This is a genomic window from Psychrobacter coccoides, assembly GCF_017498085.1.
Lineage (GTDB): Bacteria > Pseudomonadota > Gammaproteobacteria > Pseudomonadales > Moraxellaceae > Psychrobacter > Psychrobacter coccoides.
Window position 1 is genome coordinate 1 of record NZ_JAGBKM010000019.1, and the last position, 57,671, is coordinate 57,671.

At 45.4% G+C, this 57,671-nt stretch carries 49 protein-coding genes, 1 tRNA gene and 1 pseudogene (1 of these 51 running past the window's edge); 38 read left to right on the forward strand and 13 right to left on the reverse strand.

Annotated elements, in window-relative coordinates:
• The coding region (locus J3492_RS10115) for an IS630 family transposase (RefSeq protein WP_207988744.1) at window positions 1-424 on the reverse strand (424 nt) is incomplete at its 3' end.
• Window positions 408-761, reverse strand: coding sequence for an IS630 transposase-related protein (locus J3492_RS10120; protein WP_207988742.1), 354 nt, complete (start codon window positions 759-761; stop codon window positions 408-410). The genes J3492_RS10120 and J3492_RS10115, both read right to left, overlap by 17 nt.
• 266 nt (window positions 762-1,027) lie before the next feature.
• Between J3492_RS10120 and arfB the strand changes: the two genes are divergently transcribed.
• On the forward strand, window positions 1,028-1,441 hold the full coding sequence (arfB, locus tag J3492_RS10125; protein ID WP_207991933.1) for an alternative ribosome rescue aminoacyl-tRNA hydrolase ArfB: 414 nt from the start codon (window positions 1,028-1,030) through the stop codon (window positions 1,439-1,441).
• Window positions 1,442-1,467: 26 nt separating this feature from the next.
• Here arfB and J3492_RS10130 read toward each other — a convergent pair whose 3' ends face one another.
• Together J3492_RS10130 and J3492_RS10135 are read right to left on the reverse strand one after the other, a co-directional pair.
• Window positions 1,468-2,298: an enoyl-CoA hydratase gene (locus J3492_RS10130; RefSeq protein WP_207991934.1), complete on the reverse strand. Its 831-nt coding sequence runs from the start codon at window positions 2,296-2,298 to the stop codon at window positions 1,468-1,470.
• A gap of 134 nt (window positions 2,299-2,432) precedes the next feature.
• A complete protein-coding gene (locus tag J3492_RS10135; RefSeq protein WP_207991935.1) occupies window positions 2,433-3,590 on the reverse strand; it encodes a glycerate kinase in 1,158 nt (385 codons plus the stop codon).
• Between the two features lie 114 nt (window positions 3,591-3,704).
• On the opposite strand from J3492_RS10135, the gene cobT reads away from it, so the two are divergent.
• The 3 genes from cobT to J3492_RS10150 are packed head-to-tail and all read left to right on the forward strand — an operon-like array spanning window position 3,705 to window position 6,216.
• Window positions 3,705-4,763 carry a nicotinate-nucleotide--dimethylbenzimidazole phosphoribosyltransferase gene (gene cobT, locus J3492_RS10140; RefSeq protein ID WP_207991936.1) on the forward strand — a complete coding sequence of 353 codons (1,059 nt, stop codon included), beginning with the start codon at window positions 3,705-3,707 and terminating at the stop codon, window positions 4,761-4,763.
• Window positions 4,763-5,620 (forward strand): adenosylcobinamide-GDP ribazoletransferase, encoded by an 858-nt coding sequence (gene cobS / locus J3492_RS10145; RefSeq protein ID WP_207991937.1) that lies wholly within the window; start codon window positions 4,763-4,765, stop codon window positions 5,618-5,620. The genes cobT and cobS overlap by 1 nt, the downstream gene beginning before the upstream one ends.
• Window positions 5,621-5,664: 44 nt before the next feature.
• Window positions 5,665-6,216 (forward strand): histidine phosphatase family protein, encoded by a 552-nt coding sequence (locus J3492_RS10150; RefSeq protein ID WP_207991938.1) that lies wholly within the window; start codon window positions 5,665-5,667, stop codon window positions 6,214-6,216.
• Window positions 6,217-6,549: 333 nt separating this feature from the next.
• On the opposite strand, the gene J3492_RS10155 is transcribed toward J3492_RS10150, so the two are convergent.
• Both J3492_RS10155 and J3492_RS10160 read right to left on the reverse strand, forming a co-directional pair.
• Window positions 6,550-7,746: an amino acid aminotransferase gene (locus J3492_RS10155; protein WP_207991939.1), complete on the reverse strand. Its 1,197-nt coding sequence runs from the start codon at window positions 7,744-7,746 to the stop codon at window positions 6,550-6,552.
• Window positions 7,747-7,928: 182 nt separating this feature from the next.
• Complete coding sequence (locus J3492_RS10160) at window positions 7,929-8,858, reverse strand: LysR family transcriptional regulator (RefSeq protein WP_207991940.1); 930 nt, start codon at window positions 8,856-8,858, stop codon at window positions 7,929-7,931.
• Between the two features lie 156 nt (window positions 8,859-9,014).
• On the opposite strand from J3492_RS10160, the gene hppD reads away from it, so the two are divergent.
• The 4 genes from hppD to nhaC (J3492_RS10180) all read left to right on the forward strand — a co-directional run bounded on the left by hppD (window position 9,015) and on the right by nhaC (J3492_RS10180) (window position 12,978).
• On the forward strand, window positions 9,015-10,115 hold the full coding sequence (gene hppD, locus J3492_RS10165; RefSeq protein WP_207991941.1) for a 4-hydroxyphenylpyruvate dioxygenase: 1,101 nt from the start codon (window positions 9,015-9,017) through the stop codon (window positions 10,113-10,115).
• Between the two features lie 132 nt (window positions 10,116-10,247).
• The gene (phhA, locus tag J3492_RS10170; protein WP_207991942.1) at window positions 10,248-11,063 is read left to right on the forward strand and encodes a phenylalanine 4-monooxygenase; all 816 of its coding nucleotides are present in this window, start codon (window positions 10,248-10,250) and stop codon (window positions 11,061-11,063) included.
• Window positions 11,064-11,140: 77 nt separating this feature from the next.
• Window positions 11,141-11,482, forward strand: coding sequence for a 4a-hydroxytetrahydrobiopterin dehydratase (locus J3492_RS10175; RefSeq protein ID WP_207991943.1), 342 nt, complete (start codon window positions 11,141-11,143; stop codon window positions 11,480-11,482).
• An 86-nt stretch (window positions 11,483-11,568) separates the two neighbouring features.
• The gene (gene nhaC / locus J3492_RS10180) at window positions 11,569-12,978 is read left to right on the forward strand and encodes a Na+/H+ antiporter NhaC (protein WP_207991944.1); all 1,410 of its coding nucleotides are present in this window, start codon (window positions 11,569-11,571) and stop codon (window positions 12,976-12,978) included.
• A gap of 280 nt (window positions 12,979-13,258) precedes the next feature.
• Here the strand turns inward: nhaC (J3492_RS10180) and J3492_RS10185 are convergent, their stop codons facing one another.
• A complete protein-coding gene (locus J3492_RS10185) occupies window positions 13,259-14,107 on the reverse strand; it encodes an IclR family transcriptional regulator (protein WP_207991945.1) in 849 nt (282 codons plus the stop codon).
• Between the two features lie 569 nt (window positions 14,108-14,676).
• On the opposite strand from J3492_RS10185, the gene J3492_RS10190 reads away from it, so the two are divergent.
• The 10 genes from J3492_RS10190 (at window position 14,677) to J3492_RS10235 (ending at window position 27,517) form a co-directional block, all read left to right on the forward strand.
• The gene (locus tag J3492_RS10190; RefSeq protein WP_243453219.1) at window positions 14,677-15,633 is read left to right on the forward strand and encodes a LysR substrate-binding domain-containing protein; all 957 of its coding nucleotides are present in this window, start codon (window positions 14,677-14,679) and stop codon (window positions 15,631-15,633) included.
• A gap of 205 nt (window positions 15,634-15,838) precedes the next feature.
• Window positions 15,839-17,119: a 2-aminoadipate transaminase gene (locus tag J3492_RS10195; RefSeq protein WP_207991946.1), complete on the forward strand. Its 1,281-nt coding sequence runs from the start codon at window positions 15,839-15,841 to the stop codon at window positions 17,117-17,119.
• 69 nt (window positions 17,120-17,188) lie between these two features.
• Window positions 17,189-18,577, forward strand: coding sequence for a 2-oxoadipate dioxygenase/decarboxylase HglS (gene hglS, locus J3492_RS10200; protein WP_243453222.1), 1,389 nt, complete (start codon window positions 17,189-17,191; stop codon window positions 18,575-18,577).
• A 151-nt stretch (window positions 18,578-18,728) separates the two neighbouring features.
• Complete coding sequence (gene amaB, locus J3492_RS10205; RefSeq protein ID WP_207991948.1) at window positions 18,729-20,219, forward strand: L-piperidine-6-carboxylate dehydrogenase; 1,491 nt, start codon at window positions 18,729-18,731, stop codon at window positions 20,217-20,219.
• A 194-nt stretch (window positions 20,220-20,413) separates the two neighbouring features.
• Window positions 20,414-21,874, forward strand: coding sequence for a Na+/H+ antiporter NhaC (gene nhaC / locus J3492_RS10210; protein ID WP_207991949.1), 1,461 nt, complete (start codon window positions 20,414-20,416; stop codon window positions 21,872-21,874).
• 14 nt (window positions 21,875-21,888) lie between these two features.
• On the forward strand, window positions 21,889-23,175 hold the full coding sequence (gene amaA, locus J3492_RS10215; protein WP_207991950.1) for an L-pipecolate oxidase: 1,287 nt from the start codon (window positions 21,889-21,891) through the stop codon (window positions 23,173-23,175).
• Window positions 23,176-23,364: 189 nt separating this feature from the next.
• Complete coding sequence (locus J3492_RS10220; protein WP_207991951.1) at window positions 23,365-24,216, forward strand: HpcH/HpaI aldolase/citrate lyase family protein; 852 nt, start codon at window positions 23,365-23,367, stop codon at window positions 24,214-24,216.
• 55 nt (window positions 24,217-24,271) lie between these two features.
• Window positions 24,272-25,546, forward strand: coding sequence for an efflux RND transporter periplasmic adaptor subunit (locus tag J3492_RS10225; RefSeq protein ID WP_207991952.1), 1,275 nt, complete (start codon window positions 24,272-24,274; stop codon window positions 25,544-25,546).
• Entirely contained in the window at window positions 25,543-26,766 is a 1,224-nt protein-coding gene (locus J3492_RS10230; RefSeq protein WP_207991953.1) for an ABC transporter permease, read from the forward strand. The genes J3492_RS10225 and J3492_RS10230 overlap by 4 nt, the downstream gene beginning before the upstream one ends.
• 28 nt (window positions 26,767-26,794) lie before the next feature.
• Window positions 26,795-27,517, forward strand: a complete 723-nt coding sequence (locus J3492_RS10235) for an ABC transporter ATP-binding protein (RefSeq protein ID WP_207991954.1) — start codon at window positions 26,795-26,797, stop codon at window positions 27,515-27,517.
• An 82-nt stretch (window positions 27,518-27,599) separates the two neighbouring features.
• Here J3492_RS10235 and J3492_RS10240 read toward each other — a convergent pair whose 3' ends face one another.
• Entirely contained in the window at window positions 27,600-28,799 is a 1,200-nt protein-coding gene (locus J3492_RS10240; protein WP_207991955.1) for a sugar transporter, read from the reverse strand.
• Between the two features lie 377 nt (window positions 28,800-29,176).
• Here J3492_RS10240 and J3492_RS10245 point away from each other — a divergent pair, with 377 nt between their 5' ends.
• The 9 genes from J3492_RS10245 (at window position 29,177) to J3492_RS10285 (ending at window position 41,272) form a co-directional block, all read left to right on the forward strand.
• Window positions 29,177-29,758, forward strand: a complete 582-nt coding sequence (locus J3492_RS10245) for a TetR/AcrR family transcriptional regulator (protein ID WP_207991956.1) — start codon at window positions 29,177-29,179, stop codon at window positions 29,756-29,758.
• Between the two features lie 141 nt (window positions 29,759-29,899).
• Window positions 29,900-31,414 (forward strand): betaine-aldehyde dehydrogenase, encoded by a 1,515-nt coding sequence (gene betB, locus J3492_RS10250; RefSeq protein ID WP_207991957.1) that lies wholly within the window; start codon window positions 29,900-29,902, stop codon window positions 31,412-31,414.
• A 127-nt stretch (window positions 31,415-31,541) separates the two neighbouring features.
• Window positions 31,542-33,242: a choline dehydrogenase gene (gene betA / locus J3492_RS10255; RefSeq protein ID WP_207991958.1), complete on the forward strand. Its 1,701-nt coding sequence runs from the start codon at window positions 31,542-31,544 to the stop codon at window positions 33,240-33,242.
• A 324-nt stretch (window positions 33,243-33,566) separates the two neighbouring features.
• On the forward strand, window positions 33,567-35,612 hold the full coding sequence (gene betT / locus J3492_RS10260) for a choline BCCT transporter BetT (RefSeq protein ID WP_207991959.1): 2,046 nt from the start codon (window positions 33,567-33,569) through the stop codon (window positions 35,610-35,612).
• 708 nt (window positions 35,613-36,320) lie between these two features.
• Window positions 36,321-37,235: a hypothetical protein gene (locus tag J3492_RS10265; RefSeq protein ID WP_207991960.1), complete on the forward strand. Its 915-nt coding sequence runs from the start codon at window positions 36,321-36,323 to the stop codon at window positions 37,233-37,235.
• Between the two features lie 208 nt (window positions 37,236-37,443).
• On the forward strand, window positions 37,444-38,028 hold the full coding sequence (locus J3492_RS10270; RefSeq protein WP_207991961.1) for an alpha/beta hydrolase: 585 nt from the start codon (window positions 37,444-37,446) through the stop codon (window positions 38,026-38,028).
• A gap of 340 nt (window positions 38,029-38,368) precedes the next feature.
• On the forward strand, window positions 38,369-39,004 hold the full coding sequence (locus J3492_RS10275; protein ID WP_207991962.1) for a hypothetical protein: 636 nt from the start codon (window positions 38,369-38,371) through the stop codon (window positions 39,002-39,004).
• Window positions 39,005-39,177: 173 nt separating this feature from the next.
• Window positions 39,178-40,497, forward strand: a complete 1,320-nt coding sequence (locus J3492_RS10280; RefSeq protein ID WP_207991963.1) for a short-chain fatty acid transporter — start codon at window positions 39,178-39,180, stop codon at window positions 40,495-40,497.
• A 121-nt stretch (window positions 40,498-40,618) separates the two neighbouring features.
• The gene (locus J3492_RS10285) at window positions 40,619-41,272 is read left to right on the forward strand and encodes a glutathione S-transferase (protein ID WP_207991964.1); all 654 of its coding nucleotides are present in this window, start codon (window positions 40,619-40,621) and stop codon (window positions 41,270-41,272) included.
• A gap of 52 nt (window positions 41,273-41,324) precedes the next feature.
• On the opposite strand, the gene J3492_RS10290 is transcribed toward J3492_RS10285, so the two are convergent.
• Together J3492_RS10290 and J3492_RS10295 are read right to left on the reverse strand one after the other, a co-directional pair.
• Window positions 41,325-41,642 carry a DUF1244 domain-containing protein gene (locus J3492_RS10290; protein WP_207991965.1) on the reverse strand — a complete coding sequence of 106 codons (318 nt, stop codon included), beginning with the start codon at window positions 41,640-41,642 and terminating at the stop codon, window positions 41,325-41,327.
• Window positions 41,643-41,753: 111 nt separating this feature from the next.
• Window positions 41,754-41,975, reverse strand: a complete 222-nt coding sequence (locus J3492_RS10295; RefSeq protein WP_207991966.1) for a hypothetical protein — start codon at window positions 41,973-41,975, stop codon at window positions 41,754-41,756.
• A gap of 124 nt (window positions 41,976-42,099) precedes the next feature.
• Between J3492_RS10295 and J3492_RS10300 the strand changes: the two genes are divergently transcribed.
• Complete coding sequence (locus J3492_RS10300) at window positions 42,100-42,267, forward strand: hypothetical protein (protein ID WP_207991967.1); 168 nt, start codon at window positions 42,100-42,102, stop codon at window positions 42,265-42,267.
• Between the two features lie 327 nt (window positions 42,268-42,594).
• Here the strand turns inward: J3492_RS10300 and J3492_RS10305 are convergent, their stop codons facing one another.
• Entirely contained in the window at window positions 42,595-43,458 is an 864-nt protein-coding gene (locus tag J3492_RS10305; protein WP_207991968.1) for a leucine-rich repeat domain-containing protein, read from the reverse strand.
• A 678-nt stretch (window positions 43,459-44,136) separates the two neighbouring features.
• Between J3492_RS10305 and J3492_RS10310 the strand changes: the two genes are divergently transcribed.
• Window positions 44,137-44,415 carry a peptidylprolyl isomerase gene (locus tag J3492_RS10310; RefSeq protein ID WP_207991969.1) on the forward strand — a complete coding sequence of 93 codons (279 nt, stop codon included), beginning with the start codon at window positions 44,137-44,139 and terminating at the stop codon, window positions 44,413-44,415.
• A 188-nt stretch (window positions 44,416-44,603) separates the two neighbouring features.
• Here the strand turns inward: J3492_RS10310 and J3492_RS10315 are convergent.
• Window positions 44,604-44,678, reverse strand: a tRNA-Gly gene (locus tag J3492_RS10315).
• Between the two features lie 270 nt (window positions 44,679-44,948).
• Here J3492_RS10315 and J3492_RS10320 point away from each other — a divergent pair.
• Window positions 44,949-46,613, forward strand: coding sequence for an alpha-keto acid decarboxylase family protein (locus J3492_RS10320; protein ID WP_207991970.1), 1,665 nt, complete (start codon window positions 44,949-44,951; stop codon window positions 46,611-46,613).
• Window positions 46,614-46,766: 153 nt separating this feature from the next.
• Here the strand turns inward: J3492_RS10320 and J3492_RS10325 are convergent, their stop codons facing one another.
• Complete coding sequence (locus J3492_RS10325) at window positions 46,767-47,555, reverse strand: IclR family transcriptional regulator domain-containing protein (protein WP_207991971.1); 789 nt, start codon at window positions 47,553-47,555, stop codon at window positions 46,767-46,769.
• 48 nt (window positions 47,556-47,603) lie between these two features.
• Between J3492_RS10325 and J3492_RS10330 the strand changes: the two genes are divergently transcribed.
• The 8 genes and pseudogenes from J3492_RS10330 to pcaDC form a co-directional block, all read left to right on the forward strand.
• The gene (locus J3492_RS10330; protein WP_207991972.1) at window positions 47,604-48,974 is read left to right on the forward strand and encodes a lyase family protein; all 1,371 of its coding nucleotides are present in this window, start codon (window positions 47,604-47,606) and stop codon (window positions 48,972-48,974) included.
• Window positions 48,975-49,199: 225 nt separating this feature from the next.
• Window positions 49,200-50,255, forward strand: a complete 1,056-nt coding sequence (locus tag J3492_RS10335; protein WP_207991973.1) for a TRAP transporter substrate-binding protein — start codon at window positions 49,200-49,202, stop codon at window positions 50,253-50,255.
• A 51-nt stretch (window positions 50,256-50,306) separates the two neighbouring features.
• Window positions 50,307-51,356 carry a TRAP transporter substrate-binding protein gene (locus J3492_RS10340; RefSeq protein ID WP_207991974.1) on the forward strand — a complete coding sequence of 350 codons (1,050 nt, stop codon included), beginning with the start codon at window positions 50,307-50,309 and terminating at the stop codon, window positions 51,354-51,356.
• 190 nt (window positions 51,357-51,546) lie between these two features.
• Window positions 51,547-52,035, forward strand: a pseudogene (locus tag J3492_RS10345) (class II aldolase/adducin family protein); the annotation flags it as partial.
• A 325-nt stretch (window positions 52,036-52,360) separates the two neighbouring features.
• On the forward strand, window positions 52,361-53,407 hold the full coding sequence (locus J3492_RS10350; RefSeq protein WP_207991975.1) for a TRAP transporter substrate-binding protein: 1,047 nt from the start codon (window positions 52,361-52,363) through the stop codon (window positions 53,405-53,407).
• A 230-nt stretch (window positions 53,408-53,637) separates the two neighbouring features.
• Entirely contained in the window at window positions 53,638-55,245 is a 1,608-nt protein-coding gene (mdlC, locus tag J3492_RS10355) for a benzoylformate decarboxylase (protein WP_243453221.1), read from the forward strand.
• Window positions 55,246-55,638: 393 nt separating this feature from the next.
• Window positions 55,639-56,850, forward strand: coding sequence for a 3-oxoadipyl-CoA thiolase (gene pcaF, locus J3492_RS10360; protein WP_207991977.1), 1,212 nt, complete (start codon window positions 55,639-55,641; stop codon window positions 56,848-56,850).
• Window positions 56,850-57,671, forward strand: partial view of a bifunctional 3-oxoadipate enol-lactonase/4-carboxymuconolactone decarboxylase PcaDC gene (gene pcaDC, locus J3492_RS10365; protein WP_207991978.1) — the 5' portion only. It continues 351 nt past the right edge of the window; the window shows 822 of its 1,173 coding nt (coding positions 1-822); the start codon lies at window positions 56,850-56,852; its stop codon lies off the right edge, out of view. Before pcaF ends, pcaDC begins: the two co-directional genes overlap by 1 nt.

The following is a 57,671-nucleotide window of genomic DNA, read 5'->3' on the forward strand; positions in this document are numbered from 1 at the left end:
CTTGTGCCCATTTTTTCTCAATGGGGTTAAGATCAGGGCTATAGGGTGGCAGCCATAGAATGCGATGACCATGTCTGTTGAGCAGTTTTTGGATACGTCTGCTTTTATGAAACCTAGCGTTATCCATAACGATCACGCATTTAGTCTTGAGACTTGGAATAAGTGTGATCTTACACCAGTCATAAAATATATTGCTATTGATATTCTGTTCAAAGTAATCAAGCGCAAACAGCATCTTGTTATAAAGAGCACCGATGACGTTAGTTCTCTTTTTTGCTTGCCAGTTGTAGCTGTCGATACAGGGTGTACCAATCGGTGCATAGCCATGAGAGCGGATGGTCTCGTGCTCAAAGCCGCTTTCATCCATATAGATAATGGGATAGCCTTGCTGCGTAAAGCGATCAAGTTTACTCTGATAAGCCACTCTTTTTATCAGGCAGGCTTTTGGATGCTCTAAGGTCTTTTTTTTGACTGATACCTAGACGTTTTAAAGCAGTGTGCATGCCGGTCTTACTACAGTTGAATCGCCTAGCTCGCTCGTACAGATAATCGTCTGGATATTGTTCAACGTCTTTTAAGAGTGCTTCATTCGGTATTTTAGTTGGTGATTTATCTCGAGTTTGTTTGATACTTGGGTTTCTCAGCCAGCGCTGTAATGCGGTTTTGCTAACATTATAGAAAGTACAAGCCTGACGGATACTCATGTCTTTGTTTTTGACACTTTTAATCACTTGTGCTCGAAAATCTGCTGAATAGGTCATTTGTTCTTCTGCTATTTCGCTTGCTTTAAAACGATTGTATCTTATTTAAAAAGAACTGACTATACCTATTGTTATAGCCTAGTAAGAAAAATAAGCATATATAAAATTATTTATAAATGCAAAACAATAATTTAACTTTTGAAAAAGATTATAAAGCCGTAAAACTATACCAATAAGAATTTATAGAGGGCAGCCTATTTATAAACCCTTAAACACGCCCCATATCCCATATAGAGAATAATTCTTTGAAAAAATAAAAGAGCACTATGATTTTTATAAGTAATAACATTAGCCTAAGCGATAGTGATGTCGAGATTAGCGCCATCCGTGCGCAAGGGGCAGGCGGACAAAACGTCAATAAAGTTTCCTCCGCCATTCATCTGCGTTTCGATATCAAGGCTTCAAGCCTGAGTGACTCTCAAAAGCAGCGTTTATTAGATAGCAAAGACAGCCGTATCACCAAAGACGGTATCTTTGTCCTCAAGGCACAGCAGTACCGTACGCAAGAGCGCAATAAAATTGACGCCTTTGAACGTCTAAAAGCCTTTATCGTGCAAGCCACCCAAGTTACCAAAGTTCGCAAGCCCACTAAGCCGAGCAAAAGTGCCAAGCGCAAACGTGTCGATCAAAAAACCCAGCGTGGTAAACTCAAAGCCTTACGGGGTAAAGTAGATTTTTAAAGGGCTTTTAGGTTGCTTGGCAGCCTCTAACGTCCTGTCCATACCGCATGACGTTTTTCGATAAAGGCATCAATCCCTTCCGTCACATCGTCTGCCATCATATTGCAAGTCATGACCTTACCAGCATAGTCGTAAGCCTCTGCCAGATCCATATCCAATTGTTTATAAAACATATCTTTGCCCGTCTTGACGGCGACCGAAGACTTGGCAGTGATCGCTTCAATTAAGGACTGTAGCGTATCATCTAACTGATTGGTGGGTGCAAGACGATTGATCAACCCTTGTTGTTGTGCTGTATGCGCATCGATAAACTCACCCGTGATGAGCATCTCAAAGGCTTGTTTGCGAGATAAGTTGCGGCTGACGGCCACGGCAGGGGTGGAGCAAAACAGCCCAACATTGATGCCAGAGGTTGCAAACTTAGCGTCATCAGAGGCCACTGCTAAGTCACACGCTGCCACCAATTGACAGCCAGCAGCAGTAGCAATGCCTTGTACTTTGGCGATCACGACTTGCGGCATCTGATTGATGGTCAGCATCATTTGACTGCACTGTGCAAACAGTGACTGATGAGCGGCTTCATTCATATTCGCACGCATCTCTTTTAGATTGTGACCTGCACAGAAGGCTTTACCATTGGCGGCAATGACTACCACATGGATATTATCGTCTTGCGCAATATCGTCCAGCTCTGTTTGCATGGCCGCCAGCATATCGACCGATAGCGCGTTGAATTGTTTGGGGCGATTGAGAGTAAGGGTAACGACGCCGTTGTTGTTGCTGTCTTCTCTAATAACTAAGGGTTCATCTGTGGGTTTGTTTGTCGCTGCATTGGTATTTGAATGAGACCGCGTCATTTTTATCGTCCTTGATAGTGAGGGTTTGTTTTGTAGGAGCAAGAAATGTCTTGCATGATATTTGCTAAACCGTTTGTTGTTGGCATGTCCTGCCAGTTATATCATAAATGAGCTACAAAATGCATCCTAGTAAGTTACCAACATACCCACTCTTTACAATAAAGGTTACTGCCCAAACGCATCGCTGCTGCCACATTGAACGCTGTGGTTTCAACATTTTCATAGCCACTTTTTAATACCTTATCAACAGTGTCTAACTTTTGGATACTGGGCATGACAACATCAAACTGAGCGCTCTGAGCAGGGTTTAAACCGTCAACGCTACCGCAAATAGCGATGACAGGCTTACCATGGGCTTTTGCAAGTTGGCTGATGCCGCCTGCAACTTTACCCATCGCACTTTGTGCATCAAGCTTGCCTTCGCCAGTAATCACCAAGTCAGCGTGAGCAATGTGCTTATCTAGGCTGACAGCCTCAGCGACGGTATCAAATCCTGATTTAAGATTAGCGCTGCAAAAGGTCATTAAGGCAAAGCCAAGACCGCCTGCTGCTCCAGCGCCCGCTATATTTTGATAATCTTGATAGCCATGCTGATGGCACACCGCTGCAAAGTGACTTACTGCTTTATCTAATAGCGCCACTTGTTTGGGACTGGCACCTTTTTGCGGGCCAAAAACAGCGCTGGCTCCTGATGATCCGCATAATGGATTGGTCACATCACAGGCCACCTCAAAGACGGTGTCTAAAACCTTTGGATGGAGTCTGACAGCATCTATTCGTCTCAAGTGAGCAAGCTCGCTACCGCCTTGGGCTAGAGCTTGGCCTTTAGCGTCATAAAAAGCCATTCCTAATGCCATGAGCATACCGAGTCCTGCATCATTGGTGGCACTGCCGCCCAGACCGATGATGATGCGTTTGACGCCTTCGCCCAAAGCATCAGCAATCAGCTCGCCAACCCCATAGCTACTGGTGATTAATGGGTGTCTTTCCTCACTCATTAATAAATGCAGGCCGCAGGCTTGGGCGATTTCTATCACCGCTGTGTTGTCGGGCAACAGCAAGTATTTGGCGGTAATGGGTCGCATGAGTGGATCATTGACAATCACATCCTTCCAGCGCCCGCCTAGTGCGTAAGACAATATGCTTGCTGTGCCTTCACCACCATCAGCCATGGGCAGTAGCGTGTAGTCGGCATCAGGAAGCACCTGTTCAAACCCAGATTGGATAGCGCGGCAAACCTCTAGCGCTTCTAGACTTTCTTTGAAGGCGTCGGGGGCGATTAGGATCTTCATGGCTTTTCTACAATGAGTCAAGATTAAAGGTTTAATAGACCTTAATCATATCATCATTAATCAAATAATCTGCTACCATAGCTGCTGTTTTATCTTTACGACTAGGAATATTTCTTGACCACTTTTACCGCGCCAACCATTGCCAACATAGAAAATAAAGACCTACGCCAGCAGCTACAACAGATTATCGATAGCAAGACCAAGCCACTGGGTGCGCTTGGCCGTTTAGAGTCGTTAGGCTTGCAGCTGGGTATGATTCAAGGAACGACCACGCCACATATTGAGCAGCCACAGATTCGAGTGTTTGCCGCTGATCACGGCTTGACCAAGCATGGTACTTCCGCTTATCCCAGTGCGGTCACCGCACAGATGGTCTACAACTTCTTGCAGGGCGGCGCAGCGATTAACGTTCTGGCTCGTCAGCATAATATTGAGCTCAAGGTCGTCGATGCTGGAGTAAATACTGACTTTGCCAACTCTCCTTTTAAAGGGCATCCGCAATTGCTTGATTATAAGGTCCGGCATGGTAGCCGAGATGCGTTATCAGAGTCTGCGATGACGAATGCAGAATGTCTGACTGCATTAGAGAGCGGTATGGCAGTGGTCAACAATTTGGCAGGTAATTTGCTCATCGTCGGTGAGATGGGGATTGGCAATACTTCTGCGGCAAGCCTGCTGCTGGCCAGATTGGGTGATGTCCCGATAGCTGATTGTATCGGTCGGGGTACGGGCCTTGATGATGTAGGGCTACAGCATAAACAGAGTGTTTTAACACAAATATTGCAGCGCCATCAAAAGGCACAAGCGCCATTGGAAGTGCTTGCGGCATTGGGCGGCCTTGAGATTGCCATGATGGCAGGTGCCTTGATTCAGGGTGCCAGTGAGCGCCGTATTTTATTGATTGATGGCTTTATTGCCAGTAGTGCTTTGTTAGTTGCTGAGCGCTTAGCGCCAGGGGTCGCTCAATACGCTGTATTCGCCCATCATTCCGTCGAGCCAGGCCATGCACATCTATTAAAGTTACTACAGGCTGAGCCACTACTCGACATGGACATGCGCTTGGGTGAGGGCAGTGGGGCGGCGCTTGCTTATCCACTATTGCAGTCTGCTTGCGCCATTATCAATGAGATGGCAAGCTTTAGTGATGCTGGTGTGAGTGAAAAAGACAGCTGATGCCAGACCTATCAGACCTACCAAATAAACAGCAGCAACACGCCAGATCGATATGGAAGGCGATTAAACATGAATGGACGCTATTATTGGTCGCCATTCAGTTTTTGACCCGTCTGCCTGTGCCACGGTTTCGCCATTATGAACCGCAATGGTTACATCAAAGCAGTCGCCATTTCCCTGCAGTCGGACTGCTCGTCGGACTGCTTTGCGCTGGTGTGTTTTGGTTGACCAGCAGCTTGTTTACGCCACTTGTGGCGGCAGTGATGAGCACCGCCTTTGGCATCAAGCTCACGGGCGCTTTTCATGAAGATGGCCTTGCCGATACGTGTGATGGGCTGGGCGGCGGTCTGACACGTGAGCGTACTTTGACCATTATGAAAGACTCGCGTTTGGGCACTTATGGCGTGTTGGGTTTGGTTTCAGCGCTATTGCTCAAGATCAGTTTGCTCGCTGCCATGCCGCCCTCCGTCGCTATAGTTGCTTTGGTTGTTGGCCATACCGCTTCACGCCTACTTTGTATCAGTCTGATCGCCCTATTGCCTTATGGTGGTGAGGTTGCGCATGCTAAAGCCAAGCCAATGGCGCAGCAGCTAACCCCGAAGCAAGGTATTATCGCCAGTGGTTGGTTGCTATTGAGCGTCATTTTAATGATGGCTATATCTCCTAATGCCATGCAAAAAATTAGTATCGGTCAGTGGTTGTTGGCCTTAGTATTGGCGTTAGTTGCTACTGACTATATGCGCCGCTTATTACGTAGACGGCTTGATGGCTATACAGGTGATGGGTTGGGAGCCACGCAGCAGCTGAGTGAAGTGGCGATTTATGCGGGACTGGCGGCCTCTATGCCTTTTTTTTAAAGCAATAGAAATCAAGTAGGAAAATAAATAAGGAGAGTTTTTTAATGACGCTTTATATCTGGCGTCACCCCAAGCCCATGGCCACTGAGGGTATCTGTATCGGGCAAACCGATGTGGCAGTTGATAAGCGTAAATTAAAACGCCTTGCCAATCGCATTGAGCGCTTTACCCGTCTGCAGCAACTGCCCAAAGTCATTTGGGTCAGTCCCTTACAGCGCTCGCTAAAAGTGGGGCAGATACTGGCGCGGCGTGGCTTTCAGTGCCGAGTCGCGCCTGAGCTGGCAGAGATCAATTTTGGCGAATGGGATGGCCGCTCTTGGGCACAAATCGCTAAGCAAGAGATTGATGACTGGTGTGATGACTTTGCGCATTTTGCGCCTGATCATGGCGAGAGTTTGCAGCAGTTGTTTGATCGTGTTGAGATGTGGTTGGCTAAAAGGCTAGCTGAACAAGACAATCTCCCGATACTGGCTGTCGGCCATGCTGGCTGGATTAATGCTGCTAAGATGATTGCAGCTGGGCAAAATATACCCAAGGTAGCGGCGGATTGGCCGTCTGCGGTGACTTATGGGGCGTGTAGTTGTTTGGAGATTTAACAGGCTCTAATAAGATTCTCGTAATTACGATATGTCACGAGAATCATGGTATTAGAAAATGATTTTTTTACGCTAAGAAGCCGGCTGAATGTCTAGTTTAAACTTCCACGAGGTCGCCGTCGTCGCCGTGCTATCAGGATAACTGATCTTATCCAAACGCACACGCGCATAGCTGTTGCCTTCAGCAGATCTGATGAGGGCGCCTTGCGCATTATCAAGCGGTGTTATTATCTGTTTTTATGAGGACACGCCCTAGTAAGAGAGTGATAAAAAAAGGCTGAGCCAACGCCCAACCTTTTATCACAGTATTTATCTAACGTATTTTTGCAACGATCAGTCTTTCAAAACTTCTGCCATCGCATTGGCCACATAGTCGACGTTATTGACATTCAGGCCAGCCACACACATACGTGAGTTTGATACCATATAAATACCAAACTCATCTTTCATGCGTTCAACTTGCTCTGGCGTCAATCCGGTAAAGCTAAACATACCGTTTTGGGCAGTGAGGTAATCAAAGCTGCGCCCCGGGACTTTTGCTTCTAGCACGGATTTTAACTTCAAGCGCATGGCTTTGATACGGTCACGCATGGCATAGACCTCACCCACCCATTGCTCATGCAAGGCGTCGTCATTCATGACGATATCGACCACACGGCCACCATGTGATGGTGGGCTTGAATAGATGCGACGCACTGTGTAGGTAAGCTGACCAAAGACCCGCTCAGCCTCATCTGCTGTCGGGCAGACCACGGACAGACCGCCGACACGCTCGCCATATAATGATAGGTTTTTGGAGAAAGAGTTACTGACAAACAATGGCAGGCCCATATCCACAGCTTTACGAATGGCATAAGCATCGCTGTCCATATCATTGCCAAAGCCTTGGTAAGCGATGTCCATAAATGGAATCAATTCACGCTGTTGAATGACTTCCAGTACTTTATCCCACTGCTCTTGTGTCAAATCTACGCCCGTTGGGTTGTGGCAGCACGGGTGCAATAGAATCACGTCGTTTTTATTAAGGGTTTCAAAAAACGCAATCATCTCATCAAACTTGATACCACCAGTTGCTTGGTCGTAGTATGGGTATTTTCCGACTTCGATATTACTACCTTCGAAGATAGCGATATGGTTGCCCCAAGTCGGGTCGCTCACATAGCACTTAGATTGCGGAAACCACTGATGGATAAAGTCAGCGCCTACTTTTAGGGCACCTGAACCACCAATGGTTGCAATGGTTGCGACAAGACCATCTTTTAAGACTTGCGCCTCTTTGCCGAACAACAGCTCCTGACAGCCTTTACGGTGGCCCGGTAGTCCTGCCATTGGTAAATAAGGACGAGGAGAGACTGGATCTGCAATACGCTTTTCAGCAGTTTTTACACACTCAAGCACTGGCATTTTGCCATCTTCATCATAATAAACGCCTACGCCTAAGTTCACTTTATCTGGATTGCTATCTTGTGCAAACTTGCCCATTAGCCCTAAGATTGGATCACCAGCATAGTAGTCGATACGTTCAAACATTTTTTTTCCTTACAAGAATAGAGATAAAGCCGTTAAAAAGCATAAACCAGTTTGGTGATTAACTCAACGTTAGATTCATCTTTACAGCAATTATTTGACGGTAGCAGCTTTCTTAATCATGCCGGCAACTGTCTGAGACACTGATCAAAATCAGTGAGTCACTATGCCTCACTCACTATGTATCAGTCTTTAGGTAAGTCATTAAAGTGGTTGGCAAAGTATGTCTGTAAAAACTGCTTAAAGGCGACAGTAGCTGGAGATAAAGAGCGAGAGGAGCGCTGATAAATAAAAAATCGCCGTGTTTTTACTGGCTGTAATAAAGGGCGCATCAACAGACCGTTGGCACTTACCCAATCAATCACTTCAGGCATATATGGCAGACACAAGGTAATACCAAAACCTTGACGGGTCATCTCAAGCGCAGTCGACATAAAATTTACTTTATAGCGTGCTTGTTGGATATGAGCTGCGACAGTTTCGTCAAGCTCAGTGGTGACTTGTTCAAGAAAAGGACCCTGCAAAGTAATCAAGGGGTTGTCTATCAAATCCTGCCAAATGAGCTCGCTTTTTTTTGCCAGTACATGATTATCTGGTATCACTACACAAAACGGCAGCTCATATAATAAGTCAGCATTGATATCATCCTCAGTGTCCATAAAACCAAGCTCGGTGCCGACACCTAGGTCCACCTCGATGTCCTGAATGTGCTCGAGGACGTTCTCTGCGGAGCAATCAAGCAATGACACACTGATATCGGGATAGTCTTTGGCAAACTGAGCAATAACCGCAGGCATGGAAGAGGCGGCAAACTGCGATACCGCCAGTCGCACCTGGCCTTGCGCTAGGCTGGTTAGACTGCTGGCTTCATTTTCAAATAAATGCATCTCATTGAGGACTCTGCGAGCTTGTGGCAGTAAGTGTCGCCCAACCGCAGATAAAGTCAGCTGGCGAGTGGTGCGATCAAATAACACAATGTCTAGACTAGACTCTAGCTCTTTGATCAGTCCGCTAACGGCTGATTGCGTCAAATACATCTGCTCACTGGCACGGGTAAAACTGCCATTGTCAGCAACTTTGATAAAAGCGGTCAATTGTCGAATACTGATATTCATAAGAAAACCTGATAAATAAATAAAAAAATACGATTGGTCTTATAAATAAAGCTAATCTAATATAAATACACCGTCAACAAGATTTGTTGCAATAACTGCAATAAACCACGTATTACACCGATTTTATACCACCAATTGAAATTAAGGATGATGACAATGGCAGATTTATTTGACAACCCAATGGGATTACAAGGGTTTGATTTTGTTGAATTCGCCTCGCCCAACCCTGAAGCCGTGGAAGCACTATTTGAGCAGCTGGGTTTTAGTCATGTTGCCAATCACAGATCCAAAGATGTGTCTTTATACCGTCAAGGCGACATCAATCTGATTCTCAACCGTGAGCCCAAAAGCCCAGCCAGCTACTTTGTAGAAGAGCATGGTGCAGGCGCTTGTAGTATGGGCTTTCGTGTCAAAGACTCTACAAAAGCTTATGAGCTTGCAGTCGAAAACGGTGCCCAGCCAGTAGAGGTGCCGACAGGGTTTATGGAGCTGAGACTGCCTGCCATTAAAGGGATTGGCGGCTCACTGATTTATTTGGTTGACCGTTTTAAAGACGGTGAATCTATCTATGATGTCGACTTTGAGTTCTTTCCAGAGGTGGACAGACGTCCTGTCGGCCATGGTTTCAAGGTCATCGACCACCTTACTCATAACGTCTACCGTGGCCGTATGGCTTACTGGGCAGACTTCTATGAGCGCATCTTTAACTTCCGTGAAATCCGCTATTTCGATATCAAAGGTGAGTACACTGGGCTTACCAGTAAGGCCATGACAGCTCCTGATGGAAAAATCCGTATTCCTCTAAACGAAGAATCGAAGCAGGGCGGCGGCCAAATCGAAGAGTATTTAATGCAATTTAACGGTGAAGGCATTCAGCATATCGCCTTGGCCAGTGATGATCTGCTCGCCAGTATTGATAAGCTCAAAGCAGCCGGTATCCCGCTAATGACAGCGCCACCTGCCGCCTACTATGAGATGTTGAGCGAGCGTTTACCAAACCATGGCGAAAATGTCGATGAGCTGCAAGCTCGTGGCATCTTGTTAGATGGTACGACAGAGGGCGGAACCCCGCGTCTGCTGCTACAGATTTTCTCAGAGACCATCTTAGGCAGCCCTGTATTCTTCGAGTTTATCCAGCGTAAAGGTGATTATGCTGAGGGCTTCGGCGAGGGTAACTTTAAGGCGTTATTTGAGTCGATAGAGCGTGATCAGATGCGCCGCGGTGCTATAGATCAGCCAGAGACTGAAGCTGAGTAATATACTGGCTTTATGAATCAAGGGGCGGGGCAAAAGGAGTTTGTCTTGCCTGTACTCTAATATCACAGGTGTCAAGACAATGATGCCTTTACTGAGAGTCGTTTAGGACCACAATCTACAAGGAATACCGGCATGGAACGCCAAGATAAGCAACCCTACGTGTCGCATCAACCTGATGCCAATGGTCATATTCACTATAGTGATGATGAAAATGCTATGTGGCAAGCCTTGCTCGAGCGTCAAGCCAAGCAAATACCAAACCGTGCTTGCTCGGAGTATCTAGAAGGTTTAACCAAACTCGACCTACCGACCACACGTATCCCACAACTTCACGATATTGATGACGTACTACAAGCCACCACAGGCTGGCAGACCGCTGCCGTGCCTGCGCTTATCAGTTTTGGGAAGTTTTTTAAGTTACTCTCTGAAAAGCGTTTTCCCGTCGCCACCTTTATACGTCGTCCCGATGATATGGATTATATCGAAGAGCCTGATATCTTTCATGAGATAGTCGGGCATTGTCCGCTGCTGACCCATCCTGCGTTTGCTGCTTTTAATGAGACATATGGTAGGCTTGGGCTACATGCAAGTAAAGAAGAGAGATGGTTTTTGGCACGACTGTATTGGTTCACTATTGAGTTTGGATTGGTGGGCCATCATCGTCAAGACCGCAGGATCTACGGTGGTGGCATTTTAAGCTCACCTTCTGAAACGCTCTATGCGCTCAATAATGACGCTCAAAACCAACCCCAGCCTGAACACCGAGCATTTGATTTGCTCGATGTGCTGCGCACGCCTTATCGAATCGATCATATCCAACCGATTTATTATGTGATTGATGATTTAGATACTCTCTTTGACATCGTAGATAGCGACATCATGGCAGTGGTTAAGCAGGCCATGTCACTTGGACTGTTTGAGCCAACGTACTCCGTCGCCACCAATTGATATTATTCGACATTTAGGGCATGTCACCAATTAGCCCATATACATATTTGACGGTCTTAAAATAAAAGGAACTTATTATGACAACATTATCACAATCTAGCTGTGAAGCTTGCCGTGTCGGCGCACCAACAGTCAGTGAAACTGAGGCACGCGAGCTACTAAAGCAAATTCCAGAGTGGTCGCTGATTGAAGTTGATGGCATCAGACAGCTACAGCGCCAGTATAAGTTTAAAAACTTTGTCACCGCAATGGCATTTGCCAACCAGCTGGCAGACATCTCTGAAGCGGAGGGGCATCATCCAGGCATTTTGGTCGAGTGGGGTAAGGCCACTGTTACTTGGTGGTCACACAGTATTAAAGGCTTGCATCATAACGACTTTGTGATGGCTGCAAAGACTGATGATCTGCTAGGTAAGTAATCAGAGTGGCAAAAATCAGAGCAACTCATTAAACTTGCCCCACTCACGGTTAACGCCAGCTGTACTTTCTAATATAAGGACGTGTGATGCCACCAAAAATACTGACTCAATCTTCCCCTCAACTGGCTTTTATGATTTCTGCCATTGTTATCGCCATCATGGGTGTCACCATGATCGGCTTTGGCTGGGTGCCTCATCTTTCATTGATACTTGCTATCTGTGTGCTACTGGCCATCGGTCTCATCAAAGGTTTAAACTTCAATGACATGCAGGAGCAAATGGCGTCAGGCGTCATGCGTGGCATTGGGGCAATATATTTGTTCTTCTTTATCGGCTTGATGGTGGCCGCCTTGATGATGTCTGGTGCTATACCGACGCTGATGTACTTTGGTTTTCAGCTGATCTCGCCAGAGTACTATTATATCTCTGCCTTTATATTGACCTCTATTATAGGTGTGGCATTGGGTAGTAGCTTGACGACAGCAGCGACGCTCGGTGTGGCTTTTATTGGTATGAGTCATGCCTTTGATGCCAATGTCGCTATTGCTGCGGGCGCTATAGTATCGGGGGCATTTTTTGGTGATAAGATGTCGCCACTGTCAGATACTTGTACCATCGCTTCATCTGTCGTGGGCATTGATCTGTTCGAGCATATTCGCAATATGATGTATACCACAGTACCGGCTTGGATACTGACGGTTATACTTTTTTGGTTTTTTTCTGGTACAACGGTTAGCTCTGATTTAAGTCAAGTGACGGTCTTGCAAGGTCAGCTGATTGACAGTGGACTAGTGCAGAGCTATGCGGTATTGCCCTTTATCGTGCTCGTAGGCTTAGCCGTGTTCCGCATCAATGCTATCTATACTATCATCTGTACCATTATTGTGGCATTGATCGTCACCTATTTTCATAGCTCGCCCAGTATTGGACAATTAGGGGGTTATCTGTTTGCAGGCTATACACCTGCTGAGACTTTGGATCTGGGTGAAGTGGGCGGCATGATATCGCGTGGCGGCGTACAAAGCATGTTCTTTACTCAAATGATTGTGGTATTGGCGCTGAGTCTTGGCGGGCTGTTGACTGCTTTAGGCATCTTGCCAGCACTATTGTCAGGCATCAAAGACACGTTGACCACTTCAGGGCGTGCCATCTTTGCTGCTGCTATGTCGGCGCTGAGTATCAACGTGCTTATTGGTGAGCAATACTTGAGTATTCTACTGTCAGGCACCGCATTTCGTCCAACCTTTGAGCGTTTGAACTTACACCCCAAAAACCTATCACGAACGATTGAAGATGCAGGAACGGTCATCAACCCCCTTGTCCCTTGGAGTGTATGTGGTGTATTTATTAGCCAAGCGTTAGGAGTGCCCGTACTGGATTATCTGCCGTATGCCTTCTTTTGTTATCTGTCGTTGTTTTTGACATTGATATTTGGCTTTACAGGATTGACGATCAGTCGCACAGATGGGGCCAAGCCGTCAGCTGGCGAGTCTTAAAACGACTTGAGCATCAACCAAAGTAATCTTTGTCGGTATAACGGCTAAAGGCTTAACCCATCCTATCAGAGCCGCTCTATTTTGCTAGAGGCGGCTCTATGCTACTTATCGACTATAATAGTAACGGCAATGGTTTGGTTTATACCAGTAGCACGTTGTCAAAGCGGTGCTCTTTTTATTCAGGATTCACTACATAGCAGTATCTCAGATACTACTGCACGCATTTTAAAAGAATTTTAGATGTGCATATCTTGGGGCCGCAGCATAATCACTAAAGCAGCTAGCCAACTTGATAATGCTGGACGATCGTCATAATCTGTCGAATAGTCTGTTGCTGAGTCCTCAACGGCAGCTGTTCGGTAGTACCAATCACAGTAAGGGCATATTCTAATTGTCTATCATCAGCGGCTGAGATGGTTGCCGGTGCAGTCGTCGCTTGGGGCGGTAGGATGGGGATACTAACAGCGTTGATGCCCATCAGCATATCACCGGTCACTGTCGCATAACCTTGTCTGCGGACAGCGGTTTGTAGCTCAGTAAACGCTTGCCATTTAGCTGTGAGCTCTGCATCAGTGAATCCAGTAGCAGGCTTTTTGGTCGTCTCTTTGAGACAGCTTTGCCATTCTGCCAACATCAAAGGTTTAATCGTAGCATCGGGATGATAGCTGGCGAATAGTTTGCCTGTCGCCGAAGACGACAGTGGCATACGTGAACCTATACGAGTAATGATACTGATCGGACTGTCTGGCTCAAACGACTGGATAATGATAGGGCCTTCATTAAACCACTTAGAGATTTGTACCCCACACTTTAAGGTATCTTTGATTTCAGTCGCAGCAGTGCTCAGCCGTTGCAATAGATTGTTTTGATCAAGGCCTGTATATCCTAGCGTCTTGACTCTCGCCCCTAGACCATAACGCCCATCATCGAGCTTGCGTGCATAGTTCTTTCGGATAAGGCTGACCAAGTAGCGATGCGCTTTTGCAGGATGCATCTTAAGAGCATGCGCAATATCCTTTAACATCATCGGCTCGTTATGCTCTACGAGCACATCGAGTACCGCTAACCCAATCTCAAGGGACTGGATGCCACCTTGGCTCTTGCTTATGACTTTTTCGGTTGATGACATCACATACTCAATTCAATAATGCTTCGTGAAGCGTGTTAATCATATTACTTATTATGTAATTATATAGGTAATGATTAATTTTTAATATAGGTAAAAGAACAAACGCTCAGCGCTCATTGTTATAGCCGATCCACTATAAAGTAGATACAGTGCCACTGAAACATTGACTTAAATACAAGTTGCGCTGCCTTTGTTGATGCCTGATAAACGAGCACTATATGTCATCAAGACCTTGCTTTTTTGATGCCCTAAAAACCATACCCAATTGGCGCAATATCAGTACATATAGTCAGCTGAATGTAAAACTGTTAAGGGTTTGAACGTACTACTGGTATACATTTTACTTGTGTGCTGTGTATCTTCGATGCTGCGCAACCTATATTTTGAACAGAAAGCATCCCAATAGCGCTATGACATTGTTAGAGTGTATCGACTATACTGTCCAACGCTGCAATATGCGATATAATCTTAAGATTGAAGTAAAGATACCGTTTGTTGCTGTTGTTGGTTTGCACACAGCGGATGGTTGTGTCTTATTGCGCTTGTACGATATGGGATAAAAGATATAAATGATGAAGACTGAAGTCAATAAGCCGCTTTCTTTTAGAAGGTATCCTTCGACCACTGCATTGCAATGCTTTGAAACGGCTGCTCGGCACTTAAGTTTTACGAATGCTGCGCAAGAGATGCATATGACGCAAAGCGCCATCAGTAAGCAGGTCGCTCAACTCGAAGAGATGCTGAATCTGTCACTTTTTTATCGCACACCGCATCGAATCTCTTTAACCCCAGCGGGGAAGACCTACTATCTTGAGGTCTTAGAGATTCTCAAACATATCGAAGCGGCGACGACCAGCTTGATGTCAAATAGTGATAACTCAGAGGTACTCAAGATTGTCTCTCATCCCACATTTTGTTCACGTTGGCTGATGCCCGCTTTAAAGGGGTTTAGCCAAGCACAGCCTTTGATTAATTTAGATATCAAAGAGTTGGCTGGGCCGTTTTTTTCTGAAGATCAAAATGTCGATGTGGCTTTTTTATATGGGGATGGCATCTGGGGCGGGATGGAGTCAATCAAGCTGTTTGACGAATATAGTGTCGCTGTCTGTCATCCTGACTATTTAAAAGACAAAGCACCCTGTACCAGTAATATAGACAACTGCACTTTATTACAGCTCAGCTCTCGCCCAAGCGCTTGGTATGAGTACTTTAGACAGCAGGATATCAGTATCGATGGCACTTTTGTAGGCCCACGTTTTGATACCTTCCACACCACTATTTCTGCCGCTTTACTCGGGTATGGTATTGCATTGGTGCCGCTACGATTAGTGGCTCCAGAGCTGCGATCAGGTGCTCTAGTGACAGCTTGGCGCTATGCTGTCAAAGGCAGAGGCGCTTATTACATATCTTATCCTTTATCATTGGGGCGATCGCACAAGATAAAGGTGCTTTTAGAGTGGGTTTCAGCCTATCTGGACACCTCAAACGATCATGAGCAAGGCTTGGATTTTTACCAGCAGTCATAGAGTGATTTTAGCTACTGATTGTCGATATACTCAGCATGCTCAATACACTCTAATCATCCATACTTTTAAACAGACAAAAATGCCGACTATATGTCGGTTTTTTGATGATGACAAAAAGGAATGGCATCACAACTTATATTCGTTTGCCGATGACAGTAGGGTTTGCTGAAATGATGGTCTAACTCAGGGAAGATGAGAGACAGTCATGGATCAGCTATACAATGTCACGGATGCTTTTACGATGGTGCATCCAGTGACACTTACCAAGGGGGATAATGCTAAAGTCTGGGACGATCAAGCGCGCTGCTACATCGATTTTGTGGGCGGGATTGGCGTATTAAACTTTGGGCATTGTCATCCTGATATCGTCAGCGCCATCACCAGTCAAGCGCAGTCACTCATTCATTATGCCTATAATGCGGCCGCTCATCAGCCGTATCAAACCTTTATGCCAAGATTGTGTGCGTTCGTTCCTATCGAAGATGAATGCTCAGGCATGCTCACCAACTGCGGCGCAGAAGCCACCGAAAACGCCATAAAAATTGCTCGTATGAAGACAGGCCGTACCGGTGTGATTGCTTTTGATGGCGGCTTTCATGGGCGTACGCTTGCGGCGGTGAATCTCAACGGCAAGGTCGCACCTTATAAGCGTGGACTAGGCCCTTTAGCTGGCGGTGTTTATCATATTCCTTTTCCTAGTCCTGATAGCGAGGTCAGTGACCAACAGGCTATCGACGCATTAGAGCGTTTGTTTGCGGTCGAGACAGATGTGCAAAATATCGGTGCCGTTATTGTGGAGCCAGTACAAGGAGAGGGCGGTTTTCAACTGATGTCAGCTTCATTTGCGCAGTACTTGCGAGGCTTTTGTGATGCGCATGGCATCTTGCTAATCATGGATGAGATTCAGTCTGGCTATGGCCGTACCGGGGTGCCTTTTGCCTTTACCCATTTAGGGATTGAGCCTGATCTGCTCTTATTAGGCAAAAGTATCGCTGGCGGTTTGCCATTGGCGGCTGTGATCGGTAAAGCCAGTGTGATGAATGGCCTGCCCAAAGGAAGTTTGGGAGGTACCTATTCTGGCAACCCTGTCGCTTGTGCAGCGGCCAATGCGATTTTGGACATCATGCATGAAGATGAGGTATGGCAATCTGCCCAGTATTATGCAGAGACGATCGAAAGTACATTCACTGAGTGGCAACAAACAGGCGTCTCACCTTGGCTACACGACCTCACTGGTATAGGCGCTATGCGTGGCATAGTGCTGCGTCATCCTGTATTTGGAACGCATCCAAGTGTCATGGCTTTTGTATTAACACAAGCACGAGAGCAGGGGCTGCTTCTTATGCCAAGTGGCAAACACCGTCATATTATTCGTTTATTACCCCCACTGACGATAGAGCCTGACACCCTAAAGGCCGGACTTGATATTTTAAAAGAAGTGCTCAGCGCCATTCCAGATGAAGCACCCCAACCACAGTTGACTTAAAAAGGATATTTATCTGTGAAAAATACATTTATAAATAGTGACGATATTCGCCATGATTTTTCTGCTGCGATGTCAGAGATGTACCAAAAAGAAGTGCCTTTATATGGGGATCTTATCGACTTGGTGACTGAAGTCAATACAGCAGTACTCAGTGAGCAGCCTGAGGTGAGACAACAGCTTGAGCACACAGGAGAGCTAGACCGACTCAATATGGAACGTCACGGTGCCATCAGGCTTGGTACGGCCCATGAGCTGAGCATGATGCGCAGACTCTTTGCCGTGATGGGCATGTATCCTGTAGGCTACTATGATTTGGCGCCGGCGGGTGTGCCCGTACATTCTACGGCCTTTAGAGCCATAGATACGCAATCTCTAAATAACAGCCCATTTCGGGTGTTTACCTCTTTGCTGCGCTTAGATCTCATCACTGATGAAGCGCTAAAACAAGAAGCGATCACCGCTTTGAATAAGCGTAATATATTTACAGACAAGGTTATAAATTTAATCAAACGCTTTGAGACTCAAGGCGGCCTGACTGCTGATGAGGCACAGCAGTTTGTCAAAGAAGCATTAGAGACGTTTCGTTGGCACGATAAAACGCCTGTATCTAAAACACTGTATCAACGGCTGTTAGCACAGCATGGACTGATCGCTGATGTTGTGGGTTTTAAAGGCCCTCATATCAATCATTTGACGCCCAGAACCTTAGATATAGATGCAGTACAGGCAGGTATGCAGGCCAAGGGCATCCCGCCAAAAGCGATTATCGAGGGACCACCAAAACGAGACTGTCCTATTTTGTTAAGACAAACCAGCTTTAAGGCTTTAGAGGAGCCAGTAAGTTTTCAAACCCCAGAAGGCAGCTATGAAACAGGGCATCATACGGCAAGGTTTGGTGAGATTGAGCAGCGTGGCGTGGCCTTAACGCCCAAAGGCCGAGAGCTATATGATCGGCTGCTTAACCAAGCTCGTAATCAGCTACAAGCCACACCAAATGCGGACAATGCTACAGAGTACTATCAGATTTTAGAAAAATCGTTTGAAGCTTTTCCAGACGATTATCTGACATTACATAATGAAGCGTTGGCTTATTTTTATTATCAAGTGGCCGATGATGTCGCTGCAAGTGGTGATGATATTAATGCTCACACAGATGACGAAGCGCAGACAAACGCTCTGAGTGACTCTGTATCCAAGCAAACCCTCTCTGAGCTGATTGAGCAAAAGATCATTCGTCTTGAGCCTATTGTCTATGAGGATTTTTTGCCAGTGAGTGCGGCAGGTATCTTCCAGTCCAATCTGCATGACGCTGAGCAAAGCCACTATGAGGGCAGCTCAAATCAGCAAGCGTTTGAGCGTGCTTTAGGTGCTTCTGTCTACGATGAGCTTGCGCTATATCAGACGATGCAGCACCAAAGCCTCAAGGCGTGTTTGTCAACGCTCGGCAGTGATGTTTAAAACCAGGCGTCAATAGAGGAGTGGTCAGAGGTTGACCTGTCATTCCAAAAAGGAATGGCAGTAAGAAATTAATTATTTTGCAACTTAGCTTGCTACAAGGTAACGTATTAAGTCTGTCAAGGAAGTATCAATCAACATAAAAGGATGCGATATGATTAAGCAGTATATGTCCGCTATGGGTGTCAAAGAAGAACAATATCAAAATGGCGACTTTGAAATTCATACCCCAATAGATGGCTCTGTGATAGGTAAAATCACTTTGGATAGTGTTGAGGATGTCAACACTAAAGTTGCTAACGCCAAAAAGGCCTTCAAAGAATGGCGTACCGTGCCGGCACCAAGACGCGGTGAGCTGATTCGTTTGTTGGGTGAGGTGCTGCGTGAGCACAAAGAAGATTTGGGCATGCTGGTGTCATTTGAGGCGGGCAAGATCAAAGAAGAAGGCCTAGGTGAAGTGCAAGAGATGATCGATATCTGTGACTTCGCCGTTGGTTTGTCTCGTCAGCTGTATGGTCTGACGATCGCATCAGAGCGCCCAGGTCACCACATGCGTGAGACTTGGCATCCTCTAGGTGTCATCGGTGTTATCTCTGCCTTTAACTTCCCAGTCGCTGTATGGTCCTGGAACACAACACTGGCCATCGTCTGCGGTAACCCTGTGGTGTGGAAGCCATCAGAAAAAGCCCCTTTAGTGGCGCTGGCTTGTCAAGCCATGTTTGAAAAAGCCTTAGCTAAGTTTGGCGATGCGCCAGAGCATCTGTCGCAAGTACTACTAGGCAAGACGGATGTTGGTAATGTTTTGGTAGAAAATAAAGATGTGGCCTTGGTCAGTGCAACGGGCAGCACCCGTATGGGTCAGGAAGTAGGACCAAAAGTCGCAGAGCGCTTTGGTAAATGCTTACTTGAGCTAGGCGGTAACAATGCCATGATATTGGCGCCAACTGCCGACTTAGACTTGGCATTACGAGGTATTTTGTTTTCAGCAGTTGGGACAGCCGGCCAGCGTTGTACCACCTTACGTCGTCTGTTTGTACACGAATCCATCAAAGACGACATCTTACCCCGTATCAAGTCCGCTTATGAAACCGTCAGTATCGGTCACCCACTAGAAGGCAATCTGGTCGGTCCGCTGATCGATGAAGACAGCTTTAATAACATGCAAGAGGCCTTAAAAAAGGCCAAAGAAGCGGGCGGGACAGTCACCGGTGGCGAGCGCGTACTCGAAGACAAGTATCCGAATGCTTATTATGTCACCCCTGCCATTGTGGAGTTTGATGAGCAAAACGATGTTGCTAGAAGTGAAACCTTTGCGCCTATATTATATGTCATGACCTATAAAGACTTTGATGAGGCGATTGAGATGCAAAACGATGTCCCTCAGGGCTTGTCATCTTGTGTGTTTACCAATGATGTGCGTGAAGCTGAAACCTTCCTCAGCGATCGCGGTAGTGATTGCGGTATTGCTAATGTCAACATTGGGACTAGCGGTGCAGAGATTGGTGGTGCCTTTGGTGGTGAAAAAGAGACAGGCGGTGGGCGTGAGTCTGGATCGGATGCATGGAAAGTTTATATGCGCCGACAGACCAATACGATTAACTATTCAACCGAGCTGCCTCTAGCGCAAGGCATCAGTTTTGGTTAGGTAAGGCGATAAGCCTCTTTTTTATAAATTTATAAAGTATTGATTGACTTGTAAGATTTGAAATATTGGCTGACTACTATGCATACGAAAGGTATGCTTAGTAGTCGCGAGTTGCTTTAAGGTCATAAAGCAATAGGCAGTTTTGGATGAAGCTGCGAACACTAAAGATGACTACTAAGGAAGGTAGAACGCTCATGACTAAAGAAAAAAATCACGACCCTGATATTGATGGCTATGGGCCATCTTCTAACTTTTTACTCGATATTGCCCCGCTTGTTTTGACTGCCATGATTCTCATGGTGCAGTTTTTCATATTTAAAGACTTTACCCCTCATATTCCTTTAGCTTGCGGCATTTTAATTACCGGCTTGTTTATGAAGATGCGTGGCCGTGGCTGGGAAGGCATGGAAGAGCGCTTTTTAAAGGTCATCAAGATTGGTTTGCCGGCGATGATTATTTTAATGGGTGTGGGTATGCTGATTGGGGCATGGATTATCGCAGGGACGGTCCCGACCATCTTATATTATGGTTTTAGTATATTTTCCCCTTCCACTTTTTTAGTTTCTGTTTGTGCGATTTGTGCCATTATTTCTGTGGCCACAGGTACGTCGTGGGGGACTGTCGGTACCGTCGGTCTTGCGATGATGGGTATCGGCATGGGGCTTGGCATACCAGCGCACTTTACTGGTGGTGCTATCGTCTCTGGTGCGTTTTTTGGAGACAAGATGTCGCCATTGTCAGACACCACCAACCTGACGCCGGCAGCAGCTGGTGTTGAGCTTTGGGATCACATCAAAGGCATGTTGCCGACGACTGTTCCTGCAATGCTCACTGCGTTGGCGATTTATGCTTGGATTGGCATGGGCTATGGCGATGACAGTATTGATTTGTCCTCTATCCAAGCGCTACAGGATAACTTAGCCGCTAATTACAACCTAAGCATAATCACCTTGCTACCAGCGGTAGTCGTTGTGGCAGCCGCAGTTATGAAAATGCCAGCCATTCCGACAGTATTAAGCGGTGTGTTTGTAGGCTCCGTGATCGCTGTCTTTTTGCAGGGTGTGGGCGTTAGCGATGTTTTTAATGTGTTACAAAACGGTTTTGTCAGTGAGACAGGCTTTGAGGTGGTTGATCAGCTGCTATCAAAAGGCGGTGTGATGTCGATGACATGGGTCATTAGCTTGACTATTTTTGCATTAGGTTTTATCGGGGCATTAGAACATTACGGCACACTCAAAGCCATCATGGCAAAGATCAATCACTTTGTGAAATCTCGTCTAGGCTTGATTTTTACGACCTATGGCAGTGTACTCAGTGTCGGTACGCTTATCGGTGATGTTTATACGACTTGTGTTTTACCAGGCCGTCTACTACAAGATAAGTATAAAGAAATGGGCTATCAGCGTACGACGTTGACCCGCTCAATCGAAGATGCAGGTACGCTTTTATCACCGCTTATTCCATGGAACATGGGGGGTAGCTTTGTGGCAGCAACACTTGGCATTGCGACCTTGACTTATGCACCCTTTGCTTTTGCCTGCTGGTTATCACCCTTGTTTGGGTTGTTATGGGCGTTCCTTAATAAGTTTATACCACGCGAAGAGCCTTCTATAGAAAATTCTGGCACGACGGCTTCGATCAGTGACGTGGGATAAGTAGGGAGTATGAAATGTTGCAAGAGCAGTGTCTATGGGACATAACTGCGCCCCTTATTGATACCTATAGCCAAATGAATAGTGACACTCAAGCGACTGTTTGTATCATTGGCGGTGGTTATACAGGGTTGTCGGCTGCGATTCATCTGGCCGAAAAGGGCGTCAAAGTTGTGTTGTTGGAAAGTAAAGCTGTCGGCAGTGGTGGTTCAGGAAAAAGTGTCGGGCTAGTCAATGCCGGCACTTGGGCGCGTCCAGATGACTTAAATGTGGCTCTAGGCGAAGAGGCAGGGGAGCGTCTGACAGAAGCCCTTGGACAAGCGCCCAGCTTGGTGTTTGACTTGATTGAACGCTACAATATTGATGCGCAAGCGACCCGTGCGGGCAATATTCACATGGCCCATAATGCTATGGGTGAGCTCGATGTCGATATCAGATACGAGCAGCTCAGCCGCCGTGGAGCCGATGTCGAGATATTAACTGGCAGTAAGTGCCATGAGTACTGTGGCAGTACCAGTATCAACAAAGCATTGTTAGACCGTCGTGCAGGCACCTTAAACCCGCTTGCTTATACAAGAGGACTGGCAAAAGTTGCGACAGATCTTGGTGTGACTATTTATGAGCATTCAGCTGTTGAGTCGCTACAAAAAGTAGAGGGTTATTGGTATGCGAGGACGGCGAAGGCTCGTGTGAGATCTGAGCGTGTTATCATTGCAACCAATGCCTATACTGAAGGTGAGTGGACAGAGATTGCCAAGACATTTTATCTGGTTTACTACTATCAGATTGCCTCTGAGCCGCTTAGTGGAGAAGTAGCAGATCGTATCTTACCGTACGGGACGGGTGCATGGGACACACGTTTGGCATTATCTAGCTTTCGCCGTGATGACGATGGTCGTCTATTATTAGGAACTGTCGGTGGCACACAGCTCAAACCAAAGTCTTTTTATCAGTCGTGGGCCAATACGGTACAAAAAAGCTATTATCCAGATTTGCCAGCATTTAAGTGGCAATACGAGTGGTGTGGTAGCTTTGGCTTTACTCAAGATCATATCTTTCGAGTGATGGAGCCTGATGAAGGCCTGCTGACGGCAACGGCCTATAATGGCCGAGGCATTACTACAGGTACGATGATGGGTAAGTGCTTTGCAGAGTACATCATGACAGGCAATAGAAACGCTATTCCTATACCATTCAAGACCTTAGAGGAGTCAAAAGTCTCTTTTGGTGGTCTCAAATCTGGATTTACCGAATTAGGATTGACACTGTATCATGCTGGTCAGTTTCTAAAGATAATCAGATAGCTCAACACTTCTTGAAGACACTCTCTAAACCTATTTTATAATATAAAAGCATCGAAGCCAGGCAGCATTGTGTTGTCTGGCTTTTTTAGTGATCATTATTTCAACAGACTCTATTCTGTTCAGGCGCAATGTCTGGTAAAGTCAATAAACACTGTATGATTAAGTTTATACTTAAGGACGAAGGTGCGCATGCAAACCCCTATTAATAATGACCATGATAATCTAGCCAATACTGCTCATCATAAGACTTGGCTGTTTGTGCCTGCCACAAGAATAGAACTGGTCGCCAAAGCCTTTGTCAGTGGTGCCGATGCCGTGATTGTGGATTTGGAAGATGCAGTGGCGCAAGCGGACAAACCACAAGCCCGTGACCATCTAAAAACTTATCATGATAGTGCCGATTATCAAGCGGTGTGGGTGCGTATCAATAAAGCAGGGAGTGATGAATTTGTCAAAGACTTGCAGCTTTGCCAGCAACTGCCTAATCTGGCAGGCGTGATACTGTCCAAAGCCGAGCAAGCTGCAGATATTGAACAAGTTTATCAGCGTACAGGGTTGCCAGTGATTGCCTTGATAGAAAGTGCCATCGGCTTATATCAAGTCGATGCCATGGCCAAGGCGTCAGGGCTGCTGACATTTAGTTATGGCTTTTTGGATTTATGCAATGATTTGCGCGTGCAAGTCGGGACGCCAGCAGCGGATATCATCGCCAATCAGATTCGCTATCAGCTCATCCTGACGTCTAAAGTCCATGAGCTAGCGCCACCTATTGATACTGTCTATCCGGATTTTGATGATACTACAGGTCTGAATGTACGTGTGCAATTGTGGTCGCAGATGGGGATGGCAGGCATGCTTTGTATTCATCCTAAGCAGGTCGCTGTGGTACAAAAAGCGCTTGAGCCGACAGCTGCTGAGATTGAGTTTGCCAAACGTGTGGTAGCAGAGTATGAGCGCAGCGGACAGGCGGTATTTAAGATAGACGGCGAGATGGTCGATGCGCCAGTCATTAAACGCTGCCTACAGCTATTAGCGGAGTAAGGTGACCACACACCTTACATATATTTAAGCAGTACATTAAAAATGGAGAACCCTATTGCGTGCTATCGGCTATAAATCTGTAATCGTACTCATGCTGCTGATACTCGCTGTTGGGTTTGCGGGGTTTCGTTGGTGGCAAGGGCCGATTATGTCAGTTTATACTGCTACGTCTAAGCCATTGGTGCAGACGGTGGTAGCGACCGGTCAGGTGCTTACCGTATCACGCACGCAAGTGGGTAGCGAAGTGGCTGGCGTGGTACTTGAGCGTTTGGTGCAGGAAGGAGAGCGAGTTGCCAAGGGTGATTTACTGTTGGTATTGAGCTCAGATGATGTGGCGGCGCAAGTACGTCAAGCCCAAACGGAGCTGCAGGCGCTGACCAGTAGTACGCGGCCGCAAGCGTTAGTAGAGTTAGAAAAGGCGAAGGTACAGTTGGCACAAGCCCGCCGTGACGTTGCTCGTAGGCGTGAGCTGGCGGCGATATCGGCAATATCGGCTGAAGAGATGGAGCAAGCGGTACAGGCCGAAAACGTCGCCCGCACGACGCTTGAAGCAGCACGTCTAAGGGTACAGGCGCTAGCCGCTGGTGGGGTCGAGGAAGCCTTACTTCGTGAAAGGTTAGCGGCTTTGCAGGCGCAGCTCAATAAGACTGAAGTACGTAGCGAGGTGTCTGGGACGATATTGACCCGTGATGTAGAGCTTGGCGACTTTGTCCAGCCTGGACGTACTTTATTCACTATTGCGCTTGACGGCAGTACCGAAATCCATGTGCCGCTTGATGAGCGTAACTTATCACGGTTGGCATTACAGCAACAAGCCGTTGCCATTGCTGACGCTTATCCCGAGCGCCCCTTTCCTGCTCGTATTAACTTTATCGCCCCGAGTATTGACCCGCAGCGTGGTACGGTCGAAGTGAGATTGAGTGTCGATCCTGTGCCTGAGTTTTTGCGACAAGACATGACGGTTTCAGTCAATATCGAAACAGGGCGACGAGAGCGGGCGCTAGTGATTGCCAATGATGCTTTAACCAACATACAGGCAGACAAGGCAAGTGTATTACTGGTGCGAGATGGCAAAGTACAGCGCCAACAGGTCACTTTGGGCTTACGAGGACTGACCATGTCTGAGATTGTCGCAGGGTTGGGTGAAGGTGATTATGTATTGGCCGATGCCGCTTTTTCTATCGCTGATGGTAAACGAGTCCGAATAAAAGAAAAGCCCATGCCATTTGTGGATAATAGTTATGATGCAGATAATCGTGCATTAGCGACAACGGATTTAACTAAAAAGAGCCTCACTTCTTATGAGCCATCATCGGTGAATGTCTCGTGAAAACCCTGTTTGGACGACTATGGATTGATGCCACCATTGCACTTGGGTTTTTACGTGAGGGGCGAGTGCAATCACTGATGATCACTGTGGGCGTCGCCATCGGCGTGGCAGTGATCGTCTTTATTACGGCTTTGATCCAAGGACTACAGGCCAATTTAATTGATAATACCCTTGGCAGCCAATCTCATATTCGCCTGGTCTCACCAGATGAAGTCAATCAAGTCGCGCCACCAGAGAGAGGTGCTGTGCAGTTGATTCAAGAGGACAAAAGACCACAGCGTTTACGCTCAATTAATAATTGGCAGCAAGTCACCGAAACCTTGGATCAATTGCCGATACTGACAGGCGTATCCCCCATCGTATCAGGACCTGCTTTTGTACGTCGTGGTAATGCCCTAGAATCAGTGGTGCTGGTCGGCACTGAGCTTACACGTTATCAAAAAATCATACCACTCGATGAGTACCTGATAAATGGTCAATTACATGTCGGTGCTGACAATGTCATGATTGGCAGTGAGCTTGCCAAAGATCTCGGTGTGCAAGTAGGCAGTAAGCTGCGATTAGAAACCGGTCAACAGAACAGTACCGTGGTCAATGTCGCTGGTATCTTTGAGCTGGGTGTGCGTGAGCTAGATGAGCGTTATGTGTATCTCGATCTCAAACAAGCACAATCGTTACTCAGCCTACCGGGCGGCGTCACTGTTATTGACTTGACTGTAGAAGATATCTTTGCCGCAGAAGACATCGCAGATCAAATAGGGCGCTTGACCTCATTGCAAGCGGAGAGCTGGATTAAAACCAATGCGCAACTGATGAGTGCGCTGTCCGCACAAAGCCTATCTACCAATATGATCATTGTGTTTGTAGCAATCTCAGTAGCGTTTGGGATTGCCAGTGTACTGTCTGTCAGTGTCGTACAGCGCACTAGAGAGATTGGGATTTTACGTGCCACTGGCGCCACCCGTCAGCAAATATTACGCATATTTTTGATACAAGGGGCGGTATTTGGGCTATTTGGGTCGGTGCTGGGCAGTGCTGTCAGCTATATACTGATATGGGGGTTTAACACCTTTGGCCCAAACTTGTTTTATATCACCGTGTCAATAGAGCTTGTGTTGTTGGCCATGCTGCTCGCGACGCTTACAGGCGTATTGGCAGCGGCCATACCTTCACGGCGAGCAGCCGCACTAGATCCAGTAGTGGCCATTCGCTATGTCTAATCATGCGTCCACAAATGAGTTTAATCTTATGCCTGACAGACCTGATGACACTCATGAAGTACTGCGCTTAGAGGGGCTGCGCAAATCCTATAATATAGGCCAACCCAATGAGATAGAGGTACTACACGGTATCGACTTACGTATCGATAACAGTGATTTTGCAGCGCTCATCGGTCCCTCTGGCTCTGGTAAGAGTACCCTGCTAAACGTGCTTGGACTGCTCGATAAACCAACCAGTGGCGAGCTCTATCTGCTCGGTCAGCCGACCAGTGACATGAGTGACGCTGAACGTACTGCGCTACGTGGTAATAGCATTGGTTTTGTGTTTCAGTTTCATCATCTGATTCAAGCATTTACAGCGCTAGACAATGTGCTCATGCCGCTGATGTTGACCCAAGGTCGCCCAGATAAACACGCCATACAAAAAGCAAGAGGCTTGCTGGCAGCGGTCGGGCTTGAGAAGTTTGCCGACACCAAGCCCAATGAGCTCTCAGGTGGTCAGCAGCAGCGAGTGGCTATCGCAAGGGCGCTTATCACCGATCCTGCATTACTACTCGCTGATGAACCAACAGGTAATCTGGACACCGTCACAGCGGCTGAGGTGTTTGAGCTGTTCCGTAAGGTCAACCGTGAGCGCGACTGTGGCGTGCTTTTGGTCACTCATGATCCACGTCTGTCAGCTTCCTGTGATCGCACTATCAATCTGGTAGATGGGCTGATTGAAAGTGATACTTTGAATGATATGCTATGAATTATAGTGCTCTACGAGTTTTATTCACTGGCGATATGAGGGCTGATATTTTGACTGCTTTTCTTCGACATCAGCTTTTTACCTAGCCCAGTCTTTTACTCAACTCAGGAAAGCGTTTTATCATAAATAGCAACAGTAGCAGCGCCGCACTAGCGATAGTCGCACCGACATAGCCCACGCTTGATAGTGACAAATGCGTCACCGCATAACCGCCAAAAAGCGCCCCCGTACCAATTCCTAAGTTAATAATGCCTGAAAACATCGACATCAGCATGTCTTGGGCATTGACATCGACCATGATGACTTTGGCTTGCATAGAAATGATCAGCAGCATCAGCGCTGCGCCCCATAGCAAAGCAATTAGGCTGAGCGCCCAGATCGAGGTCACGACGAATAGTAGCACAAGCATAGACAGGAGCATTAGGAGTGTCGATATCAGCATCAGGCGTGTGTTAAATCGATCACCCCAACGACTGAATATCACACTGCCTGCAATCCCCGCAACACCGAATAGCAGCAATACAAAAGTAGCCGAGTTTTCACTGACTGAGCCGACTTGCCGCATGAAAGGCTCAATATAAGAATACGCAGTATAGTGGGCAGTAAAGACTAGCAAAATAAGCAAGTACAGACAGACTAATAATGGGTTTTTTAGCAGTTCTGGAATCTTTCGAAAAGAGCCTTCAAACATACTGGGCAAGGTCGGTAACAGCCTTGCTTGTAGTACAAATACCACAAAAGCAAGCACCCCAATACCGCCAAACGTCGCGCGCCAGCCAAACCATTGACCGATCAAGCGTCCCAATGGCACGCCCATGACCATCGCCAATGAAGTACCCGTCGCAAGGACACTGAGAGCCAGTGCCTTTTTGCCTTCTGGTGCTACCCGTATGGCGATTGCGGCCGTGATGGACCAAAATATCGCATGCGATAGGGCGATCCCAACTCGACTAATGAGCAGCACATCAAAGCTCCATGCAAATACGGACAACACATGACTGGCAATAAATACCGCAAACAATGCCAACAGTAAACGTTTGCGCTCAAAACGACTGGTCAGTAGCATCAGTGGTAATGACATCGCAGCGACGATCCACGCATACAGCGTCAGCATCCAGCCAGTCTCTGCTGTGGTGATAGCAAAGTCTTGGGCAATATCACTGAGTAAGGCGACGGGGACAAATTCTGTGGTATTCATGATAAAGGCACTGACACCCATCAGAAATACTTGAAAATACTGAGTCCGGCGAGCGTCTGAGCTCGCCTCAAGGTTTTTTTTCATAAGATCCAATATGAGAAAGGTGTTGATACAACAGCAGGGTAAGCCAAAAATGGGGGCAGAAATATTTGCTAATAAAAGCTTTTGGCAATATAAGCGTGGCGGAGCAAGATAGCAAGTCGGTCAGATTAGTTAAAGGGCTTTTTTGCTAAGGAATGTTAACTGTTTTATAAGCGTCTTGTATTACACATTAGGCCGTTTCAAGTGTATTGGCTGTAGTGTGAATATTTTAAATTAGAAAATTACAGTCTAGGCCTTCACATTAAGAAAGTATTTGTATAAAATACCGACCAGATGGTTTCTTTATTGGGATGTACAATTTCATTTAAGCCATTATTATCTCATAATGAAATTACTGTCTAATTTTATGGTGTACTCGTATGGAAACAAAAAACGCATATAAACGTAAAAAACAGCCAGAGCTGGTGCGACGTGCCCTTCTTGATCAGGCAGCACGCATCACGTTAGAGCAAGGGTTGGCTAAGGTGACCTTCCAAGCAGTGGCGGATGCTGTTGGGGTGACCAAAGGCGGGGTGATGCATCACTTTGCCACCAAAGACGCACTCATCTTAGAGGTTTTTCATGACGCAATGGCCAAGTTTGAGGCAGAAGTCAATGCCGCCATGGCAAAGGATCCTGTCCGCTACGGCTCTTTTACTCGAGCTTATATCGATGCCACTATCAGCTTGGGCGAAAAAGGACAAGCAGAGTTCAATAGCCAAGCCACGCTATACGTATTGATGCTAGGAGATCGAAAGCTGCGCGAACTCTGGGCTGAATGGTCAAACGAGCAGCTAAAAAAACACGCTGATACTGATAATACCGAAACGCTATGTCTGGTGCGTCTGGTCGCTGATGGCATTTGGCTCTCTGACTTTTCGGGTATCGATATCTCAGACAAAGCCTCATTACGTGAGCGCTTGATAAACATGACGCAGCAGCACTTTGATAAACAGCCTTGATAACTGACTCTAATACATCACTTTGATAATCCGATAAATAGTGTCGAGAAAAATACACACAGAAAATTTAATCTTTAACCCATGACGGCATGATTTACTGAACGCTTTTTTATAAAGCTTCAGTCGCCCTAAGGAAAACTTATGACAACTACTCAGACAAACGTAAATGATTTACAAGATATTATCGACTTAACACAAACGCAGACCGCTTATATCAACGGTCGCTATCTGGCTGTCGACGAGTCGCTGACTACCTTTGATGATATCAATCCAGCGACAGGTGAGGTGCTGGCGACCATTCAGCAGACCGCCACTGAGCAAATCGATGAAGCAGTAAAGGCGGCGCAACAAGGGCAAAAACTATGGGCAGCGATGACCGCAGTCGAGCGTGGCCGTATTTTGTCAAAGGCAGTAGAAATATTGCGCGCGCGCAATGACGTACTGGCATTGCTCGAAACTAAAGACACGGGCAAAGCCTACTCTGAGACTAAGTATGTCGATATCGTCACTGGTGCTGATGTCGTTGAATATTATGCTGGGCTTGCGCCAATGATTGAGGGTCGTCAAATTCCGCTACGTGATAGCAGCTTTGTTTATACTCGCCGTGAGCCACTCGGCGTCGTCGCTGGTATCGGTGCGTGGAACTATCCGATTCAGATCGCCATGTGGAAGGCTGCGCCAGCGTTGGCCGCTGGTAATGCGATGATTTTTAAACCTTCAGAAGTCACGCCATTAACGGCGCTCAAACTGGCAGAGATCTTTACTGAGGCTGGCATGCCTGATGGCGTATTTAACGTCGTGCAAGGTGATTATAAAGTAGGCGAAGCATTAACCCAGCATCCTGATATCGCTAAAGTCTCGTTTACGGGCGGGGTACCAACGGGTAAAAAAGTCATGGCAAGCGCTGCTTCGTCATCGCTCAAAGACGTGACCTTAGAGCTGGGTGGTAAGTCGCCATTAATCATATTTGACGATGCCGATATCGATATGGCAGCCGACATCGCCATGATGGCGAACTTTTATAGCACCGGTCAGGTCTGTACCAATGGTACACGGGTGTTTATCCCAAAAGCGCTACAAGCCAAATTTGAACAAGCGATCTTGACCCGTGTCAAACGTATCAAACTCGGCGATCCGATGGATGAAAACACCAATATGGGACCACTGGTGAGTTTCCCGCATATGGAGCGGGTGCTGGGTTATATTGAGCAAGGTAAAGCGGGTGGTGCACGTTTATTGGCGGGCGGTGAACGAGTGACGACAGACAAGCTTGCCAATGGTGCGTTTGTTGCCCCAACGGTATTTACTGACTGTAGCGATGACATGACCATCGTGCGTGAAGAAATCTTTGGTCCTGTGATGTCGATACTGACTTATGAGACTGAAGAGGAAGTCATTCGCCGTGCTAATGATACCGAATACGGCTTGGCGGCTGGGGTGGTGACTGCTGACTTTACCCGTGCACATCGTGTCATTGGGCAGATTGAAGCGGGTATCTGCTGGTTAAATACGTGGGGTGAGTCACCTGCGCAAATGCCAGTCGGTGGTTATAAACACTCGGGTATTGGCCGCGAAAACGGCATCGAAGCCCTTGAGCACTATACGCAGACCAAGTCCATCCAAGTTGAGTTGGGCACGTTTGAATCGGTATTTTAACCATTTGTTTTCTAACAGCATGTATAAAGGGAACGGTCATCAGTACGTGTGTTATGCAGGCGAATTTGTCTTTTTATTTCACCTTACTGATATGACCTGACGTATTTTTATTATTATGGAGCGTTTTATGACATCACCCACACCTGAGTATGACTATATCATTGTCGGTGCAGGCTCAGCAGGTAATGTGTTGGCCACACGCTTGACTGAAGATGCCGATATTAAGGTGTTACTACTAGAGGCAGGTCGTCCCGATCATCGTCTGGATTTTCGCACACAGATGCCAGCAGCGCTTGCCATGCCGCTACAAGGCACCACGTATAACTGGGGCTACAAAACCGACCCTGAGCCACATATGAATAACCGCGTCATGGACTGTGGCCGTGGTAAAGGGCTTGGCGGCTCATCACTCATTAATGGCATGTGTTATATCCGTGGTAATGCGCTCGATTTTGACGACTGGGCAAAGATTAAAGGCTTAGAAGATTGGACCTACTTGGACTGCTTGCCTTATTTTAAAAAGTCAGAAAACTTTGATGCAGGCGAAAACGACTATCATGGCGTTGGTGGGCCAGTAGAGATCACCACCTCAAAACCAGGGGTGAATCCGCTGTTTGAGGCCATGATTGAAGCCGGTGTGCAAGCTGGCTATCCACGTACAGAGGATCTAAACGGCTATCAGCAAGAAGGCTTTGGCCCGATGGATCGCTTCGTCACACCCAATGGTCGCCGAGCTTCAACGGCGCGCGGCTATCTGGATCGTGCCAAACCACGCAGTAATATCACTATTTTGACCGGCGCCTTGACCGATGTGATTTTGTTCGATGGTAAGCGAGCAGTTGGTGTCAAGGTTGAGCATCAAGGTCAGACCAAGCATTTTTATGCCGCTCGTGAGGTCATTGTTTCTTCAGGGGCGATCGCCTCACCGCAGTTGCTACAGCGCTCAGGCATCGGTCCGGGTCAATGGCTCAAAGACGTGGGTATCAATGAAATACTTGAGCTGCCGGGCGTGGGCAATAACCTACAAGACCATTTAGAGCTTTATATGCAGTACGAGTGTAAGCTGCCGGTGTCGATTGCCCCTGCCAATAAATGGTGGAATAAGCCTGCCATCGGTGCTGAGTGGTTATTTATGGGTACAGGGCTTGGGGCGTCCAATCAATTTGAGGGTGGCGGCTTTATCCGTACCGACGAGAAGTTTACTCATCCTAATATCCAGTATCACTTCTTGCCATTAGCGGTGCGTTATGATGGCCGCAGTGCTATCAAGTCCCATAGCTTTCAAGCACACGTCGGTTCACTGCGCTCACCAAGCCGTGGCCGTGTCAAGCTGACGTCAAAAGACCCAAATGCCCATCCAAGTATTTTATTTAACTATATGTCGCATGAGCAAGACTGGCAAGAGTTTCGCGCGGCGATGCGTATCACTCGTGAGATTATGCATCAGCCAGCGCTTGACCCGTATCGCGGCCGCGCCATTGCGCCGACCGATGATCTGAACACCGATGCGCAGCTCGATGAGTATGTCCGCAACCATAGCGAGACCGCTTATCATCCGTCTTGTACCTGTCCCATGGGCGAGGACAATGACTCGGTGGTCAATGGTGAGGGGCTCGTGCATGGTATCGATGGCTTGCGTATCGTCGATGCGTCAATCATGCCCAATATCATCAGTGGCAACTTAAACGCCACTACCATTATGTTGGCAGAAAAAATCGCCGATAAGATGCGTGGTATACAGCTGCCACGCTCGACAGCGGATTATTATGTCGCCAATGGTGCGCCGCTCAGAGCCGAGCCGATGCGTAATTATAATGCTGCTGTATAGGTAAAGGTGCTCATCAGTGCCTAAGGTATTGGACAAGAAATAATATAAGGCAGTTTCAATAAAAGACCTTTCACCGCAAAGGTCTTTTTTATCAGTGTTGAGATGTTAATACTGGCATCAAATGGGATGACTTGCCATCTTGTTTGTGATGCCAGACTTTTAGTGGTCTTGCTAAGTGTTTTGGGAGTGGTTTAGCAAGTTTTTATTCATTGGTACTGCTTTGTGCGTCATGTGTTTGTTTGCAGATGATGTGGCGCTTATTACTCAAGCTATGACGGACAAAGCAAGATCAGATTGTGTTTCATTTACCTATTGAGGTTTTTTATGTACAGCTCGCCATCAGAAGATGCGACGAAATCTCTGGCTCTAAATAAGACGGTTTTTTTGGGGTCAGCCATTGTTTCTATTTTATTGATCATCTGGACGATAGCCTTACCAGATTATAGTGAGGCATTATTAAGCGCTGGCATGGCATGGGTATCAGAGAGCTTTGGCTGGTATTACATGCTGGTGGTTGCCGCTTATAGTATATTTGCCTTGTTTGTTGGCTGCTCTAAGTATGGCGACATCAAGCTGGGGCAAGACCACGAAAAAGCCCAGTTTCCTTTTTTAGCGTGGGCGGCGATGCTGTTTTCGGCAGGTATCGGTATCGATTTATTATTCTTCGGTGCTTCTGAGCCGTTGATGCATTATCTCACCCCGCATGCAGGGCTGGAGCCTGCCAGTGCCGCAGCCATGCGTGAAGCCCTGTCACAGACTTTTTTGCATTGGGGTCTGCACGGCTGGGGTATTTATGCGCTTATCGGTATGGCATTGGCCTACTTTGCTTATCGTAAAAACATGCCATTGGCGCTACGCTCACCACTGACGCCTATCTTTGGCGAGCGCCTTATCAAAGGCTGGCTCGGTGATGGTATCGATACTTTTGGCGTGGTCTGTACCTTGATGGGGATTGCGACCAGTTTGGGTATCGGCGTGTTGCAGGCCAATGCAGGCTTGACCCATGTCTTTGGTATCGAATCGAGCAAAATGGTGCAGAGCTTTATCATTTTAGGGGTGGTCATAGCTGCCGCTATCTCGGCGATGACGGGTGTGGAGCGAGGCGTACGCCGTTTATCAGAGTTCAATATGCTCTCGTCGATATTGCTATTGATCGCCATACTGGTGATGGGCAATACGATATATTTGCTCAATACCTTTACTCAAAGTATCGGTCAGTACTTCCAGACTATCGTCTACAAGACCTTTGATGTTTATGCTTATGATGGCAGCGCTGGTGCTGATTGGAAGTCAGGTTGGACGATATTTTTCTGGGCATGGTGGGTCGCGTGGGCACCATTTGTTGGGTTGTTTATCGCCCGTATTAGCCGTGGCCGCACGTTGCGTGAGTTTGTGTTTGGGGTGATGTTTATCCCGCTTGGCTTTATTTTTGCGTGGTTTTCTATCTTTGGTAATTCAGCGATAGACTTGGTGGCCAATGGTGCGACAGAGCTTGGTGAAATCGCCCTTAATGATGCGGCGATGGGTATGTTTGCCTTGTTTGAGTACTTTCCCTTTAGTGATGTTTTATCATTTGCTGGGGTGGTTATTGGCCTTATCTTCTTTGTCACCTCAGCGGACTCCGGCGCTTTGGTACTGGCAAACTTAAGCTCAAAAGGCATGACCAATGACACCGATGCGCCGGTTTGGCTGCGTTTGTTTTGGGCAGCGGCGACCGGTCTTATCACTTTAGGTCTGCTGTTTGCCGGCGGTTTTGCCTCCTTGCAGTCTGTGTCTGTGATAGCAGGCTTGCCGTTCTCGCTGATTCTTGTGCTCTACATGATGTCGATGTGGAGATCGCTAAAAGAAGAGGGTAACAAGCGCAAAGCCAGTACGGTCGGCACGGCAAACGTACTCGATAATGGTAAAAGTTGGAAGGCGCGTCTACAACGTATCGTCAGCTTTCCCAGTCATACCCAAGTCGAGCGTTTTATACAAAACATCGTTATGCCAGCGATGAGCGAGTTTGAAAAAGAAATGCAAGCTGGCGGCCTTAACACTTCATTAGATGTGCGCAATCTCGCCACTATTGGTGAAGATATTGATGCCAATCTCACCAGTGATAACGATCATATAGATGGTATCAAGCTGCGTGTTGGTCATGGCGATGAGGATGATTTTGTTTATGAGGTGAATCTGATTAAAGCTGAGCGACCGAATTTTACCCTCAATACGTCGACCAAGCATGCTGAGTTTTATTATCGTGCTGAGGTGTTTTTAAGTGATGGTTCACAAGAGTATGATCTGGTGGGCTATACCAAAGAGCAAATACTGGTCGATATTTTGCATCAGTATGAATGTCATTTGCAGTATCTGCATTTAGAGCGTTAATGAAGGTTTTATATTAGGGCGTGTCCTCATTTTAAGGCCGTCAAATACCTATATGTGCTAATTAGTGACACGCCCTAAGTAACGTGATTTTATTGTGACGGGCCTCATAAGTTGAATGCAGCTTATGAGGCTTTTGATTATATATTGTTTATCTACTTTTCATTGTCATGACTAAAAACGACACTATATGTCGCATAGGGTATAAAAGCGCTTTATTTTTATCAATCTTTATACTATAGTTGTTGAGTCAGGCAAAAGTAATTTTAAAAACAATAACCGGATAAACAACAACTGGACAAACAGTGAACCCTCGGGGCGCAACGCCTAACTTTTAACTGAGTTGTCTTTAATGATGCTATTTTTATTTTATCTTACCTTCCTTCGTCTGCACAAATCCAACAAACCCTTAGTTGTTAATACACATAAAACTAAAAAAACGCTCGTTAGTCTGGCAAACATGCCGACGAGACGACAATAGCGAACTGCGTCAAAAAACTCGCTTCATAAAACAACTGCTTTACCAAAGCGACTAATCTACTTTCCTTTATAAATACTAACTAATAGATAAGCGACGTCATTTAATAAAATGGCGAACACACTCGGCTTGCCGAAAATCGGGATATCGCCAAGTGCTGCCAAACAATAAAACAAGCAATTCGACAAACTATGCAACAAGCAATGTAAAACTAAAATAATAAGGATATGACGATGACGAAATTAACCTCTCAATTTGAGCAAAAACGCGTAGACAATATGCAATGGGTAGGTCACTCAAAACTGTCTGGGTTAACGGCATTGGCCAGTGATGAGCAGGAGCGAGTACGAAAAACGCCCTTGTTTTATCTCGAGAGGGTGTCGGTAGACAATTATGAAGATGACATTTACTTTGTGAATAATAGCGATGAGACGCTGAGCTTTGTCGCATCATTTAGGCCCTATCGAAACATAATAGAGGCAGGGGCCAAGCTCGGCGATGTCAGTGAGGAAAATCTAAATAAAGTAAAGCTTTATAGTGATGACATGGACTGCTTATACACCGATGTACTACCCAAGCAAGGCGTGCGTATCGGTAGCAGTCATATCATTTATGACAGTGATGCGCTGATGCAGTGGCTGATACACCTGCCTTTTAAGGGTGCTAAGACGCATTACGCCATTTGGCGCTTTAACGTGGTGGAGAAAGGCGGTATTGGCAAATCTTATCCACTGCTATGGGAGGATTTTAGTAAACCCTTACCTATGGTCAGTAGCGATTGCCTGTTTGAAAAGTCCGAGATGCCGATAGAGGCCAGTATTTATGAGGAACGCTGTGCGCTGCTTGAGCGGCTGATTGACGCATTTGGGGTAGCCAATGCCATATTTGTCTTAGCGATTAACGATGTGCTGTATCGTTACTGCGTGGGCTGGAGCGCGCCCTATAGCGAGTCGGATATACAGGCACAAGACATTGCGCGTAAATTAAAAGAGCAGAAGCCAAAGGATGCGCAAGCGGTAAAAGGTATCGTCCAAGCTATTTATGATTTTTGGTTTAACAAAGGATTTGCAAAAAATATCTCAATGCAAGCTTGTGAGGAGGTTTTAGCTTTATACCAAGCGCAGGTCGCTATAGTCGATTCTAAATAAAAGAGTCATACGTTTATTGATCAGCAAGGCCGATAAAAATTTTCTGGCGTGCTGTGCCTACGCAGACAGAGGCTGCAAAAATTTCTATCAGCCTTGCTATAACATTTTTATAGTGAACTGACTATAGCCAAAAAGCAGTTTAATCTAATTTAAATCTATAAGCCAAGCTGGTGAAAAAATTAAATAATTATTAAAAAAGGAGGACGCTATGATGTTTCCTATCGAAAACAATGATACGTTTTTATTGTTTTTTCATGGTCTCGATTCAAGCAATGAGACCAGCAAATATACCTGTATCACCCGTGAACCAAAATATTGCCAAACGGTCAATTATCGAGATAATTTTGCAGAGGTGTTTGAGATTTACGATGCCTTGATTCGTGAAAAAATAACACAGTATCCGCGTGTGGTGCTGGCAGGGCATTCGCTTGGCGGCTGGTTTGCCAATCATTTTGCTCATCAATACAACTTGCGAGCGCTGTTGATTGCGCCTTGTATCTATCCGAATGAGGTGTTGGCCGATCGTATTCCGGCAGTAGCAGATATGAAGCTATCGTTCCCTACTTCTAACACTGAGATGATGCGGGTCATGGTAGAGGTCGACGATGAAAGCTTGGATGTGGCGGTGGCCAGACGAACTTTGGTCAATCTGCCTGAGAGCTGGGAAGTCGATTACTTCGACGGCGGTCATCACCGTATCGCCCGCAGTAGTGATATCTGGTATCACTTGGTTCACCTATGCGAAGATCCGATCGTTTGGATAGATGACGCAACCTACTATGGAGAGGATTAAAGAGTGGGGGTGAGGATTAAAGGATGGACTTCATCTAAAAAAAGCAGTTATTTGAGGTTAAAATAACTATTCACAAACAGACACACAGTTCAGTATTTATTTACGCTTATCTGATGTGCTATCATCATAAAACGATTTATCGTGGGTTTAACAGTTTTGTATTGCCAATCGCTACTGACGACGATGATGTCAGTTGAATGATGGTGTGCAACCCTTGCAACTTCCAGCACGATATAAAACAATTCTGGTAAAGCGCATGAGCCTGTACTCCGACATCCTCATTTGTGCCTGATTTTATTATTTTTTGTCGGAGTTATAGGAATCTAAGGTGTTCACCATCATGAGCCACTCATCTCATCTTTCTAAATACACTCGTCACTATCGCCCGCAGCACCCGCTTGCTCAGTATATTATTAATCAAATCAACACGCTAGAGATGCGTGTACCAGATATCATTAGAGCCATGGGCTATCCGTTAGGGCATACCATACCCGCTTGTGAGCGCTTGCGCCATGTCTTGTGTCATCGTCATCTTGGGCTTGATGACAGCTATATGGACAGATACTTTAGTGCTGATGCGTTTTTGGCCACGCTGTTTGAGATACTTGAGCTGCCTTATGAGCCATTTGCAGAAGATATCGCCCAGATTAAAGCTCAAGTGGCGCAACACTCTGATTCTTTGCCTCACTACTGTCTGCGAGCGCAGGTCGATTTTGCGTTTGTTGACGGAGCCAATTGGCTGTCTCGATGGGGGTCGGTGTTGGCAGCTGAGGTGCATTTGCCAAGTGGGTTTGCGACATTAGATGAGCGCGAGCGCAAGGTGACAATCAAGCAGAGTATCCGTGAGCATTATCAGCAGTTTGATGGTCATTTGCCTTACAATGGGGTGATTCAGGGCTATCAGCTGATGGTGCTGCAGCAAGATGAGGTCATCGAAAAAGTAGCCTATGGACTGCCGACCTCTAGCAGTGTATGAGTGCACGCTTAATAATCTTTAAATATCGATCAAATAAATGGTCTGAAGCCTCACTAAATAGTGGGGTTTTTTTGTGGCACCAATAGATTTTTGCCCAATAGTTAACAATGAGGCGTAAGAATGAGGTAGCATTAGAAATTTAAGAAGTGTACCAATAACAAGGGAGTCATAACATGAAAGGAATCACACGCTTCTCAAACAGTCTGATGGAAAAATATCTGCCAGACCCGTTTTTATTTGTCATTATTTTAACCTTGGTTATCTTTGTGATGGGTTTGGGGTTAACTGATGCCTCACCGGTACAGATGGTGTCGTATTGGGGCGATGGGTTTTGGGCACTGCTCGCCTTTTCGATGCAAATGGTATTGGTTTTAGTCACAGGGTTTGTGCTGGCAAGCAATCCAGTATTCAAGCAGACGCTAGGGAAGCTTGCCAACTTTGCAAGCTCGCCTGGTAGCGCCATTATCCTGGTCACCTTGGTGTCGCTGGCAGCAAGCTGGATCAACTGGGGTTTTGGACTGGTTATTGGTGCCTTGTTTGCAAAAGAGCTAGCCAAACGTGTGGCAGGCGTCGATTATCGTTTGCTCATTGCTAGTGCTTACTCTGGTTTTATTATTTGGCATGGCGGTTTTTCTGGGTCGATTCCGTTATCAATTGCGACAGAGGGTCATCCGTTTGTAGATAAAATTGGGGTCTTGCCGACGAGCGCTACCATCTTTGCCAGTTACAACCTGATTATCATTGCGGCATTGGTGATTATCGTGCCTCTACTAAACCGCATGATGATGCCAAAAAAAGAAGATACGATTACGGTCGATCCAAAGCTGCTGGTGGATCCTGTCAGTGAGACGCTACCAGCTAAATCAGATATGACACCTGCTGAGCGCTTGGAAAACAGCTGGATATTATCGATGGTGATCGGTGTGTTAGGTATTGCTTTTATTGTTTATTATTTTGTCCAAAATGGTTTTGCCTTGACGCTTAATCTGGTTAACTTTATGTTTTTGTTCCTCGGGATTATATTTCATGGCACCCCTCGTAACTACTTGATCTCTATTCAAGAAGCCGTTAAGGGGGCGGGCGGTATTATCGTTCAGTTTCCGTTTTATGCCGGTATCATGGGGATGATGACCGCATCTGGTCTGGCAGGGGTGATGTCAGAGGCTTTTGTTAGTGTTTCGACAGCACAGACGTTACCACTTTTTGCTTTTTTAAGTGCAGGGCTCGTCAACTTTTTTGTCCCTTCAGGGGGTGGTCAGTGGGCAGTACAAGCGCCGATCATGTTAGAAGCGGCCGAGATGCTCGGCAGTGATCCATCGAGAGTGGCCATGGCGGTAGCTTGGGGTGATGCTTGGACCAATATGATTCAGCCTTTTTGGGCGTTGCCAGCACTGGCGATTGCAGGGCTAAAGGCTAAAGACATCATGGGCTTCTGTGTCATTGTTTTGGTGGTCAGTGGCATAGTGATTGCTCTAGGGTTGTTGTTTTTATAAATACAATCTATAGGATTAGGCTGACTTTTGAGATTGGTATCAGATAGTGATATGGTGCCATGGTAGGGCTGAGATCATATTATCTCAGCCTGTTGGTTTTGATTAAATAGTGAGACATACTATGACTTCTTCTTTACCGCTTTTGTACTCTTTTCGCCGTTGTCCTTATGCGATGCGTGCTAGGCTGGGTATCTTGTTCGCTGAGCTTGAGGTGCAGCTGCGAGAGATTGTCTTAAAGCATAAACCGCCGCAGATGTTAGCGATCAGCCCAAAGGGTACCGTACCGGTATTACAGCTGACAGATGGCGCTGTGATAGAAGAAAGCCGTGAAATCATGGAGTGGGCACTGGCGCAGCAAGACCCACAAGGACTGCTTGATACTGCCAATGTAGCGCAGGCCAATGTGCTAATCGATAACAATGACAATGAGTTTAAGCACTGGCTGGATCGTTACAAGTATGCTGACCGTCATCCTGAGATGACTCAAGAAGCGTATCGGCAGCGTGGTGAGGCGTTTTTGCAGGTTTTGGAGGAGCTGCTAACCGATCATAATTATTTGTTAGGGGAGAGCGTAACCATTGCCGATATTGGTATTATGCCTTTCGTCCGGCAATTCGCTCATGTCGATCGTGATACTTTTTACAGCTTGCCCTATCCGAACCTGCAGCGCTGGCTGCAAGACTGGTTGGCGCATCCATTATTTGTACAAGTCATGACGAAGTATCAGCCTTGGCAGGAAGGGGACGACATAGTGGTTTTTCCAGACGATACTTAACTTAGTAATGGTCATTTACTGTCGTTCACTATCCAATCTTTTCATAATGCTTTTACTCTTTATCAGCCTTGTTTTTGGCAGCTTCATTTTCATTAAAGCGGGCTAATTGTTCTGGTGTGGCTTTTTTCTGATACTTCTGTTTCCACTCAGAGTAGGGCATACCGTAAACAAGCTCGCGCGCGTCTTCGTAGTCGATATCAATACCGCGCTCATCAGCGGCCGCTACATACCATTTGGATAGACAGTTGCGACAAAAGTCTGCAAGGTTCATTAGATCAATGTTTTGCACATCTTTACGCTCGTCTAAGTGGGCCAGTAGGCGACGAAATGCTGCAGCTTCTAATTCGGTGTTTGATTCTAGTTTTGCCATAAGGTTTTTCCTAATTGTTAATGCGTATTTGGGTATGGTTGTTTGTTCTTATACTGGTACTTTAGTGATAATGATAAGCTGTTGCTCTATTGCTTACTGGTTATCTATCTCCTAAAGCTCTTTGGTTTCTAACATAACATTATACCACTCTTCATTTCTATCTGCTCTTTGGTCAGTGGTGAGCCAAGTTTTACCTTTGAATTGATAATTAACTTTTTGTTTTAGAGCTTTCCAGCGTTCTGCATTCATATCGCAAAAAAAGCGACCATCTTTCATGCGCTCACTATGACCGTATTTGAATGAGGCGTAAAACACACCATCGTCTGTCAGCATGTTTAGTAACCCTTCTATCAACTCAGGAAGCTCGGTATAAGGTACATGGAGTAATGAAGCACAGGCCCAAATAGTGAACTGCCCCGAGTATATCGGAGACTTAATATTCTGAGAGAATACGACAATGAAAAGAAAAATCTACATTCCTAAGATGAAAGAAGGCACCGTCCGCATGCTGATTGAAGCAGCGAGCGACTATCTTTCCATCTGGTCAGCCATCTCAATCATTACTCCTAAGATTGGCTGTAGGCCTGAAACTCTGCGTTCATGGCATAAAAAGAAAAGCACATAAACCAAATCGCACTTATCTCAGTACCAAACCAAAGCCAAGAGCAGCGTATCAAAATCTTGAACATGAGAATAAAGCGCTTAAGCAAGCTAATGAGTCTATACGTAAAGCAGCTGCTTTTTAAAGAAATGTTCGTAGCGTAGTAGCATACTAATTGTAGACTTTGTTTAAGAGAGGCTGTGCAAGAAAAACCCAGACAACCTAAGCTGTCTGGATTTTTTTGATGGTTAGAACTCATCTGCTTTCTTTATCTGTTTGCCAAAAACATGCTCAAAGATATAGATACCTTAATCTGATAAAGATAATTGCAGTATTTATATACAACACCGTCTAAGTCACCTTACCACCAACACTACTCAAAAACTGACTGACAGTTTCTGATACATCCAAGAGCATAGGCTCACTAACATCCAGTTGTTTCAATGCTTTTAGGTTAGTAATACTCTCGGGCAGACTTTGCAGGCCATTTTGATAGAGTCCAAGACTTTTTAATTGCTTTAGGTTGCCTATTGAACTTGGCAGGGTTTTAAGATCAGAAGCACGTACTTCTAGCTTTTCAAGGTTTGTTAAATTTCCGATACTATCAGGTAAAGCCTTCAAGTCTTCATTAGCATACAGCTCAATACTAGTAAGCTTGCTGAGATTGCCAATAGCGTCTGGTAGATGCTGTACCTGCGTTCCTCTCATATCAAAATGGGTGAGCGATGATAGATTACCGAGCTCATCAGGAAACTGCTTTAAGCTTTTTGAAAAGATATTGAGTGATTTAAGGTTTTTTAGTTTACACAACACCTTTGGAAATTCAGTGAAAGAGCAGTTCATATAAACCAGCGTCTCTAAGTTATCTAGTTGAGCAATCTGTTCTGGTAATTCATTAAAACCTCTTAGTCTAAGATACTTTAGGTTTGTTAAATGGCCGATAGCAGCTGGCAATGGCTCAGTAGACTCACTTTCGCTTTGTAATACTGGTTTATTATCAATATAACTATAACTCGTCGATTTTCCATATCCCAAATCTAGTCGCTCTAACCGCCGTAACGCTTCAGGTTCACGAGGGACACTGCTGTCAGAGCTGCCATGTATATTATGGTTGTCAATCCAGTCCCATATCTCCGTCATCCAGTCTTCAACGCACGTATCTTGATTGCGAATGGTGTTGTCATCTTGGTTGGTTTTATCGCTATATACTGTCATAAGGTTACCTTTTAATAATCGTTAAATGAGGTGAATGCATTCAAATTCTTAGTGGGTTTTATCGCTATGTGTCAAACTTGAAAGTCGTTGGGTACAGTGATAAAACCAAGGTAAGCCATATGCTTAACAAAGCTTGGTCTATCAGTGGTTGAGACTGATAAAGGTTTATGACGCTGGTTGGAGGGCTTGTTTAAAAAAGTAAGACAGCATAAAGCGCTCATAAGACTCAGTAGCTGAGTATGAGGAAAATGATTGAGAAGTATAAAATTTGGAATCAATTGACTGGAAGTAGTCATAAAGAAATCTCCTGTTGCTCTGTCTGTGCCAAATTGAAACGACACAGTCACCTTACAGAGCGAAAAGGAGTTGTGCGTTTTACCAGTCTTTGTTTTTCATCGCGCTGGAAGTAGCCGTAAACCCACGATGTTTTTTAATCATAGCAAGCGGTTTATTCTTTGTCAAAGAAGGTTGTCGAACTCTCTCAAGATGTTAAGTCTCCGACAATACTGAGGCGGCTCTTTATGAGGTAACGAATTACTTCGGCCTTATTAGTCTTGTAGGGGCAGCAAGCAAATAAAACTTATACCAGTAGCACGTGGCTATTGATAATGTATCGATTTTATTTAGTATTGACTATATAATGCCGTGATGATCGATACTTTATAAAGGGTTTATATTATGGCTCGCACCGCTAGCGCATTACACATTTTAGTAAAAGACAAAGAGCTGGCGGAGGAAATTATCGCTAAGCTGAAAAAAGGTGCCCAGTTTGATGTGTTGGCCAAGAAGCACTCCACCTGCCCATCAGGCAAAAAAGGCGGCGACTTAGGTGAGTTTAAAAAAGGTCAAATGGTAGGGCCATTTGATAAAGTCTGTTTTAACGGCGAGCTCTTTATCCCGCATTTAGTCAAAACCAAATTCGGTTGGCATGTGGTAAAAGTGCTTTATAGATCTTAAGTATTAGAGTCTAACGTAAGTGATAGAGTCTAAAGTGGCATAGAGCCTTTGAGCTGTTTTTAATAGATGCCGCACAAAAAAGCCAGATAGCTTAGTTTTCTGGCTTTAAATATTGCTACAACCCCCTAAAAATGGACAAAAAAAAGCCTCACTGCTCGTATAAAGAGAAGTGAGGCTTTTTAAATATTTGGAGCGGGATAAGAGATTCGAACTCTCGACCCCAACCTTGGCAAGGTTGTGCTCTACCACTGAGCTAATCCCGCTGATTCATCGTTTGATTAACTATCATCAGATGATGAAGGCGTATTATACGCAGTTTTTTTGAGGTGTCAACACCCTTGACGAAAAAAAGTAAAAGTTAGCAAGACAGGTATGTCATCTGGCTACAAATATATGTTATAACGGTTTCTTATAATATGCATTCCAAAAGCTTTGCATTGAATGGATAAGCTGGCATGCATTTTATAGTTCGTTCTACTGATGTTTATAATCATAAATACTTATAACTAATGACAACTGATAAGGATAAGGAAATGAGTCAACAATACACCATCGCTGACTATTTGTTTGATCGCATCGCAGAAGCGGGCGCAAGTGACATATTCGGTGTGCCGGGGGACTTTAACCTCACATTTTTAGATAATGTGATTGCCTCTGATAAATTACGCTGGGTGGGTAATACCAATGAGCTCAATGCAGGCTACGCAGCGGACGGCTACGCACGTGAGCGTGGGTTTGCAGCTATGGTGACAACTTTTGGTGTCGGTGAGCTGTCGGCGATTAACGCCACTGCCGGATCCTTTGCTGAGTATGCACCAGTACTGCATGTCGTCGGTGCGCCAAGCACCGCATTGCAAGACTCAAAACGCCGTATCCATCATACGCTCGGTGATGGCGTGTTTAATCACTTTATAAAAATGGTTGAACCGGTCACTGTGGCACGTGCCAAAATCACGCCAGAAAATGCCGCTTCAGAGATTGACCGCGTGATTCGCTTAATCCTCAAAAAGCATCGTCCAGGCTATTTGCTACTACCACCAGATGTGGCAAAAATGCCGATTTATCCGCCGACGACCAAGCTTGATGACAGTCAAGAAGACATCACCAGTCAAGCGGCGCTGGCAGACTTTAAACAAGCACTGGTAGAGTTTTTGCCCAATAAGACCACCACACTGATGGCAGACTTGATGGTGCATCGTTTAGGGTTACAAAACCAGCTAAAAGCGCTGATCGCTGATACCGAGATTCCTTATACCACACTGTCATGGGGTAAGACGCTGCTTGATGAAAACAGCGAGCGCTGGGCGGGTACTTATGCCGGTGTCGCCTCACGTCCTGTGGTAAAGGATGCTGTAGAAAACTGCGAATGCCTAATAAAGGTGGGGGTGCAATACACTGATACGACGACGGCAGGCTTTAGTCAAAATATCGATCAAAAGACAGTGGTTGACTTACATTATGAGCGGGCATCTATCAGTGGTCGCAACTTTGCCCCGATTGCGCTAAAGGACTCGTTGCAAGCATTGCATGAAGTGATGATATCAGGTATTGAAGTGGTACCCAAGCCATTTTGTAAAGAGATGACACCTCATGAGCAAAATGGCAAAGATGATGAGCCGATTCGCCAGGATGATCTTTGGCACATCATTGCCGATAATCTAAATCATAATAACGTGGTGTTTTCTGATCAAGGCACGGCTTACTTTGGTATCAGTGATGTGCGCCTACCAGAAGGCGTGACCTCGTACGGACAGCCGATGTGGGGATCCATTGGTTATACGCTGCCGGCAAGTCTGGGCGCTGCCATTGCTTCGCCAAATAAGCGTAGCGTGCTGCTCATTGGTGATGGTTCAGCACTGCTGACAGTACAAGAGATTGCGGTAATGATTAAAGAGCGTATTAACCCTGTGATTGTATTGGTCAACAATGACGGTTATACCGTTGAACGTGCGATTCATGGTGAGCATCAACCTTACAATGACATCCCTAAGTGTGACTGGCAGGTGATGCCAAAAGCCTTTGGCGCTACCGAAGACAACAGCTTACTGCTCAAAGTCACCACGGCAGGTGAGCTAAAAGCTGCGCTCAAGCAAGCGGCTGCCACCACCGATAAGCTGGTGATGCTAGAGGTGATGGCTGATAAGCATGATATTCCGCCGCTATTGGCCGATATCAGTGCAGCGTTGAAGCCATCGTAAGTAGCCTAAAACGGTATTAGATCTCTGAGTTTGTACAAAATAAAAGCTCTATTTGGCAGTAAGCCAGATAGAGCTTTTCTTATGTTTTATACTCATGATAGATGAGGTGATAAATAGGTGGTCTAAGTCTTAATCTGTGCTTAAATCTTCTACTTAAACATAGTAGGTTTGGATTTGTGCTGCACAATCCCGTAATATAGGCAAAAGTTGCTCCATTAGAGCCTCATGAGAAATACGTGAAGCGTTGGTGCTGATGTTAATGGCACCAATAAGCTCGTTATTTGCCTTATAGACGGGTAGGGCAAGCGACAATAACCCCGTATCTAGCTCTTGATCTACGACCGCATATTGGTTCTCTGCCGCTTGTTGTAGTACTTGCAATAAATGGTTGCGGTCGGTAATGCTGTGGGGTGTGTGTGATTTCAGTTCAACGTTATCGACATAGTCTTTGAGCTGTTCATCAGGTAGGTTGGCAAGAATAGCGCGCCCCATCGAAGTATACGCCGCAGGGAGGCGGGTGCCAACTGAAATGCTGATCGACAATAAGCGATGCTTAGCGGCGGAGCGGGCGATATAAACCACATCGTCGCCATCTAATACTGCAAAAGAACAAGACTCTCCTGTCTGTTCAGTCACACGCTCTAGATAAAACTGAATAATCTCATGATGATGTACGCCGCCCAAATAGCTTGCACCAATGCTCAACGTCTTTGGGGTCAAGCTGAATTGGCGCTTGTCTTTGTGTACGTAACCAAGCGCATGCAAGGTTAATAGATAGCGTCGGGCTTTTGCTCTGTCTATATTGGCACGTTCAGCGACTTCGCTTAGTGTCATGCTAGAGTGATTTTCATCAAAAGTTAGCAATACGTCTAGACCTGCTGCAAGAGAGGCCACAAAGTCTGGGCTATCGAAGGGTATTTTCTTATCTTGTTCTTTATGCATGATGTTTAATAATTACCAATAAATGATGACTAAAATTAGGGAGTTTAAATGCGAATTACTCAGTTAATCAATCAGCCTTTTGTACATCCGGATATTGCCCGTGATTTCTCTGACCGTTCGTTTGTGCAAGCGATGTTAGATTTTGAATTGGCTATTATCGAAGCCAGAGAACATAATAGCCTGATTCCCAAAGGTATTCTACAGCAAACTAAGCAAGCATTAGCGATAGATTTATTTGATATTGAGGCGATCGGGTCACAAACTTATCTGGGTGGCAATGCGGCTATTCCTTTTGTCGCCCAAGCCAAATCCTTGTTACCTACAGAAATAAAGCCCTATTTTCATAAAACAGTCACCAGTCAAGACGTGGTTGATACGGCGATGATGATGATGCTTAAGCCTGCACTAAAGCGTATCAACCAAGACTTAATTGACGTGCTGCAAGCATGTGCAGCTCTGATAGATGCTCATAGCACGACACCGATGGCGGGTAGGACCTTATTGCAACACGCTTTACCGATTACTTTTGGTGTAAAAGTCTCACAGTGGGCGGCATCTTTAATCGCTGTAATGCCAAATTTAGCACAATTAGAGCAATCAGGCTTTTATTTGCAATGGGGTGGGCCGGTAGGGGTCAGTGATCAAGACAACGAGCAGTATGAGCTACCCCAGCAAGTTGCCACACTACTTGGTTTGTCACTGCCATTACTGCCTTGGCATACCAACAGGCAACCGATTCATACGATCGCTTCTGCATTAGATGCCTGTGCAGGTGCGATGGAAAATATCGTTGATGATATTGCATTACTGTGCCAGTCTGAATTGGGTGAGGTGGCTGAGCCTGCGATTAAAGGGATGGGCGGGTCCTCTTCAATGCCTCATAAGCGCAACCCTGTATTGTGTGGCTTAATTAAAACAGCCACCTTAAGAATGCATGGTCATCTGAGTGTGATAAGCAATACTACCGCCCAACCTTTTGAGCGTGCATTGGGTCAATGGCATGCCAGTTGGGTACCTTTAGCCGAGGGAGTGGCTTTGGTCGCAGGTGCAGCGGCTTATCTGAAGACTTTGCTACAAGGTCTGCAAGTTTATCCAGAACGCATGGCCGCCAACCTTGATTTAAATAGCGATGCTTATCTTATTGAGACTTTGCAGCGTTACTTCTTAGACAACCAAGAGCAAGTTTATCCTTTAATAGAGCAAGCCAGCCAAAAGGCGCATAGCGAGCACAACGGGTTTGTGCAGACTCTCTTAGCTTTATTAGAAGCACAGTCTGTAGATAGCGATGCCAATAATAATAGTGCTGAGCTTAAAGTTATTCTATCGCCTTTAACCTATAGTGGTGCTGCAGGTAGCCAGTGCCAAACAATCTTACGAGCCATTGAGAAATTAATTTTGACTTTAAAAGGAGATAAATAGAGAGTAATAAATCAAATAACGAGATTGACAGGAAGATAGAAAAGGGTTACCTTAATTCACTATACGAACAACTATTCTAATGAAGAACAAACACAGCTACCTTTTAATGGTATGGCTGTGCATTTTCTCAAAGTTGTTTTAAGATCGCCATCAAGCAAGCTGCGTCTGACTTGACACCAGAGCTTTATATTAGAACTATTTTTAATCATCAAAAAGGACTTCATGATGAAGAAGACTCTCGCACTTAGTATGGCCTTGGCCACTATGATTGGTATCGCTGGTTGCTCGCAATCAAATGATGCAGTCAGTGATGGTGCTACAGATACTCAAGAGACCACTACCTTACGTTTTGCCCATTTTTGGCCAGCAACTTCAGCGACCCATACCGAGGTTTTTGCCCCTTGGGCGCAAAAGATTGAAGAAGAGTCAGACGGACGGTTAAAAGTTGAAATATTCCCTTCTGCAACCCTCAGTAAAGCCGACGCTGCCTATGACGCAACTTCTAAAGGTATGGTGGATATAGGCTCGCAGCTGCAAGGCTATACAGCGGGACGTTTTCCATTGACTCAAATCACAGAACTCCCAGGTCTATCTAACTCAGCGACACAAATGAACTGTATGCTACAGACCTTATATGATGATGGGGTGATATCAAGTGAGTATGAAGATACACACCTACTGTTTATGATGGGAACTGGCCCTGGCGGTATTCATACGGTTGACCAACCTATCAACAAACCAGATGATTTGAAAGGCTTGCGCATTCGCCGTCCATCGGCCATCGCTGGTGACATCATTGAAGCGGCAGGCGGCACACCTGTCGGCTTGCCTGTCACTGATGTATATACGTCACTACAACGTGGTGTGCTTGATGGTTTGAGTCTGCCATGGGATGCCATGGGCTCATTTAAACTGATTGAGCTATCGAACACTCATACCAACATTCCGTTTTATAGCTCGGCTATCGTGGTCACTATGAACAAGGATAAATATGCAGGGCTGCCAAAGGATCTGCAGCAGGTCATTGACAATAATTCTGGCAAGATGATGGCGGCGCTTGCTGGTAAAGTGTTCGATGCCGAAGATGATAAGTTTATGGCTGAAGCCCAAGCTAATGGTGATGTGATAATAGACATTCCTGATCCATTGAATGATCCTGCTTGGAGAGGCCCATTAGAAGCAGGGACGCAAAAATACTTAAAAGATGTTGAAGCACTTGGATTAGATGCGCAAATGGTCTATGAAAAAGCCAAAGAAGCAAGTGCGGCTTGTAAGTCTTAAAGTATGTATAATAAAAATTAGATACAGCTTATTTACAGGGAAGAAATAACAATGTCTAATAAATTTAAAACCAGTGCTATGTTTTTATTCGTAGCATTTGCGACGGGTCTTTCAAGTTGTTCAGGTCAGCCTGAAGGGGCGGTTAAGGAGGACGCTATAATCTTAAGGTTCTCTCATTTTTGGCCTGCTACAGCTGCACTACATAAGGATGTGTTTGAGCCTTGGGCCAGACAGATCGAAGACGATTCAGCTGGTAGGCTCAAGGTTGAGATTTATCCTTCAGCGACCTTGAGTAAGCCCGACATCACTTATGACTCAACGGCCAAGGGTACGGTTGATATAGGTGCTCAGGTTCAAGGCTATATCAGTGGTCGTTTTCCATTGACTGAAATTACTCAGCTTCCGGGTCTGTCAAGCTCAGGCACTCAATTAAGCTGTATGCTACAAACCTTGTATAACGATGATGTAATAGCAAGTGAGTATGATGACACGCATCCACTATTTATGATGGCGTCAGGACCTGGCGCTTTCCATACTATTGATAAGCCTATCCGCAAGCCGGAAGACTTAAAAGGCATGCGTATTCGCCGCCCGTTAGAGATAGCGGCTAATATTATCGAAGCGGCTGGTGGTACCCCTGTTGGGATGCCAGCTTCTGATCAATATACGTCTTTGCAGCGCGGCGTCATTGATGGCGTGAGTACGCCTTGGGATGCGGCAGGCGCTTTTAGGTTAGCTGAATTAACAAATACGCATACGACCATGCCTTTATATGGCTCGGCTTTGCTTGTGACGATGAATAAAGATAAATACGAAAGCCTGCCTGATGATCTCAAACAAGTCATAGATAACCATTCAGGGATGGAGATGGCAAAGACTGCTGGTAATTTATTTGATAGAGAAGATACCAGAGTGATTGCTGAGGCCAAAGCTCGCGGTGATACGATGATAGAGATTCCTGATCCATTAAGTGATCCTGCTTGGAGCGGTATACTCAAGACAGAAATCCAAAGCTATTTAGACAATCTTGAAGCTCAAGGGCTAGACGCACAAGGTGTCTATGAAAAAGCGCAAGCAGCTAGTGCGGCTTGTAAAGTTTAAAGTGTAGTAGAGTCCCTAGTCAGAACAGTATTGCTTATTAGGAAGAGTGATGAAGGGCATTATGGATCAGACTATGAAAGATATTTTTGCCTTAGCAGTGACGCCTGTAGATTATAGCGATGTTGAGTGGAAGGTTCGAGTAGAGTTAGCACTGTGCTATAGAATGGTTGATTATTAAGGATGGACGACTCAAGTTTATAATCATATTTCATATAGAGCTCCAAGTACAAAGCATCTATTGATTAATGCGTTTGGACTTTTGTATAGTGCAATTACCCCTTCAAATTTTGTAAAAATAGATTTTGATAGCAATACAGTTGATGACTCATCTTATGCTATTAATAAAGCTAGTAGTGTTATTCATACGGCCTTGCGTAAGGGTAGAACTGATGTTCACTGCGTCATGCATACCCACAATCCTGATGTTCAAGCAGTAAGTGCGCTCAAGTGTGGCTTTATGCCCTTATATCAAGAAACTTTTATGTTCTACGATCGTATTGGTTACCATGACTTTGAAAGCATCGTACTGGATGAAAGCGAGCAGCAAAGACTGGTAGGCTCGCTAGGCCCGACCAATTACACCTTGATGCTTAACAATCATGGAGTTGTTACCACCGGGCCTGATGTGGCTTGGGCATTTATGCGAATGTACCAAATTATACAAGGCTGTCAGGTTTAGTTAAAAGTCATGGCTTCAGGTGCTGAGGTTAGACTATCTGAGTGGCCGGCGTATTGCTTTTAGTGACGAAAAAGCTTCAGGTGTAGGTCTCTTCGGTCGCTATATTACCTTTGATGAGTTCAGCACTTACTAGTGGGTGTCGGTACAGACGTAACAACGTCCGTATCCAGTTTAAGGAATGTTCTGACGATCTAAGAGAGTTTTAACCATATAAAGTATAAATTTATGGCTCCCATTTACTAGGATGCAATACAAGTTGTGTAAATTAAAAGCTACGTCTAACTTTATATTTATAATATTTTACAATCACTAAAAGGAATTTGTGATGAATAAAACCTTTCCATTAAGTCTAGCATTGGCTACTTTGATAGGTATGACTGGCTGCTCACAATCAGATAGCACTGCTAATCAAGACTCTCAAGAAGTGACGACATTACGTTTTTCACATTTCTGGCCTGCTAGCTCAACGACAAATACAGAGATCTTTGAACACTGGGCACAAAAAGTAGAAGAAGACTCTGAAGGCAAAATTAACGTTGAGATATACTCTTCTGCAACACTCAGTAAGCCAAATGCAACCTATGATGCCGTTGCCAATGGTGTTGTTGATATAGGAGCTACGTTACAAGGATACACCAATGGCCGCTTCCCATTGACACAAATTGCAGAATTACCAGGACTCTCAAATTCAGCAACACAATTAAATTGTATGCTACACAGTCTGTATGACAATGGGGTAATTTCAAGTGAGTATGAGGATACACATGTTTTATTCATGATGGGTACTGGTCCTGGAGGCTTACACACTGTCGATAAACCGATTCGTAAACCAGATGACTTAAAAGGAATGCGTATTCGAGGCCCTTCAGCTATCACAGGAAATATTATTGAAGCTGCTGGTGGCACACCTGTGGGATTACCCGTGACAGATCTTTATACCTCCCTCCAACGCGGTGTGTTGGACGGTACAAGCTTACCTTGGGATGCGATGGGCTCGTTTAAGCTAACAGAAATAACAAACACCCATACAAACATACCTTTCTATAGTTCACCAATCATAGTGACTATGAACAAGGACAAATATGAAAGTCTGCCAGATGATTTGAAAAAAGTAATTGATGATAATTCAGGTAAAGCTATGGCTGAGATTGCTGGTAAGGTATTCGATGAAGATGATGCAAGATATATGGCAGCAGCAAAAGCAAAAGGCGATACAATAATAGATATCCCAAACCCATTAAATAATCCAGATTGGAAAAAGCCTTTAGAAGAAGGTACACAAAGATACCTGCAAGATATCGCAAAGCTGGGATTGGACTCTCAAACCGCTTATCAGAAAACTAAAGAAGCGAGCGCAGCATGTCAATCTTAGTAGCTATTTAACTTTTTGCTTAAGTGGTTCGCTTAGTTGGATAGTAGCGTTAATAAAGAGTTCACTCTCCGTATTTTCGATATGGAGAGTAATTTAGGTCATGCTAGTTAAGTAAATGTACTATTCATCATACTGAAATAATTGAAACGTTTTAGACTCTAACCCTTAACATAAACAGTTCTGTCTACATTAAACTCGGCAATAAATAATTACTGACAAGGATGTTGTCTATGTCTCTTATTAATCATAAAAATACCGTACAACAAATAACGTTTCGTCTGATGCGTGAACTAAATATGACTAAGGTATTTGGTAATCCTGGCTCTACTGAGCTTAACTTTTTAAATAATTTTCCTGAAGATTTTGAATATGTGTTGGCTCTACAAGAATCATCTGCTGTGGCTATGGCAGATGGTTATGCTCAAGCGTCTGGCAATGCTGCTTTTGTTAATCTGCATTCAGCAGTAGGTGTTGGTCATGCTTTAGGAAACATCTTCACTGCATATCGAAATCATACCCCATTAGTCATAACAGCAGGTCAGCAATCACGTAGTATATTACCATTTGCGCCTTACCTTGGAGCAGATCACGCAGCGGATTTTCCAAAGCCTTATGTTAAATGGAGTATTGAGCCCGCACGCCCCGAAGATGTCCCATTGGCAATAGCTCAAGCCTATCATATTTCTATGCAGCATCCACGTGGGCCAACCTTTGTGTCTATACCCTCTGATGATTGGGATAAAACGACACAGATGCCTAATTACTCAAAGGTAATAGAGGGTACTACGCCAACTGAAGATGCTATCAACCAATTATTACAAGCGTTAGAAAACAGTCAAAATTTAGCCGTAGTCGTAGGATCGGATGTGGATAGGCAAGGCGCATTTAATACAGCGGTCAAACTGGCTGAGCGGCTGCAAGCACATGTTTGGGAAGCCCCGTATTCAAGTCGAGCTAGCTTTCCGGAAAACCATCCTCAGTTTGCAGGGTTTCTTCCAGCTCTTCCTGAGCAACTGTCAAAAAAACTTGCTGATTATGATGTGATTCTTGTAGTTGGTGCACCTGTGTTTACACTGCATATTGCAGGTGAAGTGGATATATTTGACTCTGAAGTTGAAATTTATCAAATTACTGATGATCCAAAGTATGCGGCATTTTCTTCTGCCACTACCACTTTATTTGGTTCAATAAATCACAGTCTTAACGCTGTGCTTGATAAGCTCGCTTCTTTATCTAACTCTCAGAGTGATAGTTTTGCTATACCGATTCGTCCTGCTACTCTAAAAATAACTGGAAGCACACCTATTCCAGTAGAATATGCCATTGACCTACTAGCTCATGCGAGACCATCTGATTCAGTAATAGTAGAAGAGGCGCCTTCTCACCGCTCTGTCATCCAGCGTTTTCTACCCATTACAAGGCCTAATAGTTTTTTTACTATGTCAAGTGGAGGTCTTGGGTATGCTCTACCTGCATCAGTCGGAGTAGCTCTAGCCACTGATAAACGCGTAATATGTGTCATTGGTGATGGCTCGTCTATGTATTCATTTCAAGCAGTTTGGACAGCCGCTCAGTTAAATTTACCTGTGACCTTTATCGTTCTAAATAACCTTGGATATGGCGCAATGCACTCATTTGGTAAGATTATGAATAGTCAATCTGTACCAGGTCTCGACTTACCTAATATTGATTTTGTACAGTTAGCTAATAGTATGGGATGTGATGCTGCTCGTATAAAGGAACATGAAAAACTACCGGAAGCGATTAACAAAGCGATTAATACGTCTGGTTGTTATCTATTAGAAATAATTGTTGATACTAAAGCAGGTGCTATTTGATAAGATTTTAGTTATTTTTAAAATTTAAATAAGAACTAAAAGCCTATGATTTTGAACTAAAACCAAAATAATTCATTTGGTTGAGTTTGATTTCATAGGTTTTTATTTTATATGCTTAGAATAATATATCTGACCATAATTTTTGTAATTAACAAAGTAAATATTAAGAAAAAAGGAATTCTATATTGACAGAAGGTTAGAAAAGGGGTAACTTAATTCACTATACGAACAATAATTCTGATATAGAACAAATCTGGTCGTGATTGTTCTTGGTAGTAACCATCGTTAAGTCATGAGTGTTATTAAATTGTGATGATCATCGAATCGTGTAATAGTTAAGTCACGACAATGAACAATGAACCGAACTAATATCATCTCTAGGGAGAGAGAAACATGACAACAGTTTATATTTGTCATCCAAAACGTTCAGCGGTAGCCCGCTATGGTGGTGCTTTAGCTGATATTCGTCCAGATGACCTGCTAGCGCAAGTCATTAAGTCTGTATTAGCAGAGGCCCCTAAGTTTGACCATAGTGCGATTGAAGATGTGTTTATGGGCTGTGCCAACCAAAGTGGTGAAGACAATCGCAACGTTGCTCGTATGAGCAGCCTGTTATCTGGTTTAACAGAGCAAGTACCAGCTACAACCATAAACCGTTTGTGTGGTTCTGGGTTAGATGCAGTTGGCACGGCTTTTCGTGCAATCGCCAGTGGTGAGATGGAGTTGGCTTTGGCGGGCGGTGTTGAGTCGATGACACGTGCGCCTTTTGTCATGGGCAAGCCAGAAAAATCCTATGATCGTAGTCAGAAGTTGCAAGACACCACCATGGGCTGGCGCTTTATTAACAAAAAGCTTGATGAGATGTATGGCACAGAAGCGATGCCACGTACCGCAGAGAATCTAGCCGAAAAATACAATATATCACGTGAAGATCAAGATGCTTTTGCCGTTTGGTCGCAACAAAAAGCTGCTCAAGCTCAAAATGACGGTCGTCTAAATGCAGAGATCACTCCTATTACTATCGAGAGGCGTAAGCAAGAGCCACTCGTCGTAGATAAAGATGAGCACCCACGTCCGAATACTGATATGGCGGCCCTAACAAAGCTAAGGCCTATCTATGAGAATGGCACGATCACCGCAGGTAATGCTTCAGGTATTAATGATGGTGCTGCGGCGATGTTAGTCGCTAGCGCCGCTGCAGTAAAAAAGTATGGTTTAACGCCTGTGGCAAAAATCGAAGGGATGGCAACGGCTGGGGTTTTGCCAACGATCATGGGTATCGGACCTGTACCTGCCACCCAGAAGTTATTGAAGCGGCTCAATCTTAGCTTGGATGATGTTGATATTATCGAGCTTAATGAAGCTTTTGCTGCCCAAGCATTGGCTTGCTCACGTGAGTTGGGACTTGATGATCATGACGAGCGCATTAACCCTAGAGGTGGTGCTATTGCTTTGGGTCATCCGCTTGGAGCGTCAGGTGCTCGTATCTTAATTTCTGCCATCTATGAATTACAACATAGTAAAAAGGATCGAGCGCTCTGTACCATGTGTATCGGGGTTGGGCAGGGAATTGCTTTGGTCGTTTCAAGAGTAGGAGAAGAGTAATGGCATTTTTGACAACAGACGCCCATCTTATTGGGTATCAAGACAGTGGTGAAACTTATTTACCCGCTTTATTTATGGCGCATCCGTTAGGCATGAGCCGTGATGTATGGGATGAAGTCTGTGATGCGCTACATGGGCATTATCGTTGTGTGCGCTGGGATCTACCGGGACACGGTAGTAGCGGCGCTGCGGCAGAGGGACTGAACGCTGAGATATTGGCTCAGGACGTCCTTACTTTGGCTGACACTTTAGACATTGATAGCTTTCATTTTATCGGTACCTCAATCGGCGGTGTCATTGGTCAAAGCTTGTGCCAGATAGCGCCTGAGCGCCTACAGCAAGTTTGGCTGACCAGTACCGGTGCGGTAATCGGCACCAAAGAAGCATGGGCTGAGCGTGCGGACAATGTGCGTCGCTTGGGCTTGGCTGAAATGGCGGAAGCCATTGTACCGCGCTGGTTCTCACCAAGTTATGTCGAGCAGAATCCTGATGTATTACAAGGCTGGCAAGTACAATTGTCACGCAGCGATGATGAAAGCTATGCCAAGCTTTGTGAAGCATTAGCAGAGGTCGATAATCGCGGAAAGCTAGCGGATTATGCTAATGGTGTGGCATTGATAGCGGGTGCAGATGATGTCTCAACGCCTGTCACTGCTTTAGAGTCACTGAAAGCTGAATTTACTGATGCCAGCTTAAGCGTCTTTGCAGGGGTAGGTCATGTGCCATCGGTTGAGGCGCCAAGCCTATTGGTTAAGCACCTTCAAGCCAATGCAGCTCGGACGGCTGTGGGTGAAACGGGTATCAGATATGAGCAAGGGTTG

Excerpts from the sequence above, each read along its gene's own strand:
- J3492_RS10120 (WP_207988742.1), bottom strand. The coding sequence starts at position 761 with ATGACCTATTCAGCAGATTTTCGAGCACAAGTGATTAAAAGTGTCAAA.
- arfB (WP_207991933.1), top strand. The coding sequence starts at position 1,028 with ATGATTTTTATAAGTAATAACATTAGCCTAAGCGATAGTGATGTCGAG.
- J3492_RS10130 (WP_207991934.1), bottom strand. The coding sequence starts at position 2,298 with ATGACGCGGTCTCATTCAAATACCAATGCAGCGACAAACAAACCCACA.
- J3492_RS10135 (WP_207991935.1), bottom strand. The coding sequence starts at position 3,590 with ATGAAGATCCTAATCGCCCCCGACGCCTTCAAAGAAAGTCTAGAAGCG.
- cobS (WP_207991937.1), top strand. The coding sequence starts at position 4,763 with ATGCCAGACCTATCAGACCTACCAAATAAACAGCAGCAACACGCCAGA.
- J3492_RS10150 (WP_207991938.1), top strand. The coding sequence starts at position 5,665 with ATGACGCTTTATATCTGGCGTCACCCCAAGCCCATGGCCACTGAGGGT.
- J3492_RS10155 (WP_207991939.1), bottom strand. The coding sequence starts at position 7,746 with ATGTTTGAACGTATCGACTACTATGCTGGTGATCCAATCTTAGGGCTA.
- J3492_RS10160 (WP_207991940.1), bottom strand. The coding sequence starts at position 8,858 with ATGAATATCAGTATTCGACAATTGACCGCTTTTATCAAAGTTGCTGAC.
- hppD (WP_207991941.1), top strand. The coding sequence starts at position 9,015 with ATGGCAGATTTATTTGACAACCCAATGGGATTACAAGGGTTTGATTTT.
- phhA (WP_207991942.1), top strand. The coding sequence starts at position 10,248 with ATGGAACGCCAAGATAAGCAACCCTACGTGTCGCATCAACCTGATGCC.
- J3492_RS10175 (WP_207991943.1), top strand. The coding sequence starts at position 11,141 with ATGACAACATTATCACAATCTAGCTGTGAAGCTTGCCGTGTCGGCGCA.
- nhaC (WP_207991944.1), top strand. The coding sequence starts at position 11,569 with ATGCCACCAAAAATACTGACTCAATCTTCCCCTCAACTGGCTTTTATG.
- J3492_RS10185 (WP_207991945.1), bottom strand. The coding sequence starts at position 14,107 with ATGTCATCAACCGAAAAAGTCATAAGCAAGAGCCAAGGTGGCATCCAG.
- J3492_RS10190 (WP_243453219.1), top strand. The coding sequence starts at position 14,677 with ATGATGAAGACTGAAGTCAATAAGCCGCTTTCTTTTAGAAGGTATCCT.
- J3492_RS10195 (WP_207991946.1), top strand. The coding sequence starts at position 15,839 with ATGGATCAGCTATACAATGTCACGGATGCTTTTACGATGGTGCATCCA.
- hglS (WP_243453222.1), top strand. The coding sequence starts at position 17,189 with ATGTCAGAGATGTACCAAAAAGAAGTGCCTTTATATGGGGATCTTATC.
- amaB (WP_207991948.1), top strand. The coding sequence starts at position 18,729 with ATGATTAAGCAGTATATGTCCGCTATGGGTGTCAAAGAAGAACAATAT.
- nhaC (WP_207991949.1), top strand. The coding sequence starts at position 20,414 with ATGACTAAAGAAAAAAATCACGACCCTGATATTGATGGCTATGGGCCA.
- amaA (WP_207991950.1), top strand. The coding sequence starts at position 21,889 with ATGTTGCAAGAGCAGTGTCTATGGGACATAACTGCGCCCCTTATTGAT.
- J3492_RS10220 (WP_207991951.1), top strand. The coding sequence starts at position 23,365 with ATGCAAACCCCTATTAATAATGACCATGATAATCTAGCCAATACTGCT.
- J3492_RS10235 (WP_207991954.1), top strand. The coding sequence starts at position 26,795 with ATGCCTGACAGACCTGATGACACTCATGAAGTACTGCGCTTAGAGGGG.
- J3492_RS10240 (WP_207991955.1), bottom strand. The coding sequence starts at position 28,799 with ATGAAAAAAAACCTTGAGGCGAGCTCAGACGCTCGCCGGACTCAGTAT.
- J3492_RS10245 (WP_207991956.1), top strand. The coding sequence starts at position 29,177 with ATGGAAACAAAAAACGCATATAAACGTAAAAAACAGCCAGAGCTGGTG.
- betB (WP_207991957.1), top strand. The coding sequence starts at position 29,900 with ATGACAACTACTCAGACAAACGTAAATGATTTACAAGATATTATCGAC.
- betA (WP_207991958.1), top strand. The coding sequence starts at position 31,542 with ATGACATCACCCACACCTGAGTATGACTATATCATTGTCGGTGCAGGC.
- betT (WP_207991959.1), top strand. The coding sequence starts at position 33,567 with ATGTACAGCTCGCCATCAGAAGATGCGACGAAATCTCTGGCTCTAAAT.
- J3492_RS10265 (WP_207991960.1), top strand. The coding sequence starts at position 36,321 with ATGACGAAATTAACCTCTCAATTTGAGCAAAAACGCGTAGACAATATG.
- J3492_RS10270 (WP_207991961.1), top strand. The coding sequence starts at position 37,444 with ATGATGTTTCCTATCGAAAACAATGATACGTTTTTATTGTTTTTTCAT.
- J3492_RS10275 (WP_207991962.1), top strand. The coding sequence starts at position 38,369 with ATGAGCCACTCATCTCATCTTTCTAAATACACTCGTCACTATCGCCCG.
- J3492_RS10280 (WP_207991963.1), top strand. The coding sequence starts at position 39,178 with ATGAAAGGAATCACACGCTTCTCAAACAGTCTGATGGAAAAATATCTG.
- J3492_RS10285 (WP_207991964.1), top strand. The coding sequence starts at position 40,619 with ATGACTTCTTCTTTACCGCTTTTGTACTCTTTTCGCCGTTGTCCTTAT.
- J3492_RS10290 (WP_207991965.1), bottom strand. The coding sequence starts at position 41,642 with ATGGCAAAACTAGAATCAAACACCGAATTAGAAGCTGCAGCATTTCGT.
- J3492_RS10295 (WP_207991966.1), bottom strand. The coding sequence starts at position 41,975 with ATGCTGACAGACGATGGTGTGTTTTACGCCTCATTCAAATACGGTCAT.
- J3492_RS10300 (WP_207991967.1), top strand. The coding sequence starts at position 42,100 with ATGAAAAGAAAAATCTACATTCCTAAGATGAAAGAAGGCACCGTCCGC.
- J3492_RS10305 (WP_207991968.1), bottom strand. The coding sequence starts at position 43,458 with ATGACAGTATATAGCGATAAAACCAACCAAGATGACAACACCATTCGC.
- J3492_RS10310 (WP_207991969.1), top strand. The coding sequence starts at position 44,137 with ATGGCTCGCACCGCTAGCGCATTACACATTTTAGTAAAAGACAAAGAG.
- J3492_RS10320 (WP_207991970.1), top strand. The coding sequence starts at position 44,949 with ATGAGTCAACAATACACCATCGCTGACTATTTGTTTGATCGCATCGCA.
- J3492_RS10325 (WP_207991971.1), bottom strand. The coding sequence starts at position 47,555 with ATGCATAAAGAACAAGATAAGAAAATACCCTTCGATAGCCCAGACTTT.
- J3492_RS10330 (WP_207991972.1), top strand. The coding sequence starts at position 47,604 with ATGCGAATTACTCAGTTAATCAATCAGCCTTTTGTACATCCGGATATT.
- J3492_RS10335 (WP_207991973.1), top strand. The coding sequence starts at position 49,200 with ATGAAGAAGACTCTCGCACTTAGTATGGCCTTGGCCACTATGATTGGT.
- J3492_RS10340 (WP_207991974.1), top strand. The coding sequence starts at position 50,307 with ATGTCTAATAAATTTAAAACCAGTGCTATGTTTTTATTCGTAGCATTT.
- J3492_RS10350 (WP_207991975.1), top strand. The coding sequence starts at position 52,361 with ATGAATAAAACCTTTCCATTAAGTCTAGCATTGGCTACTTTGATAGGT.
- mdlC (WP_243453221.1), top strand. The coding sequence starts at position 53,638 with ATGTCTCTTATTAATCATAAAAATACCGTACAACAAATAACGTTTCGT.
- pcaF (WP_207991977.1), top strand. The coding sequence starts at position 55,639 with ATGACAACAGTTTATATTTGTCATCCAAAACGTTCAGCGGTAGCCCGC.